Consider the following 57356-nt stretch of genomic DNA (forward strand, 5'->3'; position numbering starts at 1 on the left):
CATTCAATGCAAAAATCAAAGCGTTCGGAGCGCAGTTCAGAGGCGTATCCAATATTGAATTCTTCCTATTTCGACTCTCAAATATCTATGGATGAAAATTTACCTCCCCAGATATTCAGACTGATCCCTTTCCCGGATCAGTCCGTCTTCCGTCTGCCCAGGTATTTTCTGCGGAGCAGCTTCCAGAGATTTTCCGACTCTTCACTCACCGGCACCTCATCACCGAGTAGGTAGCCAAAAGCCTCCAGGTCTCCGCTCCGCTCCAGGGTGATCTTCAGCACCCCGGTCAGCGGGATGAAAAGCACCATCCCCGATATCCCCCATAGCCAGCCACCCAGCAGGATCGCGAGAATCACTGCCAAGGCATTGACCTTCACCTTAGACCCCACCACCAGGGGTGTGACGATGTTGTTTTCGAAAAGCTGAATGCCCCACAGCGCGGCCAAGGTCAACACCGGATAAAACAGCGAGTCCGTAGTGAGAAAAACATAGAGCACGGCAAAGAAGGACGAAACGAACACCCCCACATAGGGAATCAGGTTCATAATGGCGATAAAGGCCGCAAAGAGCACAAAATATTTGACTCCGACCAGGAAAAAGAACAGGCCGGCCAAGACGGCCACGACTCCCGTGACCCGGATCATTCCCGCAAGATATGACTGGATCACCCGACCGGAGTCGCTGGCCCAGCGGATGACCGACTCTTGGTTTTTGGAGGAAAAGCGGATCAAAAACTCCACGAAAAAATCCTTGTAGTACAGCAACAAAAAGGTGTAGATGGGAATGATCCCCGCCAGCGTCAGGGACTTGCCGGTGGCAAACAGCGTCTCGCCCAAGCGCTCTCCCGGCAAAAAATCATACAAGCCGGAATCCATATCCGGATTCACCAAGTCCCTCCCCAAAAACAGACTCAGCTCGTCCAAGTATCGGCTGAGCTTGCTTTCCAAGTTTCCGCCGATTTCCGGTGCTTCCTTGATCAAGCCCACCATCTGGTTGAGCAGCAGGTACAGTACGCCCGTGGCCACCAAGCTGACCATCAGGATGGCCAAGGCAATCGCAAAGGCCCTGGGAATACGCTTTCGCTCAAACCACGAGGAAATGGGGTACAGCGCAAAGGCAAAGAAAATCCCCCAGACCAGCGGCACGAGGATGAAGGCGCCCTCCTTCAGCACGAGGGCTCCCAAAACAAGGATCAGAAGAAAATGGGCGATGGGCTGTAGTCTGTTCATTGGGTTCCGGTTTTTTTCGGAGTCAGGCTCGGGGAGAATATACAAAAATTACAACCGTCCCACATCCAAAGCCATTGCAGAAAGCCGCCTTGCTTCTTGGCCAAGTTTGCCTATTTTCCAGAACCAAAACCTCAAAAAATCGACCTGCCCATGTTTCGGACACTCTTGATTCTCGTTTTTTGCCCACTGGTTGTCTTTGGCCAAGCCAAAACCGACACGATGGAAGTTTACAGTCCCGCGATGAAGAAAAGCCTCAGGGCCGCCGTGACCACTCCCTCCACTTACCAAGCCGGCCAGCAGCGATACCCCGTGCTCTACCTCCTCCATGGGGGCAGCGGTGCCTTCAGCGACTGGCACCGGAAGGTCACCGACCCGGGGCTGGTCGAGCGCATGGCAGAGCAATATGACCTGATCATCGTGACACCGGGAGTGGGCCCCGCCAGTTACTATTATGACAGCCCCCTCCTCGATTCGGTACAGTACGAGACCTACCTCACCGGAGAGCTCATCCCTCAGGTGGACAAAAGCTACCGGACCCTCGCCCGCAAGGAATCCAGGGCCATCACGGGCCTCTCCATGGGCGGGCATGGCTCGATCACCCTTTCCGCCAAGCATCCGGATCTTTTCGTAGCAGCTGGAAGTATGAGTGGCGTGATGAACATCGACACCCGAATGTGGAACGTACCCGAGGACTTCCGAAAACTCCGTCGGGATGCCCAAAAAGCCATGCTGGGAGCCGACCTCAGCTACGATGCCCCGGCTTTCAACCCCTACACCGCGGTAGGCCTGGTGGACCAGATCAAAACCAACGGACTCGCCCTCATCATAGACTGTGGCGTGGATGATTTCCTGATCGAAACCAACCGGCAGATGCATCAGCTCCTGCTGGAAAACGGCGTACCGCATGAGTACATCGAGCGCCCTGGAGCCCACACCTGGCAATATTGGACGGAGGCGCTTCCCGTCCACATGCTTTTCATCGATAAGTATCTGAATCGGGACTGATTGACCGACGACGTCTGCCGCAAAAGTTAATTTAACTTCGATTATTCAGCTAATTTTTGCTTTTTGCGAAAGCAATGTCACCCCGCTATGTCCAAATTTGATTCGATAAGGCCTTTTTACGATTCCGAAGCAAACGCCGCGATCAGAAAGATAGTCGACGACCCCATGCTGGAGGCTATGATGAATTTCGCCTTTCCCTACGACCCTCCGTCGCACTGGAAAGACCTGATGCACCATACCCACTCCCTGAGGGACTTTCAGATCAACTTCATCTATCCCGCACTGATGAAAGTGCTGGAAAGAAGCTCCGAAGGGCTTAGCACTGGGGGCTTTGAGAGCTTGGAGCCCAACACGGCCTACCTCTTTATCTCCAACCACCGCGACATCATCCTCGACACTTCCCTGCTCAATTCCTGCCTTTATGAAAAGGGCTTGTCCATGACCACCTCGGCCATCGGCGACAACCTGATCAAAAAGCCCTTCCTCCATACCCTCTCCCGCCTCAACCGCAACTTTGCCATCCGAAGGGGGCTGACAGGACGGGCCCTACTGGAAAGCTCGGTGCTCGTATCCGAATTCATCAGCAAATCCCTCCTTCGCGAAAACCGCTCCGTATGGACTGCGCAGCGCGAGGGCCGCACCAAAGACGGCAACGACACCACCCACAAAGGCGTGCTCAAAATGCTCACCTTGGCCGAATCGGGGGACAACCCTTTTGGTTTCTTCGAAAAAATCAACGTCGTGCCTGTCTCCATCTCCTACGAGTACGACCCTACCGACATCCTCAAGATGCCCGAACTGCTCGCCAAATCCAGGGATGAGAAGTATGTCAAAAGCGAAAACGAGGATTTTGTCAACCTCCTCCGAGGGATCATGGGTACCAAAAAAAGAATCCATATCCAGATCAACGGTATCTTGGAGAAGGAAATCCGGGAGATCTCCAGCATGGAAATTCCCCAGGGCGAAAAACTCTCCCAGCTGGCCAATCTGATCGACCAAAAAATATGGGGAGGATACAAGCTCTGGCCGAGCAACTACGTTGCGCACGACCTTCTCAGCGGAACTTCTACCTACTCGGAGCACTACAGCCTTGCGGAAAAAGAAGCCTTTGAAAAAAGGCTGCATGGCAAAGTGGACATGGGCAACACCTTTTTGGTGAAAAGCTTCCTCTCCATGTACGCCTATCCCGTGGACAACAGCCTCAAAGCTGCCACCACGCAGCCTCTCTTGTAAGAAACTATCAGGAAACCGGCAGGGCCAGCTCAAACTGTGCCCCGACCCCAGGCTCGGAGCAGACGGAAATACGCCCTCCCAGCTTGTGGACCAAGCGCTGGACCAAGTTGAGCCCAAAGCCGTAGCCCTTCTCTCCAGATGTACCGGATGAGGACGCGGCCGCTCCAGAGATGATCTGGTCGATCTTTTCCTTGGACATCCCCACCCCACTATCCTTCACCTTGAGAAAGAGCAGGCGGTCTCGGTCTGTCACCTCCATGTCCAAGTCTACCCTCACCAGGCCTCCCGCCGGAGTGAACTTGATGGAATTGGAGATCAGGTTGCCCAGGATCTGGAGGATATGGTTTTTGGAAAAAGGAAGCGCGGCATGTTCCTCCGTGCTGTGTACCTCCAGCCTAACCTCTTTGGTCATTGCCTGAGGCCCGTAGAGATCCTCCACCTTCTTTCGCAGGGTCTTGAGGGTAAACTCGTGGTCCTTGGGCTTTTCGATCACATTGCACTTCGAGAGGATTTCGTCGGCCAGCTCGAGCACGGACTTGCCGCTTTTTTGGATAAGGGAAATGTAGCTGAGCACCTCCTCCAGGGTATTGCCGTCTCCCTGCATCTCGATGATCTCCGTCAGCCCCACTATGCCGCCCAAAGGCCCTCGGATATCGTGCGCCACGTTGTTTTTGATGGTCGTACACTCCTGTAGGCTATGCTTCAGCGTATTTACGGCATGGAGTATCTTGATCCGTTTGACGATCTCCTCTGCCAGGATCTCCAGCATCTCTTTCTTTTCATCGCTCAGGCTTTTGTATTCGTCGTCGATCACACAGAGCGAACCTATCGGCAGACTCTCGTTGATCTTCAGGGGAACTCCAAAGTAGTACCTCAGGAAGGGGTCTCCAGTCACGTAGGCCCTGTCTTTGAACCGCTGGTCTGAGCTCAGGTCGGCCACTTCCAGTCCCTTGGAGTTTTCCTCCATGATGGTGTATTGGCACACCGAATCCTCCCGAGGAGTCTGGCTGATCTCCATGCCAAAGGAAGACACGCTCCACTGCGTAAAAGTGTCGATCAGATTGACCACAGAGATGGAGGTGCCGGCGATTTTTGCGGCCAGCTTGGTCAGGTCGGACAGGGACTGGTCCAAGTCGGAGTAGTCCAAATCCAATTCATTCAATGCCAACAGCCGTTCCATTTCGTTTTTTGGAATCGGCGGAACCAAATCAACTAACTGATTATCAAAACGTTTTTCTCCAGACATTTGGGCGTTTTCGGGGTGATTGCCGCCAAAGTAGTAACCTTTTCATTATCCGCCCAACCCTCAGGCTTAATTTAAATAACCTTCTGAAATATGTATATTAACTGCCCCATTGGGGTTTTTAATCCTTCCAAGCAATGCACCTCCTCCTTACTCTACTGTTTTTGCTCGGCGTGCTGTCCCAAGACGACAAGCTTCCGCTGGGCAAGATCACCACGCCCTATGGCGAGATCCTTCTCACGCTCGACCCCCGCACTCCTAGGCATCGGGACAGCTTCATCGAGCTCGCCGAGGCCGGGTACTGGGACTCCCTTACTTTCAACCGCGTGATTCCCAACTTTGTGGCCCAGGGAGGCTGCCCGGATACACCGGCTGGCTTCACCGACCCGGACTACCTGTTGGAGCCGGAGTTTGATCCCGGGCTAAAGCACGTGTATGGCGCTGTGGGCGCTGGCCGTGACGACAATCCCGGCAAGCTTTCCGCCCGATGCCAGTTTTACATCGTGCAAAATCCCAAGGGAATCCCCCGCCTGGACGGAGACTACACCATTTTCGGGCAGGTGATCAAGGGAATGGACATAGTAGATCGCATCGTATCAGTCCAGCGGGACGAAAGCGACGAGCCGGAGACCCCCATCACCCTGAAGGTGGAAGTGGTCTACCTCAGTGCCAAAGAGCTCTCCGCATTGAAAGCCGCCAACAAGGACTAACCCGTTTCCATTCTTTTGGGATAAGTCGATTTTTGCGGGCAAAATTTCCGGCATACAGATCGGCCACCTCTAGGATGCGGACAGGAAACCTATCCTACCCAGCGGCAAAGGTGAGGCTCAGCTGCCCGGATTGCTGCCTTTGGAGACCTTTGGCATCCCGGTGAAAATCACAGGAATCGCAGAAATTCAAGCCATGAGGGTGGGCAAATCCACGAAGGAGGATAATTTAGAGGCTGAATTTGGGGAAGAAGCCCCTAGTCCCTCACCAAGTACCCCCGTCCAACATGACCAAACCCATCCGCATTCTCGTCGTCGGCTGCGGCAACATGGGAGCCTCCCACGCCACCGCCTACCACCTCCTTCCTGAGTTTGAAATCTGTGGTCTGGTGGCCCGCGGCGAAAGCAAAAACCGGGTCAACCAAGCCCTTGGCTCCTCCTACGCCCTGTTTGACGAGTTTGAAGCAGCCCTGCGGGAAACCAAGCCTGACGCGGTCTGCATCTCCACCTACCCGGACACGCACGAGGAGTTTGCGCTGAAGGCACTGGAAGCTGGCTGCCATATTTTCATCGAGAAGCCCCTGGCCGACACGGTCTTGGGCTGCGAAAAAATCATCGCCAAAGCCAAGGAAACGGGCAAAAAAGTGGTCGTCGGATACATCCTCCGCCACCATCCCTCTTGGATCCGCTTCATCGGAGAAGCCCAAAAAATGGGCAAACCGCTCGTGATGCGGATGAATCTCAACCAGCAGAGCCAAGGCTACATGTGGGACGTCCATCGCAACCTGATGAAATCCCTCAGTCCCATCGTGGACTGCGGCGTACACTACATCGACGTGATGTGCCAGATGACCCGCTCCAGGCCGGTTTGGGTATCCGCGATCGGCGCGCGCCTGACCGATGACATCGCTGAGGAAAACTACAACTACGGCCAGCTCCAGATCCGCTTTGCCGACGGCTCAGTGGGATGGTATGAGGCAGGATGGGGGCCCATGGTCAGCGAGACGGCATTCTTTGTCAAGGACGTCTTTGGCCCCAAAGGCTCCGTCTCCATCGTGGCCAAGGATGCCGGAGCAAGCGGCAAGTCCGACCATGTGGACAGCCACACCAAGACCGAGTCCATCCGGGTCCATCACGCGGACATCGACGACAAAAACCGATTTCTGAAAGAAGACCAGTGGATAGACATGGCCGAGGAGCCTGACCATCAGGAGCTCTGCAACAGAGAGCAGCGCTATTTCCTCCAGGCCATCTCCGAAGACCTGGATCTCAGCGAGCATCTGGACGATGCGCTCAATAGCCTCAAGATCGCTTTTGCCTGCGACGAGTCCGTCAAAACCGGCGAAGTGGTCAGGCTCTAGATTTACACAATTGAGCAATAAGTAGGCGAAAAAGTCCAAACGGGCTATCTTTTCGCCTCCAACCCAGAATTCTATGGGAATCGACCCCACACCCAATCCACGTCCGGAGACTGATGACTTCGCCTCGCGTCAGCCGAAAAAAGACGTCGACCTACTCCATCGGGTCGAGGCCTTGGGCAAAGTGGGACACTGGGAAGTGGATCTTCGTACGGGCCAGCACTTTTGGTCCGATCAGCTTTTTGCGATTTTGGGACTGGATCCCCTCGCCTGCATTCCCTCTTCGGAACTGATCTTTGGGATGGTGCACCGAGACGACCTTGCCCTCGCCAAAAGTGAACTTCAAAGGCTGGTATCCTCTGGCGAGTCCATAAAAGTGGAAAGCCGCATCCTCCGTCCCGACGGGCAATTGCGCCGCCTGGTCTCCGAAGCGGTGATGGATCGCGACGAAAATGGCCAACCCGCCAGGCTCTTTGGCATCTGCAAAGACATCACCGAGGAAAAAAGAAAGATGTCGAGCCTGCAAAAATCCGACTCCCTGCTCGAAAACATCCTCAACACCACCCAAGACCTCATCTTCATCGCCGATGAAGACGGGGGATTTCTGAAGATATCCAAGTCCTGCGAAAAGATCCTAGGCTATACGCAGGAGGAGCTTGTTGGAAAGTCCTTTCGGGAAATGGTACATCCTGACGATTTTGACTCGACGGTGCAGAGCCGCAAAAAGATCATGGAGGGCGACGCTTCCTCGGATTTCCAAAACCGCTATTTCAGAAAAGACGGTTCCATCGTCCATCTCAACTGGTCAGCCTCACTGGACTACAGCTCCAATACCGTCTTTGCGGTGGCCCGGGACATCACCCAGCTCGTCCAGACCGAGGCGGCTCTCAAATCCGATCGGCAAAAGCTCGCCATCGTCCTCGACTCCTCCCCGGAGACCATTTGGGCTTTTGACCTCGACTACAACCTGATCACCGCCAACACGAGATTTATCCAGACCATGAAGCGAGTCGCTGACTGGAACATCCAGTCTGGCGACAATCTGGTCTACGGCACACCCCTGCCCGACGAGTTTATGCTCGAGTGGAAAAAACACTATGACCGGGCGCTGGCCGGTGAAAACTTCTCGGTGATCAGAAAGTCCACATTGATCAACAAGGGAGGCTACCTGGAGGTCAACTTCAAGCCCATTCGTGAAGACGGCAAGCTGATCGCGGTCGGCTGCTATTCCCTGGACGTGACCGAGCGCAAGGCAAAGGAATTGCAGATGCAGGAGCTGGTCACCCGGATCGAGCAAGCCCACAAGATTGGCAAATTGGGCTATTGGGAAGTCGATCCGGATACCAAGGCGTTGTTTTGGTCAGAGGAGATCTACCGGATATGGGAAATCGAGCAGGCAGACTTCAAGCCGAACTACGACCACCTTTTTGGCTCCATCCATCCAGAGGACCGGGCGGATTTCCTGACTCACCACCGCAACTCATGGGCGGGTGTCCGTCCCATGGATACGGTGCATCGCATCGTGCTCCCCTCCGGGAAAATCAAGTTTGTCCATGAGCGGGGCGGACTTGAAATGGACCCCATCACCGGCGCCAAACGCTACCGGGGCACTGCTCAGGACGTCACCAAGGAAAAACTCATCGAAAAGGAGCTCCGCGACCGAAACGACTTCATCGAGTCCACGCTGAGAAACCTTCCCCTCGGCATCGCCGTCACCAAACTGAGTACTGGCCAAGCCACCTATATCAACCCCGCCTTTGGACAGACCTACGGCTGGGACCCGGAGGTCTTTACGGATGTGGAGACCTTCTTCTCCAAGATCCTCGCGGATCCCACGATGAGCAAAAAAACCACCCAGCAGTTCCTCGAGGACATCCGCAGTGCAGACCCGGAGAAGATGAACTGGAAAAACGTCCCCATCGTCACCCAGACCGGTGAGCCCCGGATTATTTCCGCAAAAAACATCCCCCACCCGGACCATGACCTGATGATCTCCACCGTGGTGGACGAGACGGATCGATACTGGGCGGAGCACTCCCTCCGTACCAGCAACGACCGATTCCACCTGGCTACCCAGGCCGTATCGGACGCCATCTGGGACTGGGATCTTCAGAAACATTCCATCTTTTGGGGAAAGGGGTACCATCGCCTTTTTGGCTACCCGGAAGAGATGGAGCAGGTCACCGAGGATCTATGGCAGACCAAAATCCACCCCGAAGACCTGCCGCGCACCTGGGACTCCATCTTGGAAGCAAGAAACAACCCAGAAACCCCGCGCTGGACCGGCGAATACCGGTTTATGAAATTTGACGGGAGCTATGCCTTTGTAGAGGAAAATACCGTCATCCTGCGCGACCAAGAGGGTAAACCCATCCGCATGGTAGGAGCTATCCGCGACATCTCCCACCACAAAATGTACGAGGAGTCCCTGAAAAAGCTGAACGCCGAACTCGCCGACTCCAATAGGGAGCTGGAGATATCCAACAAGGAGCTCGAGCAGTTTGCCTATGTGGCTTCCCATGATCTGCAGGAACCGCTCCGGATGGTGACCAGTTTCCTGGGACTGATCAAGCTAAAGTACAGCCATGTATTGGACGAAAAGGGCCTGCAATACATCCACCATGCCGTGGATGGGGCCAAAAGGATGCGCGAACTCATCCTCGACTTGCTGGAATTTTCCAGAGTCGGAAACCACACCGAGACAAAAAATCCCACCAACACCTCCCAGCTGGTCGAGGAAGTGCTTTTGCTTCACAAAAAAACAATCCGGGACAAGGGTGGAAAAGTGCATGTCTCCCAGCTGCCAGACATCGTCTGCCAAAGCACTTCCATCGTCCAACTCTTCCAAAACCTCCTCACCAATGCCCTGAAATACCAGCCCAAAGGCAACAAACCGGAGGTCTGGATCGAAGGCAGGGAGCTGGAGCGGGAATGGGAGTTTTCGGTTAGGGACAACGGCATCGGGATCAACGCCGAATTCACCGACAAGATCTTCATCATCTTCCAGCGCCTCCACCAAAAGGAGCAGTACTCCGGCTCGGGCATCGGCCTTGCCATTTGCAAAAAAATCGTCGAGTTCCACGGCGGCAAAATCTGGGTGGAGTCCACGCCGGGGACGGGCAGCACCTTTTTCTTTACCCTAAAAAAGTAAACAGAAAAGACATTGAACAAGCTTAAAGAATGGATATTCAGACTGGTATTTTCCAGTCCCAAGATGACCGGATGGGTGGCTTTTCTGCTGTCTCTCAGCCTCGCGCTGTTTTTTGCCTTTATGGGATATCAGTTGCGCCTGGCCTCCGAGCGGGAACTGGTCAATGCCAAGCTGAACGAATTTGAGAACCTGCTCTATGACGCGCTGAACGACGGCGTCTCGGCCGCCAAGACCCTCGGATTTATCGCGCAAAACCAAGCCGGCGTAGTGGAAGACTTCCGAAACATCGGCGAGCAGCTGCTCTCCAGCAATCCACACGTGGACGTGATCCAACTGCTCGACAGCGGCACGATCGTCGCCGTGTATCCCCTCGCGGGCAATGAGGCGGTGATCGGATACGACGTCCTCAAAGACCCCAAAACCAACAAAGAGGTGGAAGAAGCCATCCGCCGTAGCGAGGTGTATTTCTCCGGCCCCCTGCAGCTCAAGCAGGGCGGCACCGCCATCGTGGGCCGCTACCCCCTGGTTAGAGGTCGAAGGCTCCTGGGGCTGTCGGCGGTCATCATCTATTTTGAAGAGCTGCTGCGGGTGGCGGCTTTGGACAGACAGCAAAACAGCCCGTTTTGGGTACAGCTCTCCAAGGTCAATCCCAACACGGAGGTTTTGGAGCATTTCCTTCCGGAGGATTCCGGCGAAGGCTACACTGGCTATAAGTCGGAGGTTTTCCTGGACATCGGCAACTGGAACCTTTCCCTCCAGCTCAAGAAGAGCACGGCCATCCCCACCCTGATATTCCAAAGCCTGGCAAGTCTTTTCGGCTCGGCTTTTTTCGGGTTCCTGATGTGGAGTTTTGCCAGGCAGCCCATGCTGCTGCAGCAGAAAGTCAACGAACAATCCCACGCACTCATCCGGGCCAATGACCGCTTTGAACTCGCCAGTAAGGCGACATCCGATGTGATTTGGGACTGGGATATTCCTCTGGGCAGGGTGTATCGCTCCGAGCTGTTCACCGAGATGCTGGGCTATGAGGAAGGCGAGCAGACACGTGACGCCCATTTTTGGGAGACCATCATCCATCCGGAGGATTTGCCCCAAGCCAGAAAACAGCTCGAGGAGACATTGGAAGGAGACGCGCAATACTGGTCTCAGGAATACCGGGTGAAAAAAGCCTGCGGCACTTATGCCTACATCATCGACAAAGGCTTCATCGTCCGCGACCGGGAAGGCAAAGCGATCCGGGTCATAGGCGCATTTCAGGACATCTCCGTGCGCAAAGAGGCCGAGCTGGAGCTAGTCCAACTCAACCAGCGGCTCAGCAACGCCAACGACGAGCTCCAGGTCTTTGCCTCCTTGGCCTCGCATGACCTGCGTGAGCCCCTGCGCATGATCAGCTCCTTCATGTCACTGCTGGAGAAAAAATACGGCCCCAGCCTGGATGAAAAGGCCAACCTCTACATCACCTATGCTATGGACGGGGCTAAGCGCCTGACCACGATGATCCACGACCTGCTGGAGTATTCCAAAGTGGGCTTTGAGTCCTCGGCCATCGAGAAGATCGACACCCAGACCCTGGTGGAAGACGTGCTGAAACTGAAGTCGAACCTCATCCGCGAGTCGCATGCCAAGGTGACTGTCGGCCAGCTGCCCACCGTAACCGGAGTGAAGACCCCCTTGCAGCTCGTCTTCCAAAACCTCATCGGAAACGCCATCAAGTACAAGCGCGCGGACGTCCCACTTGAAATTTCCATCACTGGAAGGGTTTTGGACGATTTTTGGGAATTTTCCATAAAAGACAATGGAATCGGTATAGACGGTAGCTATCTTGAGCACGTATTTGGTATCTTAAAACGTCTTCACCCCAAAGAAAAATATCCCGGAACCGGTATGGGATTGGCCACCTGCCGGAAAATCATCAGCCAACATGGTGGAAAAATTTGGGTGGAATCCACCGTTGGTTCGGGCAGTAATTTTCTTTTTACTTTAAAAAAACATGAGTAAAACCCCAATTAAGATCCTGTTGGTAGAAGACAACGAAGGTGATATTTTGCTGACGACGGAGGCTTTGGAAGAATGCAAAGTCCCCAATGAGCTGCATATACTCAGGGATGGGAATGAGGCACTTTTTCATCTGATGACCCAAGCCAAAGCGGGCAGCAAGGAGCTTCCCGACCTGATTTTGCTGGACGTCAATCTACCCAAGAAAAACGGACACGAGGTGCTGGAAAGCGTCAAAAACCATCCTGACCTGAAGCACATCCCCATCATTATGCTCACGACCTCCTCCTCGGAGACTGACATCCTGAGGGCCTATCAGGAGCATGCCAACTGCTACATCATCAAGCCGCTCGAGGTCAGCGACTTTCTCCACGTCACCTCAAAAATCGAGGAATTCTGGCTCAGCATCGTCAGGCTGCCCAAAAACTGAAACGCATGCGGAAGGACAACAAGCCGTATCATATCCTGATCATCGAAGACAATGTCGGAGACTACATCCTCATCGAGGAGTACCTGGCGGAAAACTTCCTTGAGCCCAACCTCAGCCGCACGGAGACTTTTCTGGACGCCAAGGCACTTTTGCTCGCTCCCTCCGCCAAATTTGACATCATCTTTTTGGACCTGTCCCTCCCGGATCTCTCCGGAGAGCAGCTCATCGTGGAGATCCTCGAGCTGGCGGCAGACACCCCGGTGGTCGCGCTCACGGGATTTTCTGACCTGGACTTCAGCATCAAGTCCCTCTCCCTGGGCATCTCCGACTACCTGCTCAAGGACGAGCTGACCCCGACGATCCTCCACAAGACCATCATCTACTCCATCCAGCGCAAGAAGTTTACCGACCAGATCCAGCGCTCCGAAAAACGCTACAGCGACCTCTTTCAGCTCAGTCCCCTTCCCATGTGGGTTTTTGATCTGGAAACCCTGGCTTTCCTGAGCATCAACAAGGCTGCGATCAATCACTACGGGTACTCGGAGGAGGAATTTCTCTCCATGGGTCTGATGGACATCCGTCCTCCAGAGGAAATCCCCGAAATGCAGAAAGAGCTGGAGAGCATGCGGTCCGGCCACTACACCAATCCCAAGCGGATCTTTCGCCACAGAAAAAAATCCGGCGAGCCCATCACGGTGGAGATCACCGTCAGCCGCCTGGTCTTCAACGACCGCGAGACCATGCTCGTCCTCGTCAACGACGTCACCGACCGAAACCGGCACATGGAGACCATCGAGAAGCAAAACCAGACTCTGATGGAAATCGCCTGGATCCAGTCCCACGTCGTCCGGGCCCCTCTGGCACGCCTACTGGGCCTGGTCAACCTTCTGGAAGCGGAAGCTCCCGGGCAGAGCGCGGAAGTGCAGGAGCTGCTAGGGCTCATCAAGGATTCGGCCTGGGAACTGGACGGCATCGTCCGCGACATCAGCAAGAAATCGGAAAAAATCGAACGCCTGGACAAAGATGAGCGCTGAACTGATCCTGGTGGATGACGACAAAGTGCTGCTCCGTGTATTGGAGAAAATGCTCCGGATCGTCAATCCCAGCCTTCAGCTCTCCTCCTTCAGCGCTGGAAAAACGGCGCTGGACCACCTCCTGAAACGTCCCCCTTTCCGGGACGAAGTCCTGCCTTTTGCTGGATATCAACCTCCAGGACATGAGCGCCTGGGAGCTGCTCAACCGGCTGGAATCTGACCTGGCAAGCTGCCCTCCCACAGTTTTGATCACCTCTTCCCTCGGCGCTTCAAATTCGGAGAAAACAAAAGACTACCCCCAAATCGTCGGTTTTTTCGAAAAACCCATCACTTTCGAAAATATCCGCCAGATCTTCCATCTCGTCGGGAAGCATTGAAAGTCCTTGTTATATTTGTCCTCCTGACCTAATTTGGTTGTCGCCCCTGCGGCAACCCAAAACCTAACCTACTACAATGAATTCTAAAACCGTACTGATCACGGGCGGAGCCAGCGGCATAGGGCTGGCAATGGTAAAAAAGTTTGCCGCTGAATGTTGCCACGTTTTTTTCATCGACACCAACCATACCGAGGGTACCAAAGTCCAGATCGAAGAACACGAGAAGGGCTTCCAAGTGAAGTTTCTGGAAGGCAACATCACCGACTACGCACAGCTTGAGAAAATGGTCGGAAGCATTCCCGGCAAGATCGACGTATTGATCAACAACGCCGGCATCTCCCATATCGGAAAGGTGGAAAACACCTCCGAAGAGGACTTTGAGCGGGTGTTTCAGGTGAATGTGAAGGGCATGTTCAACTGCATCAAGGCCTGTCTGCCCAAGCTCAAGGAGAATGGCGGTGGCTCCATCCTCAACATGTGCTCCATCGCCGCCACCATCGGCATCCCCGACCGCTTCGCCTACAGCATGACCAAGGGCGCCGCCCTGTCCATGACCCTCAGCGTGGCACGCGACTACGTCGCAGAGGGCATCCGTTGCAACTGCATTTCCCCCGGACGCGTCCACACGCCATTTGTCGATGGATTTTTGGCCAAAAACTATCCAGGCCAAGAAAAAGAAATGTTTGCCAAGCTGGCAGCCACCCAGCCAATCGGCAGGATGGGCACGCCCGAGGAAGTCGCCGAGCTGGCCTACTTTATCAGCTCCGATTCCGGCAGCTTCATCACCGGTGCCAACTTCAACATTGACGGAGGCTTCATGGGCTTGAAAATGTAGCCGGATTGGAAAATTGGAAGATTATAAAATTGAAAAATTGCAAGGTGTCGGATGACCGATGACCGATGTCGAATGTCGGATGACTGGGATTTCGCGATCTCGTTGCTCTTGCATCTTGATACTTGATACTCGCTACTTTGCTCTTGACTCTAGCTTCTTGATACTTGATACTAACTACTAGATACTAAAAAATGAAACTTATACGATTTGGCGCAGCCGGTGCGGAAAAACCGGGAATCCAGGACGCAGCAGGAAAAAACTGGGATTGCTCTTCTTTTGGTGAAGACTGGAACGAAAACTTTTTGGGCACCAACGGACTTGCCCGCCTGAAAACCTGGCTGGATGCCAACCAGTCCAGCCTTCCGGAAGTACCGAAAGACGCAAGGCTCGGTTCCCCCATCGCTCGTCCGTCCAAGATCATCTGCGTAGGCCTCAACTACCGCATGCACGCCGCCGAGTCGGGCATGGCAGTACCGGAAGTGCCGATCATCTTCATGAAGGCGACTTCCTCCCTCTGCGGCCCCAACGACCCGATTTTCATCCCAAAAAACTCCGTACAGACAGACTGGGAGGTCGAGCTGGCCGTGGTGATCGGCAAGCGTGCCAAATATGTCACCAAAGAGAATGCCCTGGACTATGTCGCCGGCTACTGCCTGCACAACGACGTGAGCGAGCGGGACTTCCAGCTCCGTCACGGTGGACAGTGGGTAAAGGGAAAGAGCGCCGACCACTTTGCCCCGCTCGGCCCCTTCTTGGCTACCCAGGACGAAATCGCCGACCCGCACAGCCTGCGTCTCTGGCTTAAGCTAAACGACCAGATGCTTCAGGACAGCAACACCTCCGACCTGATTTTTGACATCCCGACCATCATCGAGCACATCAGTCAATACATGACCTTGCTTCCGGGCGATGTGATCTCCACCGGGACTCCCGCCGGAGTGGGCATGGGACTGAAGCCCGAGCCGAGATACCTCCAGCCTGGAGATGTCGTGGAGCTGGGCATCGATGGGCTCGGCGTATCGCGCCAAGTAGCCATGAACGATCCTGAGGCATGAGACTCGATTCCCATCAGCACTTTTGGGAATACGACCCCAAAAAGCACGAATGGATCACGCCGGAAATGAGCCGTATCCGCCGGAACTTCCTTCCGGCGGATCTTTCTCCCCTACTCCAAGATGCCAAAATCGACGGCTGCATCGCCGTGCAGGCCGATGAGAGCCAGCGGGAAACCGACTTTCTCCTCGACCTGGCCAGCCAAAACGACTGGATCAAAGGCGTAGTCGGCTGGGCAGACCTAAAGAGCGACCAGCTCGACGAGGTGCTAGACCGCTACTCGGAGTCCAAAACCCTAGTCGGATTTCGCGAGGTACTGCAAGGTCGGGATCCGGCCTACATGCTTCAGGAGGAATTTATACGCGGTTTGCGGAAGATCGGCCAGCGGGGCTATGCCTACGATATCCTGATTTTTCCCAAGCATCTCGCCGCCACTTTGGACTTGGTAAAAAAGTGCCCAGACCAACGCTACGTGATCGACCATTTGGCGAAGCCCTACATCAAGGATGGAGAGTGGAAAGAATGGAAAAAGGCCATGGCCCCCCTCGCCGAGCGGGAACTCATGCACTGCAAGCTCTCCGGCATGATCACGGAGGCCGATTGGCAAAAATGGACTCCCGGGCAGCTCATCCCCTATCTGGAGATCGCCCTGGAGCTCTTTGGCCCGGAGCGACTGATGTATGGAAGCGACTGGCCGGTATGCCTTCTGGCGGGCGAATACGAGCGCTATTGGGAGGTGATCGAGCAGTTTACTTCGGCTCTTTCCCCTTCGGAAAAATCGAAAATCATGGGCGACACCGCCGCAAAATTTTACCAAATACCCTAATCCAAAACCCATCGATGGACTATAGACTATAAGCCATCAACCAACTGACAATGAACCTCAACCTAAGCAACAAAGTATTCCTCGTGTCCGGCGGAGCCAAGGGTATCGGAGGAGCCATCTCCAAGGGACTGGTCGAAGAGGGAGCCATCCCGGTGATGATCGACCCTTCGGAAAAAGAAGCCGCCGAAATCATCGACCTTGCCCAAGGGAACGCCCTGCAGATTCCCATCCGGCTTTTTTCCCCCGAGCAAGCCAAAGAAGCCGTGGATCTGGCGATCAAAACCTACGGACGAATCGACGGCCTGGTCAACAACGCCGGTTCCAATGACGGCGTGGGACTGGAAAACGGAAGCCCCGAGGCCTACGCCAACTCCGTGTCCAAAAACCTCTTCCACTACTACTACCTGGCCCACTACGCGCTGCCCCAGCTGAAGCAGCACCAAGGCGCCATTGTCAACATTTCCTCCAAAACCGCCGTCACGGGACAGGGAAATACCTCCGGCTACATCTCCGCAAAAGGCGCACAGCTCGCCTTGACCCGGGAGTGGGCGGTGGAGCTTTTGCCTTATCAAATCCGCGTCAACGCCATCCTTCCGGCGGAGGTGTACACCCCCATGTACGCCAGCTGGATCCAGTCTTTCCCCAATCCGGAAGAAAAACTGGCTGAGATCAGCGGCAGAATCCCCCTTGGAAAACGGATGACCACCTCCCAGGAAATCGCCGCCATGGCCATCTTCCTCCTCTCCGACAAAGCCTCCCACATCACCGGACAGCATCTCTACGTGGACGGTGGCTACACCCATCTTGACCGATCGCTATGACCCAAAAGCCCGTTCTCGTCCCAAAAAACCTGCTCCTACCTTTCATCCTCATTACCTCGCTCTTTGCCCTTTGGGGCTTTGCCAATGACATCACCAATCCCATGGTGGCGGCATTCAAGCGGGTACTGGAGCTGAACAATACCCAGGCCTCCTGGGTACAACTGGCCTTCTACGGGGGCTACTTCACCATGGCTTTGCCCGCGGCTTTCTTTATCAAAAAATACTCCTACAAGACCGGCGTTTTGCTGGGATTGGGGCTCTATGCCTTGGGAGCCTGCCTGTTTTACCCAGCGGCAGCCTGGGAAAGCTACGGCTTCTTTCTGGCGGCGCTTTACATCCTAACCTTCGGGCTGGCCTTCTTGGAGACCACGGCAAATCCCTACATCCTGTCCATGGGACCAGAAGCCACGGCTACCCAGCGACTGAACTTGGCTCAGGCCTTTAACCCCATGGGAGCTTTGGCGGGGCTTTTTGTGGCAAAAACCTTCATCCTCAATGCCCTCCAGTCCAACAACACGGACGAAAACGGCAACCTGATCTTTGACACCCTTGACGCCACCGCCAAGGCCCTGGTCAAAACCAACGACCTGATGGTCATCCGCAATCCCTACGTGATGCTCGGCTTGGTCGTGCTGGTGATCTTCGTCATCATCGCGGCGATGAAGATGCCCGAAAATGCGGATTCCTCCGGCAAGGTGGACTTTGGCCCGACCATGAAGCGCCTGCTGAAAAACAGAAACTTCGTCGAGGGCACCTTTGCGCAGATGTTCTACGTCGGCGCGCAGATCATGGTCTGGACGTATATCTACCAATATGCCGAGTCCATCGGCATCACTACCTACAATGCGGTGAACTACGCCTACGCCTCGTTGGGCGTGTTTTTGGCCGGGCGATGGGTCTGTACCTTTCTCCTGCGCGTACTGACTCCGTCCAAACTCTTGGCAGCCTTTGCGGTCTTGGCCATGGCGTTTACACTGGGGGCCATCTTCCTGCAAGGCATGGCTGGCCTGTATTCCCTCGTGGGCATCAGCTTTGCGATGTCACTCATGTTCCCGACCATCTACGGCATCGCCTTGGATGGACTCGGTGAGGATTCCAAGTTTGCGGCGGCCTTCCTCGTGATGGCCATCGTGGGTGGAGCCATCATGCCAACCCTGCAGGGGATGATCCTAGACTTGGGCGGAAGCGGCTACACTGACACGATCATCTTGGGAGTGCCGGAGGTAAATTTCTCCTTCTTCCTGCCGATGACTTGCTTCCTGATGGTGTTTTTGTTTGCGGTGAGAGTGAAGAGAATTGAAAAATAGGAGAATTGAAAAATTGGAAAATTGGGTTGGAAACCGGAAAAGTTTTTCCAGCTCAACTGACCAAAACTTCAAAAGGATCGACAAAAAATGAGAAAAATAATTTTAGCACTGTTAGTTTTCTTTAGCATCAACGCTTCATTTGCGGAAGACAAAGCTATAGTAAAAGCTAATATATTAAGAGGAGGTAGTTTTGTAACTGCGAATACAAATCCAGAGGATATTGAAAATGTAATAACACAAGCTTTAGCAAAGAAAGGAATTCAGACAATAAACGAAGTAATCCCGAATGAACAAATATTTTATATTGATCTATTTGTATTCCAATTCCCAGCAGACTATCCAACAATTACTATAACAATTCGAACAAACGAAGGAATTCACTTTATAGATAAAGAAAGCATCAAACTATTCACTGATAGAAATTCAGCAAATATCAAATTGGCATCAAGGTTAGCAGACAGACTGCCCGACGTTGTAGATACAAGAATTTTCTATAAACCTACTTTGAATGAAATATTAAGTAATACACGTTTGAGCCTAATTGGCTCAGCATCGAATGAAATTGCAAAAACCTACAGATCGAATTACTCAAATTCTATAAAATGGCCTAACGACGTTGTCCATAGCTTTATTATCCCCGACGAATTTGACAACTATATGGTATATGCTTTAAACTTTCCTGGAAACAGGAAACAATTGAAAGAAACACCAATCAAATTGAAAGTGAAAATTAACCCTTCAACCGCGTTCGAACTCGTGGAGATTGTATCTCCTTTCAACTTAACTGAAAAACAAAAAGGAAGTATTCAAGAACTTGTCGATTCATTTCCACTTTGGGCCGGCAGCAATCAAATTGATAATATTGAAATTGAATTTAGTGTAAAATAGCTGTCGCAAAAAAAATGAAAACCTTCCTTCTCATCTGTGACCTCAAAGACGAGCCAGAAGCGATCCAAGCCTATGTGGACTGCCACAAGGCCGTGGATCCGGCCATCCTCGAAAGCATTCGCGTAGCCGGGATCGTGCAGATGAGCATCTACCGCTGGCGCAACAGACTGTCCATGATACTTGTGGCCAATGAGGAGTTTAGCTTTGAGAAGAAGGCCAAGCTCGACGACGCCAATCCCAAAGTACAGGAATGGGAGGCCTTCCTCGGCCAGTACCAGACCAACCTGCCCGGCACTCCGCCCAACTGGCGATGGGCCATGACCGAGAAGATCTTCGAGTTTAGCGCTGAATAAACGGTATACTTTTCCAGACAAACCCATGAAAAAACCTATCCTGACCCTAATCCTCGCTTTGATGGCTGCCTTTGCACACGCCCAAGTCCAAATCCTCCCACTTTGGGAAGGCACACCTCCCCTACAGACCCAGATGGACCTACAGGAGGAAGTGGTCTATCAGGACATCATCCGCATCGCCAACGTGCAGGCCCCCACGATCGAGGTGTACCTGCCCTCCAAACAGCTGTCCACCGGGCAGGCCGTAGTGATTTTCCCGGGAGGAGGCTACGGCATTTTGGCCTATGACAAGGAAGGCACCGACTTTGCCAAGTGGCTGAATGCCCAAGGGATCGCGGGCATTGTCGTAAAATACCGACTGCCTATCTCCAAGTCGCTGACCGATGCGAAGGAAGTTCCGCTGATGGACGCCCAGCGCGCCATCCGCCTCGTGCGGCAAAACGCGGCCGCTTGGAACATCGCCCCAGACAAAGTCGGCGTGCTGGGTTTCTCAGCCGGTGGGCACCTCGCCTCTACCCTGAGCACCCAGTATGCGCATGAGGTGGAGCGTCCCAAAGACGCTGTTGACGCACTTTCGGCTCGTCCGGACTTCTCCATCTTGGCCTATCCGGTGATTTCCTTCCGCGACGCGGCGGTCCATGCAGGGTCGCGCAAGAACCTGATCGGTGAAAACCCAAGCCAAGAGCTTCTGGACCGATTCTCGGGCGAGCTCAATGTCAATGCCCAGACGCCGCCGACCTTCCTCGTACATGCCCAGGATGACAAGGGCGTTCCCATCGAAAACTCCCTACTCTTCTACAGCGCTTTGCATAAAAACGGCGTGAAAGCTTCCCTTCATATTTACCCCACCGGTGGCCATGGCTTCGGATTCGGCCTGGGCAAAGGCTCCGTGGAAACCTGGAGAGACACGCTTTTGGTGTGGATGCACGAGTTGTGATTTTAGGATTGAAAAATTCAAAAATTGGAAGATTGGAAAATTGTCGGATGACTATAAGTGAGATGAAAAATTGTAAGTAGTAAGTGGTGAACGGCTAGTGGTAATAGCACTACTTACTACTGTTAGGTTAAGCGTAATTTGGCGTTTTAGCAGCCTTGCCGCCAGACAGGTTGTCAAAAGTTGACATGTCACCAAGTCTCCGTCCACCGCAAAAAAGCGAAGCTTTTAACTTTGCGCCCTCAAAATCGCTTGAAAAAGGAAAGCTCGGAGCGGGGTTCCTGTGACCTATGAGACAAGGTTTCTTCTTCTCTTTGTGGTCTTTGTGTTAAAAAGGATGTCCGGCAGAAGGGGATTCCGTTCGGTGGTGACACCAACCGGGGAAGAAAATTTAAAAATTGGAAGATTGGAAAAATTGTCCGATGACCGGTGTCGGATGACTGTTGGTGAGATGAAAAATCGTAAGTAGTAAGTGGTGAACGGCTAGTGGTAATACGCACTACTTACTACACACTACTCACCACTTACTACTCACCCGTCATCTTGACTCTAGCTACTAGATACTTGCTACTCAATACTTGATACTTCAAAAAATGTCCCTCAAAGTAATCGCCTTCGATGCCGACGACACCCTCTGGGTAAATGAGCCGTTCTTTCGCGAAGCGGAGGAAAAATTTGCCAGCCTGCTGGAGGACTTCATGCCGCAGCACGCGATCATGAAGGAGCTCTACCGCACGGAGATCGAAAACCTCGGCCTCTACGGCTATGGAATCAAGGGCTTTATGCTCTCCATGATCGAGACAGCCATGCGCATCTCCGACCACAAGGTGCCCGTCGCGCTGGTGGAGAAAGTGATCAACATCGGCCGGGAAATGTTGGAAAAGCCCGTGGAGCTCCTCCCCGGCGTAGAAGAAGTCCTCCAAAGCCTCAACGGCGACTACCGCATGGTGCTGGCCACCAAGGGAGATCTCCTGGATCAAGAGCGAAAGCTGAAAAAGTCAGGCCTGGAGAAATACTTCCACCACATCGAGATCATGAGCGAAAAGCGCACGGCTGACTTCGAAAAGCTGATCCGACACTTGGACGTACAGCCATCTGAGTTTCTGATGATGGGAAATAGTCTGAAGTCCGACATTCTGCCCGTTCTGGAGCTTGGTGGACACGCGATCCATATTCCTTTCCACATCACCTGGGTACACGAACAGGTCGAGCACGAGGTGGAGCACGAGCGCTTTGCCAAGGTCACCTGCATCGCCGATGCGGCCGAACTCGTCAAGACCATGGACTAGCGTTATGTTAACTCCTAGATGACCCTTCTGCTTCGTAACTACCGTTACCCAGGAGGTCAAGGTGACACCGGATTGTCAGGTCGAGCGGAGTCGAGACCTTCATACGACAAATAACACTTAATGCAACACTAGCTATGGAAAAACTGGATCTAAACACAGCCATTGAACTCCACGACGTCGCGGGGATTAGGGCTTGTTTGGAATCCGATGTACCGAAGCGAAATCCCGATCAGCCCCTCATCTATCTGCTCATCGGAGAATATACCCGAGGCGCCCGTTTCAAGGACTGTGTGCGGGTATTTTTGGAAAAAGGGCACGGGCTCAAGGATCCGATTTTGGAGGCAGTACTGCTGGATGATGCGGTAGGTTTGGGAAAAGCCATCCGAGAGGATTCCGCGGGAATCCATAGAAAGTACAGCCTTCCCTGCGCCTACACGCCTTTTCTGGAAGTTTCCCTGCTGCATATCTGTGCGGAATTCAACCATCTCGCTTGCGCAAAACTGCTGGTCGATGCCGGTTTGGATATCAATACCAAAGCCGGGGTCGATGAGTTGGGCTTCGGCGGGCAGACGCCCATTTTCCATACGGTGAACCAAAACAACCACCGACCCAAGGAAATGCTGGACTTTTGTCTGGACCAGGGAGCCGATCTGGACTGCACGCTTCGGGGCTTGGTCTGGGGAAAAGGCTATCCTTGGGAGACTTTTATCCCCGCAGTCAACCCAATCAGCTATGCCATGATGGGCCTGCTCCCGCAGATGCACCGTCGGGAGGAAGTCATCGCCGAAGTCGTCTCCCAATTGATGAAAAAGCGGTTTGGCATCGACTATCAGTCGGCAAATATTCCCAACAAATACCTCAAAGGCTAATTCTCCAGAATCTGCTTTTCCTCCAGCAGCACCTTTCGTAGCGCCTCATAGTCCAGATCCTGCACGGCGATATCACCATCGATCGCCAATGAAGCTGCAGCGGCGGCGGACTGACCAAGGATCATGAAGACCGGCTCCATGCGTATCGAACCAAATGCCGTATGCGAACTCGATACACAGACCGGGACGAGCAGGTTGCTGCATTCTTTCTTTTTGGGAACCAGCGTACCGTAGGAGATCGAGTATGGCTGCTTGGGATGCACGCCGATGTCGCCTTCGTTTTGGACATGGCCGCCGGGCGTGACGAAGCGCTGGGTATTGTGGGAATCCAGCGAGTAGGAACCCATACCCACTGGCTGCGGCACTTCCTTCGCCCCCAACACATCGAGCTCGGTCATCACGTAGGAGCCAACCAATCTGCGGGCCTCCCGCACATAGATCTGGTGAGGCCAGTTGCCGTTGTCGACAAACTCATCTTTTGCCAGGCCATACTGGGCCATCTCGGCACGAACGTCCGCGGGGACGGCGGGGTCATGGCTGAGAAAATACATCAAGCCTTTTTGGTAGTCCTCGTGCTCACGGATGATCTCCCTTCGCCGCGCGTAGCTCGCCTCGGGATAATCGTAGTTTTTTCCGATGTAGTCCGTGCTGAAAGGCCCGTGGTTGTTGGTATCCGTCTTTTGGTTTGGGATGGGATCATACTTCTCAAAGGTCTCCGTCCAGCCCGCTTGGTAAACCCGAGCGAGAAGCTCATATCGGGTGGGATCGTAATTGGCTGGTTTGGGAAAAGGCACACGGTTGTCGGGATTGCGGCTCAGCGCCATGCGGAAATTGTAGGCTTGGAGCAGCTTGTCACCTTGCCCGTTTTTCCCCGGAGGATTGGGCGAAATCTCAGGCAAAAGCCCGCTGGACGGATCGCCGGCAACCTTGTACGGGCTGATGGAGTCCTGGAAATAATGTCGGTGTTGGTACACCCCTACCTGCACGCCGTTCCACTTTTCCCCATACACGGAATTGGCCTCCCGTCCCACATGATAGCTCACGCCAGCCGCGGCCAAAAGATCGCCTTCGTAGGTGGCATCGATGAAGACTTTTCCAGAATAGATTTTCCCCGAAAGGGTCCGTATGGACGTGATTTCACCCTTCTTCATCTTTACACCACTCTTCCGATCCAGCCACTCGTTTCGATGGATTTCGAGTCCATTCTCTCGCACAAAATCCTCAAACACCCGCTCTGCCACATGGGGTTCAAAGATCCACATCGTGCGGTTGGCTCCATCGATGGCGGGCGTGCCTTGGCCTTTGTTGCCATACTCTTCCCGCTTCTGCCACTTCCAGGCCGAGTCCTGCTCGTAGTGGAGATAGAGTCGGTGGTAAAATTCCCGCGCCAGCCCTCCGATCACGGATTTGTTGCCGGTATCGGTGTAGCCCAGCCCGCCGGAGGAAAGTCCACCGAGATGGCGATCCGGCGACACCACCAGCACGGACTTACCCATCTTCTTGGCTTGAACCGCCGCGGTGATGGCCGCGGAAGTACCGCCGTAGATGATGATGTCGGCTTGGTAGCTTTGGGCGAGGGCAAAAATCGGAAGAGTCAGAAAAATGAGAAGGGAAAAAATCAAAGGCTTTTTCATGGAGCATCAGGGGTTTATTGTGTTGGAAACTAGTGAATTCAGGCTTTTGAAAAAAGTCAGGCCCGATGGGCTGGAGAAAAAAAGCCCGAAGGGTGAAAAGCTGTAAGAAGTGAGTGGCAAGCGGTACTTCGCCTTTGTAAGGGATGGACCTCGTCATTGCGAGGAAAGCCATTCGACGAAAGGAGAATGGATGACGAAGCAATCTTACTAAAGGAATACGCTATTGAAAGCCTGCTTCGTGCCTCGCAATGACGGGTAGGTTCAGTGACGGAAAAGTCGTCATTGCGAAGGGTTTCATACGGATGGGAGCTCTTCTTGAGCTACAATACCCTGAAGCAATCTTTCCGGCGGGAAACAGACTGGACAGATTGCTTCACTCCTGCGTCACTCGCAGTGACGAAAAAAGCCGCCAATCGGCGGCTTTTTCCTGATACCATTTCAAACTCTTAGCGCGACCCGAAGGCTGCCGCTTCCGCTGTAATCGTAGCGTCGTCCGGCTGGGTACCGGAATAGACCAAGATCTCATACTTGAAGGTCACCGACTCTCCTGGCTTGAGGCTCAGGTTCAGTTCGTCCTTGCCGTCGCTGAGGGCCTTTTGCCCCAACGTATTGGCGGCAAAGAGGCCATAGCCTCTGGCATGCCAGTAGGTTGGATAGCCGGGATTGTTCGGGTGGTCGACGATGACCAGCGCCACCTGCTCGCCTTTCACGGCTCCGGTCAGGTTTACCCAGTTGCCGCGGGTACCCCAGACGGCATCCCCTTCCAGCCCCTCGCTGCTTCGGTATTTTCCTACCACCCCCTCATTGTTGAGCGTAGGCACAGCAGTAGCGATTCCGCTGGCATCGGTGAAGATTTCCGGCTTGTCGGAGGGATGCTCCAACTCACGGGCCACCCGGATGGCAAACATGCCTTCTTTGTTGTCTGTGAACTTCACCTCCTGGTCTTGGGCAGTCAGCGTGGTGATACGCTCGATCACACGCTTGCCGGAGTCGGCCTTGAAGGTAAACTGGGTGGATTCCTTCAGGAGGGTCTTTCCGTCAGGGGCATTCCAGTCGGCAGTCACGGCCAGTGAGGCCTCCTCGCCGGACTCACCAAGAGACTGGATACCGGTATGGACGATGCTGCCATATTTATCCCTTTTCTCCACAGGTATCGCGGAGGAGTTGTTCCAAAAGTCCAGCCCGTTGACATCGCCAAAGTTGAACCAATGCCCGATGTGGTGGGGGTGGTCTACCCGCTCTCCCGGACGCGGATCGAGGGGATAGCCTCGGGTGAGGCTATTTCCAGCCGCCGACTGGATGGGATACAGCACCGGCTTGGCGATAGTGTCTGGATAGATATAGGCGGTGAAAAGCTCGCCATCGACGAGGACTTCCACTTTTTTGCTTGCGTCATCTCTGACCAGGGAGACTTTCATGGTTTCTTCGGTAGCGGCGCTATTTTCGGCAGCCTTTTCCTGGGAGCAGGAAGTCAGGGAAGCAGCCATCAGCACTCCTGCCATCATGAGGCAGTTTTTTTTTGAATGGATCATCTAAACTAGTGTTAACAGTATTGGTTTTTTTGGTGTTTATCGTTTCTGCTTTGCTGCGGCACAGCGCAAAATTCCGTTTTTTGGCCAGCCCAGCGTATGGAATACCCGCTTGGAAGGGCTATTGGGCTACCAGTTCGTTGAAAATTTTCAGCTGTTCCTTCAGCGCGGCAATGCGGTCGTCCGGCTTGGTGCGGGCTTCCATCAGGATCCAGCCGTCGTAGTTGATCTGGTTGAAAAGCTTCATCAGCTCCGCGTAGGGATAGTCACCCACGTTGAATTCGCGTACGTGGACGGTGTCGCCAAACCATTTGCTGAGCGTATGGAAATTTTTCTCCAAGCCAGGGGGAAGCAGATCCTCGGGATTGGAGTTCCAGCAGACCTTCACGTTGGACTCCGTGACCTGGTCAAAGATCGCCTTCATATTGGGGATGTTCTGCGTCAGGTGGCCATGCACCTCCACGCGGATCAACTGCCCGTAGTCTTGGGCAAACTTTCCCACCTCGTTGAAAGATGCGGCAATCTGCGCAATCGTTTTTTCCGCAGGCACTCCTTCTGGCAGGGTATTGGGTTTCACCTTGATGCCGGTCGCCCCGATATCATGGCAAAGCTTGATGTATTCCTTGGTTCCGGCGATGTTTTCCTGGAGTTTGGCAGCGTCTGGACTGTGGTACTCGTAGTTGCTGCCATACCCGAGACAGGTCACGGGGCTGTCGGCAAAGCGCTTTTTCACCTCACTTCTCTGGGCAGCGGAGAGGCCAGTTTCCACGGCATGGGCATGCTGCGTGCGCAGCTCCACACCCAGGACACCCGTTTTTTCACAGTTGGCGATCAGGGTCGGCAGATCCCAGTCCTTGGCCCACTCATAGGTCACCAGGCCAAACTTCATCCCCGACTTTTTGGATGCGGCCATGGCCGGCATCCAAGGAAGGGCTGCAAGCCCAAGTCCTGCGACAAGGCTCTTTTGGATAAAATCCCTTCTCGAAAAATCTTTGTCTATCATAACTCTAATAATAGGAATAAAATATCGACCTATCCCTGCCAGCCAACACAAATTCTGCGCAATCGATTTAGGTGAAAAATATGGCTGAGACCTAGTCTCGGCAGGCTTTCTACGAGTAGATCGGGAAGATTTGTCTAAAAAAACAGGCCCTGAGACCGGGGTTGGCTAGGCTTTTTTGGAAGACTTGAAACCGGGATTGATCCAAGCCATGGGAATATCCGCCTCAAAGACGCCTTTGCCGGCATCGATCCGTTTTTCCAGCTTTCCCTCCCGACTGAATCCCAAGGATTCGTAGAGCGCAATAGCCTTCGAATTGCTTTCCCTGGCGATGAGTTCCACCCGGAGGATGTCGGGACGCTTGGATCGCAGTTCCTCCAGAAAAGCCTCAAAAAGTGCTTTGCCTATCCCCTTGCCCCTAAAATCCGGATCGACCACCACGGTCAACTCCGAGAGGACATGGGAAAACACCTTGGGCACCGGCTTGTAGGCGTGGATTTCCCCAATGATCCGCATCCCCGAAAAAGCAATCAGGCTGATGCCCGATTCATGGGATTTTTTGAGAAAACCGCGAACGTACTCCGTGGAGATCTCCTTTGGCGTCCTAGCCAAGCCCCCGGGGATGGCGGCGGCCCTTTGGTAGAGTTCCAAAATCTCCTGCCAATATTCGACTCTGCTCAATCTGATTTTCGCATCCATGTGTGAGTGGTCTAGATGTGGACTAAGGTTTTCTGCTCTGGCGCGGGCGCGCTGACCGCTATTTCTCCTTGCTGGCTCCGGCCCCGATGGGAATACGTCCATAGACGTAGAGGCTGGAGTTTTTCAGGTGGTAGGTATCGGGCTTGTACACATCCACGATCCCGGCGTAGTAGTTCACGCCTATGCTTGAGCTGACCGGCCCTTTCTTCAGCCGATAGCCCAATCCCCCGACCATACCAAAGTCCAATCTGGTGTAGTCGTCCCGGACATCGCGCTGGTACTCCAAGTCGCCGCCATAGTCCTCGATCCGGAAATAGTCAAAGGCCTTGGCGCGCATCCCCGGCTGTATCCCCGCCTCGACGTAGAGCTTGCCCAGGCGCTGCTGCCACATGATGGGCACATAAAAAACGTTGACTTTCGTGATGAGCTCTCCCTCGGCATACACCTCGTCAAAATCGGCATCGCCGATGGAATAGGTCGGCATCCCGCTCGCACCGACGTTGGACTTGACATGGACTCCCGTGGAGATGAAGCCGGTGCTGCTTTCGGTCATCTTGATATGGAAAAAGAATCCCAAGTTGAAATTGTTCAGCCCTTTGGCATCCTTCCTGGCGAGATACCAGGACCGGTTGTACCCCCCATCCAGGCCAAACTCGATTTTCCCGGAGTTGAGCTGATCCCCAAAAAGCGCCACGATCAGCAGCTGGGCTTGGGCGGAAAAAGAAACCAAGAAGACAAAAAGGAAAACAAGAAGAAATCTATTCATCGGAAAAAAGAGAAAATCGTGAAGCCCTAAGTTAGCCGAATCCTTTGGTCTTACCAATGTCCCGCCAAGCCTCATGGCCGCAAAAAAGAAAGCGATCAGCCAAAGCCACATCAGTCGGCCCGTCGAGCGACTCCTTTCCAAACAGAATTTCAAAATAATCCGACAAACTTTCGATTCCCTTTTATTTTCATTCAGAAGCCAAGGATTCTTGGCGTAAATTGGAAATGTCGGTAATGTCCACGCAATCATTCAAAGCCTGACCAGCGCGCCCTTTTCCATGACTCCAGCATCCCTGCCCCCAAAAAAGAAATGGTCTCTGGCCAAAAAAATCCTTTTGGCATTTGGATCCCTGGCATTGGGCGCCGGACTGCTCCTGTACCTCAACTTCAACAAGCTTATCTCTTCGGCGCTCAACAAGTCCTTTGAGTCCAGCCTGATATCCGAGGTGTACACGCTCAAGTTCGAAAACCTCCGACTGAATCCCCTTCAGGGCGACATCAGCGTATTCAATGTATCCTTTGAACCCAAGAAAAGCGCAGACTATCCCTACATCAACAGCTACGTCACCCTCCATACCGAAAGCCTGATCCTGAAAAACGTGGATGTCCGACACCTGCTCGAATCACACGAGCTGATGCTCGACCGCATCTCCATCAAAAAGCCCAGGGTAGAGATGGACGTGAATGGCTCCAACCCCATTCTTTTTCCCTTCAAGCCGTCCAAGGCCTCGGAGGAAGCCGGGAAAAAGAGAACGCTGGACTCTTACTTTCTGAAGGAATTTGAGCTGATCGACGCCTCTTTCCATGTGATCAACTCGGTAAAAAAGCGGGACTTCACCATCGAAAACTTCAGTGTGTCCCTGCTGGATCTGCTCATAGACCAGCGGGAGGGCGAAGACCTCATCAGCCTGAAAAACATGGATATTTCCCTGGAAAAATTCAGCGGAAACCTCACCGAAGGGCCGCTCAAGCACGCGAAATTCCTGGACTTCCGGCTGATGTTTGACTCGGTCAACTTGCACAAAAACCTCGATACGCTGATTTTCCGGTTTCGGGACGTACAGGCGGGCATTGACTCCCTTGACATTCACACGCGGGACAGTACCTTCCACCTGCAGATGCAGAGGTTCAGCCTAGGCTACCTCGACCGCTCCATCCTGCTCAAGGGCCTGAGCTTCAAACCAAACAAGACCAATGCGGAAGTCCAGAAAAACTACCGATTCCAAACGGCGCACTTTTCCGGCACGGTGGCCTCCCTGGCCATGCTCGGAGTGGACTTTGACTCCCTGATGTACGCCGACAAGGTCTTCATCGAGGAGGTGGTACTGGACTCGGTGTCTGCGGCGGTGTACAAAGACAACACCAAGCCCAAAGACCTCCAGCGCTTTCCCGACTACCTAGGCCAAAGCATCGCCAAGATCGAAAATCCCCTGCGCATCAAATCCGTCAAAGCCACCCAGATAAACCTGACCAACGAGGAAAAGAAGCCCGACGGGACCACCGCCAAAATCCATATCTCCAACGGAACCGCCGAGATCAAAAACATCACCAACCTGGCTCCCGAGGAGGAGCTTCACGTGCAGGCAAAGGCCTATCTCGCCGAGCGGGTGGAAACTACCCTCAGCCTCCGCTTCAGCTATCTGAAGCCTGAATTCGTGTTTGACGGGCGGCTGGCTACCTTTGACCTCACCCACCTGAATCCCATCATCAAGGCCTATTCTCCCGCCGAAATCCGCAACGGCACGGCCGATGAGGTGACCTTTTCCGGATTGGCGACCAAGGCTTCGGCGACGGGCACCCTCAAGTTTCTCTACCACGACCTGGAGGTCGATCTCCAGCTCAAGGAGCAGGCGCAATGGAAAAGCTCCCTGGTGACCTTTGGGGCAAACACGGTACTGATCTCCAAAAACCCGATCTCCGACACCGCTCCAGAGCGCTCCGTCCGCTTCACCGCAGAGCGGGACATGAACAAAGGCTTCGTCAACATCATCATCAAATCCATCCTCGACGGCATGAAGGAAACGATGATCATGTCCAAGGAAAACAGAAAGGAGTTTAACCAACTGAAACGGGAAACGCGGAGAGAGGCCAAAAAGGAAGCCCGGGAGGAAAAGGGCAAAAACTGAGCGGGCGAAAGTCTGGCCTTCTTGCCTTTTCCTTTCAGAAAAAAGCAAGGCAGGCAAGCCGCCAAATCCAAGTGGCTGGACTCCTGTAGGTATAGGCCATTTTTTCGGAATATTCTTCCGTTCGGTCTTTTTCCTTACCTTTGTGGAGAAATAAAATTACCCACGGCGAAATGTGCCGTCGCTGATTTTTTGAACCGATCTCCCATGGAGCTTTGCCTCTACGAAAGCCTGATTTTATTTCCAGCGCAGTAAAATGCCCGCTCCGCGACCTCCAAACAGGACGACCGGGCAGCGTAACCGGACGCTTGGCAGATGGCCAAAACCGGAAAACGGCTTCGGCGACGAGAGCCAAAACCAATGAACAAACAACCCGATTTTCGGGAAAAAGAACACAAACGAAACACCTAGCATGACCAGTAGCCCTGCACAACAAACGGAAACCCAAGATCAAAGCGCAGCAACAATCGAGCGGCTCAAAGTGCTGATCTCCTCCGATCAGCCCATGAAAAAGCTCGAAACCAAACTTGCCAATCTTGAGGTGGATCTCAGTTGGCAAAAGATCCCGCAGACGCTGGGCGGACTGGAAGACACCTTCACTTTTCTCCAGCTGAAGCCGGTGTTTGAAGAGGCGGAGCAGTCCGGCGCAGACCTGGTCATCGCCCTGGATACGGAATACAACAGGTTCACACTTGGCGTGCGCAAGTTTGTCGACGGGAAATTCATCCTGCTAAACATCCACCACATCTCCCTGCTGCTGGCTAGGCTGCTCTTGGAAAACCAAGGCGCACTCAATGCCAAAAGATCCATTTTCGTCACGGATCTCCTGGACAAGCTTTTTGCGGCAGGCCAAGGCCAAATCGAGATGCTGGCCAACCTCCCCTCTCCCCTGGAGGAGCAGGAGGCCTTCCAGCAGGCTGGCAATGGCGACACGCTTTTTGTCTCCGAAAACCAGGAAATCATCCTCAAGGGCCAAAAGGACAGCCTGGGCTACCTGCTTTCCCAGCTCGTGCTGGCAGCGAAAAAGGCCAAATCCGAAAACCGCAGCCTCTTCGAGACCCTGCTTGGCATCTACCATGACTATGGGTTTCAGCGGGAAAAAAACCTCTCCGTTTCCACCGAGGATGCCACGCAAAAGGCCTTTTTCAAGAAGATCTTTAACCGCCTGAAAAAGAAGCCCCCCCTCCTGATCGGAATGACGGAGATCATCAGCATCGAAGACCTCGGCAGCGGCACCCTAAAAAACATGCTGAGCGGAAGAACTGTCGCCTCCCAATCCCCTGGCGCAGAGGCCCTGCTCGTACAGCTGGCAAACAACACCCGCTTCCTGATGTTCCCCACGGAACAAAAGGTCAACTTTTTCTTTACCAGCCAGGGCAAGCTGATCCGAAGGGATGACTTCACCACGCTCAATCAGCAGTTTGACCAGCGGGTAGTGAAGCTGCTCTCCGAGATCAACCGTCTGGCGCTGGAGAAGTAAGGGGATAGCGGCGATTAATCTGGAGTGGAGTCCTTTTGGGCCTCATGCAGGATCAACCTGGCTTCTTTCACAAAACCGGCTACCCACTCCTGATTGAAGGACTCCAAAGTCACCCGAGCGTAGAAAGTATCCCGGATCAGCCTCCAATACCGCATGGCTACCTCCTCGGAGATTCCCAGATAGCGCACCCAGGCCGGCTCGATGGCTGCCTCCACCATCTGGTGAACCTGTTGAAAAGTGTCCTGAAAAAGCTTCACATCCCGGTTTTTGACGAGCTGGGTCTGAAAGAGGATGGTCTGCTTGTGCGCGACCATGAGCTCCACAAAGCGCCGGTCGATCTGGGCCAGCTCCACAAATTCCGGAATCAGCCTCTCCTCATTGGCCAGGTGCAGCTGCATGAGCTGCTCCAGATACACGTCCTTGTCCCCAAAGAAATGGTAGAAGCCGGACTTGTTTTTCCCCAAAATCCTCGAAAGGCGCTCTACCTGTAGGCCTTCGTGCCCCTCTTCCGAAAAAAGCTCATACCCCAAAGTCAGCCAATTGCCTAAGCTGTCTGTTTTCGATCCCATGGTTACCAGTTCTAGTGTTCAAACAATTCATTTAAAAAAATACCTTTTTGCAAAATACGGAATCCTCCGAGAAAGAAGACACCTACCGATTTACAGGATTGCCAGCTGAATGCGGGATTGGAAAAACTGCCTACTCCTAAAAGAAAGCCCATCCCTACCCGAAGGCTAGACCAGCGACCGGTGAAGATGTTGATGTTTTTGGGAAACTTCTCCTTTTCCAAGGTGCCAAAGGGCGCCAGTACTTCCCCCATCGTCCCGTCCGGGATCACCACCGCAGTCGTATCCTGGGCTAAGCTTTTGCCCAACCCGAAAAAAAACACCGCCAAGACCCATGCCAGCATCGGTCTTGACGGTCTAATGGATTGGCTACCCAAGGTGCGAAAAGCCACTTTTTTTGGCCAAAAGTCTCCCTGAAGGCGAAGCATGTCTATCGAAACTACAGGATACCCAGAGGAGAAATAAACCCGACGGTGAAGCGGCCGGTGCTGTAGTTTTGAGCGCCAAACCGGGCTTGGGCGTAGTCGGAATAGTCGTAGCTGCGTCCCACCCAGTTGGCGAAAAACTTCAGGTTCAAGTCATCCCAAGGAAAGTACTCCACGGCCGGGATGAAGCCCCAAGCATTGCGGATATGCTCCTCCCCGGTGGTGTTCTCGGGGTCGTTGAAGCTGTTTTTCCAATTGGCAATGTCCAGCATTCCCACGAAAGTGAGGTGGACTTTGGGGCTCACCACATAGCGGAAGTTTACCCAATGGCCAATGTACAGGGTATTGCCTACGGCATAGTCATAGAGATCGTTGGGGATGGTCTCGCTCACGATCCCGGTACGGTCGAGCTCCTCATCACTCCATTTGAAATCGTAGATGAATCTGAACTTGTTGAAGTTAAACTCATTTCCCAAGGCGATGTAGTTCATGTTGGCCCCCTTGCCGGTCATATCCTGTGCCTCGTTGAAAAGGGAGTAGGACCAGATGGTTTTCACTTTGCCGTCAAACAGACTTCCTCTCCAGTTGGCCACAAAGGCCAAAGGAGCCTTGGACTCCGAGAAGTTCGGTTGCTGTCCGTAGAGCTCCTCAAAGCTCTTGGTCCTGGAGTCCAGCACCTGGAAGGTCCACTGGTTTTTGGAGCTCGGCGTATAAGTGAAGCCCACCCCGGTCAGGAAGTTGTCCGCATACTCCACGATATCGGAGTACTCATAGATGTCGATGGGGTTCCAGTCAAATTCCCAAGCCCCCCAGTCGGCACACATCTTTCCTATGGAGGCGCTCCACTTGTCGCTCAGATCCACGCGGATATAGGCCAAATCCACCGAACGGCTGAGATTGTCAATAGACTCCGAGGTCTGCGCCCGGGTGTAGCGATCCCGGAAGCGGAAGTACACCTTTTCGTGTACCTGCCCCCTGATTTCCAAACGAAATTGCTCGTTTCTAAACCTCGACTGCATGTACTCCCCATCGACAAATTCGTTTCTGAACGCAAAGTTCATGTTGGCGATCATGCTGACGTCCTTGAGCAGGCCTTGCTTGGCCTCCGGTATCAGGGTCTTGTAGTAGGTCGTGTCGCCCACCTGCCGCTCCTGCTTTTGTGCCCACACTGCGGTGGGCAGCAGGAGCAGCAGCACGATCCATCTTGTTTTGATTGCTGATTTCATGGGGATATCATTTCTGAATGATAAAAACTCGAATACGTGACCGGATCACTCCTTTTGCCCAGTGAGGGCTTCAGGATCCAGCAGCTTCTTGATCTGCTCCTCAGTCAGGAGCTTCTTCTCCCGGATCAGCTCAATGATCCCCTTCCCGGATTCGAGGGCTTCCTTCGCCAATTCGGTGGTTTTGTCATAGCCCAAGACCGGGTTTAAGGCGGTCACGATGCCCACGCTTCGCTCGATGTATCGGGTGGTGACGTCCTCATTAGCCGTGATGCCGTCGATGCACTGGGTGCGAAAGAGCGGCAAGGTCTTGAACAGCAAGCCCTGGGACTCCATGATGGCTACCGCCTCCACGGGTTCGTAGGCATTGAGCTGGAGCAGGCCGGAATGCGCCGCCAAGGTGACGGTCAGGTCATTGCCCATCACCTTGAAAGTCACCAGGTTCATCAGCTCAGGCATCACTGGATTTACTTTACCGGGCATGATCGAAGAGCCGGGCTGCAAGGCTGGCAAGTTGATTTCAAAAATCCCCGTCCTCGGCCCAGAGGCTAAGAAGATCAAGTCCCCACTGATCTTGGACAGGGTGACGGCGACGCTTTTCAAAGCCGAAGAATACATCACAAAACCCTGCTGGCTGCTCGTGGCGGCAATCAGATCCTTGCTGAGGAACATGGGTTTCCCGGTGATTTTGGCCAAGTGCTCGGCACAGTGCTCCGCATACCCCGGCGAGGCCGTGATCCCCGTCCCGATGGCTGTCGCTCCCATGTTTTGCTCGTAGAGGTATTTTTCCAAATCACGCAGACTTGCGATCTCCGCATCCAGCTGGTTGCCAAAGGCGTGAAACTCCTGCCCCAAAGTCATCGGCACGGCGTCTTGTCCCTCGGTACGGCCCATTTTCAGGATGTGCTTAAACTCCTCCCCCTTGGCATGGAAGGACTTGGAAAGCTTCTCCAGCTCGGCGACGAGCTTGTCATTATGAAGCAAAAGGGCCACTTTGATCGCGGTGGGATAGACGTCATTGGTCGACTGGCCCATATTGAGGTCATCATGGGGCTCGATGATGTCGTAGCGTCCTTTTTCATATCCCCCCATCTCCAGGGCGATGTTGGCGATCACCTCGTTGGCGTTCATGTTGGCGGAAGTACCCGCACCGCCCTGATAGAGGTCCACGAGGAAATAGTCATGGTACTTTCCGTCGATGACGGCTTGGCAGGCCTTTTCGATCATCCCCAGCTTTTCCTGGCTCAGCCTCCCGTCTTCCGCGTTGGCGCGGGCCGCCGCGAGCTTGACCATTGCATAGGCTTTGACGTAGTCTGGGTAGAAATTGGTCTTGATCCCACTGACGGGAAAGTTTTCGAGTGCCCGGGCGGTCTGCACGCCGTAGTAGGCGTCGGCGGGGATCTCCTTGTCCCCGAGAAGGTCATGCTCTGTACGGGTCTGCTGCGCCTCTGCCACCACAGCGGTGGCAAACAGCAAAGCGAGCAACAGTCCCCATGTTTTTGTCGTTTTCATCATGCTTGGTTTAGTCAAATGAACAGGCGGATCAGCCTTGGCTGGGAATTGTCAAAATCTCACCACCCTCGGCAGAACGACTGATCAATAGGTGAAAAACGCTTCCTGGAGTTGCTTTTTATCCTTGGACCGGGTGAGCGCCAGCATGAGCAGCACACGGGCCTTTTGGGGTGTCAGGTCATCGGATACAATGGTACCGAGCTCCTCATCATTGATCTCGTCATGGAGTACCACCCTGCCGGAGGGAGCGCGGCTGGCACGGCATACGATGATCCCGGCGGCAACAGCTCTTTTCACCGCATCCATATAGGCTTTGTTGAAGTTTCCGTTGCCCACGCCAGCGATCACGAGGCCATCCACCTTCTTGCTGATCAGGAAGTCGATCTGGTCAGCAGGCGCATCGGCATACATGTACACGATGTCCACACGCGGCAGCTTGGTATCGGCAGTCAGCACGATCGGTTTGGGAGGATTTACTTCCCTCACGGAGTTGGAGTAGTATTCCACCCGACCATCATAGGCCTGCCCCACAGCGCCGGTATTGGGGGAGTCAAAAGCGTTGGTCTTGGTGGTGCTCATCTTCATCACCTCGCGGGCGTCAAAGATCCCCTCGTTGAAGCTGACCAAAACCCCTCTTCCTTTGGTATCGGGATGGATTGCCACGGTGATGGCGTCATAGAGGTTTTTGGGGCCGTCAGCGCTGATGGCGGTGGCTGGACGCATGGAACCGGTCAGGACGACCGGCTTGTCGGAGGGGATGACCAAATCGAGAAAATACGCCGTCTCCTCCTGGGTGTCAGTTCCATGTGTGACCACAATGGCGTCCGCTTCGTTGTTGGCAAAAATCTCATTCGCCCGGATGGCCAGCTTTTTCCAGATCTCGATGGTCATGTCCTGGCTTCCCACGGAGGCAATCTGCTCGCCGCTGATATTGGCGATTTTCTTGACGGAGGGAATGGTACCGATCAGGTCATCGATGGGGATTTTCCCGGCAGTGTAGCCGGCTCGGTCAGCGGAAGCGCCCGCCCCCGCTATCGTGCCGCCTGTGGCCAGGATGATCACCCGGGGCAAGTCGGCCTGAGCCCAGACCTGGCAGGCTAGGCCCAGAACTAGCAAAGTGGAAAGTAGCTTTTTCATGGTTTATGGGTTTTGGATTTAGGTATGCGTGAGGTATGGAGTAGATTAAAGTAAAACTGACTGAAGCAGCAGCCCGGCGATCACGGCCACAAGGGTCGTCACCAAGCCCGGCAGCATAAAGCTGTGGTTGAGCACATATTTCCCGATCCGAGTGGTCCCAGTGCGGTCAAACTCGATGGCCATCAGCAGCGTGGGGTAGCCGGGAATAAAGAAATGCCCGTTGACCGCCGGAAAAATCCCGATGAGGTAGGCAGGCGGCAATCCCAGTGACAGTCCCAAGGGCATGAGCGCCTTGGCAGTAGAAGCCTGGCTATAGAGGAGCATGCTCAGCACAAACAGCGCAATGGCAAAAGACCAGGGATAGGAGGCCACCAGCTCTCCCAAGGTGCCCTGGATGGCCTCAAAATTATTGTCCATGAAAGTGCTGCTCATCCACACCACTCCGAACACCGCGATAGTAGCCTGACCGGCAGAGGAAAAGAGACTGGCTTTGGTCACTTTCCCCGCCGTGGTATTGGCAAAAAGGATGATCAGCCCCGTAGCCGCCAACATGATAATCATGATCATGGAGGGCATGAGCAAGTGTCCCGCCTCGCTCACCGCAAAGCCAGGGTGGAAATCAGGACTGTTGCCAAAGTCCGGCAGCAGCTGGGGAAACGATCCAAACACCACAACCGAGGCGACAGCGAGCGAGAAAATGACTACGGACTTGACCGCGCCGGGAGCAATGCCACCCGCCGATTCGGGCTTTTTGCCTTCCAGGTTTTTCACAAAAGCCGGGTCTTTCATCCGCTCCAGAAACTCGGGATCCTCGCTGAGCTCTTTTCCCCGCTTCCACACAAACAAAATCCCGGCAAACATCCCGACCAGCGTGGCAGGGATGGCGACCATCAGGATGTCAAAGAGCCGAAGTCCTGTCGCCGTCAGGACCGTCAGCATCGCCGCCGCAGCTGCGGACACCGGACTGGCGGTGATAGCCATGTAGGCCCCGATCACACTCATGCTCATCGCCCGCTCGGGACGGATGCGGTTTTTGATCGCCACTTCGGCGATGATGGGCATGATGGAATACGAGATATGCGCGGTGCCCGCAAAGAGTACAAATGCGTAGGTGATCAGTGGGCCAAGGATGGTGATCTGCCGGGGATTGCTGCGGAGGATATTGCCAGCGACCTGCACCAGATAGTCCATGCCTCCCGCGGCCTGCAGGGCTGCTGCGGCCGTCACCACGCTCATGATGATCAGCATCACTTCCAATGGAGGGTCTGAAGGCACTAGCCCAAAGCCGAAAATCATGACCAACAAGCCTATCATTCCCATGACTCCCAGACCGATCCCCGACATGCGCGCTCCGACGAAAATGCAGACTAGCACGACGGCCAATTGTAAAAATATCATAAGGCTAACTGATCCAACCGGTAAAACCACTGACTATCGAGGTCGTTTGGTAGACGAAAAAACATTTTCAATCCACCTAAAAACCCCTTCAATACTATTTGAAAAGTCTCCAAATCCCGAAAAAAAACGGCTGATAAAAGTCAGTCAAAAACATATAGTTTCTCAGCTCCCAAAAGGGTACTCTGGGCTTTTGCGAAAAGAAATCGGCTTTTGAAAGGCTGGAAAATGCAGAACCCGAACTGACCCGGCAAGCGTCTATGCCACCAACACCACGATGGAATGCGCCTCCACCGCAAAGGTGGCGGCACTGTACTCTGGCCCCTTACCCCAGTCGTAGATGTCTTGGGGAGAGGCCTTGCCTGTATCCATCCACTGCCTCCACCCCGCCTCCGGCCGGCTGGACTTGGGAATCTCAAACTCCAGCGTCTCGGTATAGGCGTTGATCATGATGTGCATGGAAACGGTCTGGGTGATGGACTCCACACTGAAGGCCAGCGCATGGGAGTCATCCGACCAGTCGGTCGAATGCAGCTTCACGCCATGGTAGGTCACCCGTCCCATATCCAGCAGCTCCTTCAGACTCATGGCGTTCTCCTCCTGACTGGCATCCCGACGCAGACGCTGGGAAACGAGCAGCTTCACGAAGCGTAGCAAGCCCTGATTTCGCTCCACCAAATCCCAGTCAAACCAACTGAGTTCGTTGTCTTGGCAATAAGGGTTGTTGTTGCCCAGCTGCGTACGCTTCACCTCATCCCCCATGGAAATCATCGGCGCGCCCACAGCCAGCAGCACGGCGGTAAAAAAATTCCGCATCTGCTTTTCCCTCAAAAACTCGATCCCGAGATCCTTGCTCGGCCCCTCTATTCCACAGTTCCAGCTCAGGTTTTCATTGGCTCCATCCTGGTTTCCCTCGCCATTGAGTTCATTGTGCTTGTGGCTGTAGCTGACCAGATCATACATGGTAAAGCCATCGTGGCAGGTGATGAAGTTGATGCTTTGCTCAGGCTCCCGATCCTGGTCGGCAAATATGTCCGGGCTGCCGATCATCCGGCTGATAAAGGCTTTGACCATCCCCATGTCTCCCCTCAAAAAGCCCCGCACGTCGTCACGGAAGCGGCCGTTCCATTCTTTCCAGCTATCGCCCACGAAAGTCCCGACTTGGTAGAGCCCCGCAGCATCCCAAGCTTCGGCGATGAGCTTGGTACCCGCAAGGACCGGATCAGACTCGATATCCCAAAGGATGGGCGGATTTTCGATGGTACGCCCCTTTTCATCCCGCGACAGGATGGAGGCCAGATCAAAACGAAATCCGTCCACATGCATGTGCTTCACCCAAAAGCGAAGGCTGTCCAAGATCATGCGGCGGACGATGGGATTGTTGGCATTCAGACTGTTCCCACAGCCGGAATAGTTGCTGTAGTTGGATTTGTCCTCCTCCAGGGCGTAGTACGTCAGATTGTCAATCCCCCTGAACGAATAGGTCGGCCCACCCTCCCCTCCCTCGGCGGTATGGTTGTAGACCACGTCCAGGATCACCTCGATACCCGCGCGATGTAGGGCTTTCACCAAATCCCTAAACTCATCGAGTGCCGCAACCGGATCTTTCCTGCTGGAGTAGTCCTCATGCACGGCAAAAAATCCCACCGGATTGTATCCCCAGTAGTTGATTCGACCATCCTCCGTCTTCGGATCAAACTGAAAAACCGGCATCAGCTCCACGGCCGTGATGCCCAGCTCCACAAGGTAAGGGATTTTCTCTACCATGCCCGCATAGGTACCCCGCAGCTGTGCAGTGAGTCCTGAATTGGGATTTTTGGTAAAGCCCGACACATGCATCTCATAGATGATGGTCTGGGCAAAGGGCCGACACAGCGGCAGGTCTCCTTCCCAGTCGTAAGCGTCCAGATCGACTACGACGGATTTGGGACAAGTATCCGAGAAAGCGACCGCATAGGCATACGGATCGAGTAGGACTTTGAAAGGGTCAAAGCGCATCCCCTGATGTGGCTCCATTGGCCCAAAAACCCGATAGGCATAGTACTGGCCCGGTCGGATATCCGGCACGAACACATGCCAATAGTGGTAAGTACGGTTGGCTCTGGGATCCAGCCGGATGATGGAGGCAGGTTCGGAGTCTTCTCTGTTTTGGAAAAAAAGCAAGTCCACCCGCTCGGCATGCTTCGAAAACAAGGAAAAATTTACTCCCTCCGGACTGTAGGAAGCCCCGATGGGAAAGCTGTGCCCGGGATGAAGATGCGCCATGGTCTCGGAAAGTATGTATCCAAGATAATCCGCATTCCCCACCCCTTCCCTGACATTAATCAGTCGGCAAGCTGAATCATGTCCAGCCCCAAACCAAACCTACCGGGCCGAGCCGGGGCGATAGTGTTCCAGGCCCCTTATCTCCACATCCTCGCGGTAAAAGGCCACTTCCTTAAACTGCACGTCTGCATAGCGCTGCGCCTGGTCAAAGAAGTGGGGGGAAGTGGGATCGCCGCTTTGTCCCCCTGCTAGTAGGCTCTTGGCCCTGACCCGCTCGCCAAACTCCACCACGGCCACAAAACTGTTGCCTCGGTAGCCGTAGAGGTTTTTGGTGTTTTCTCCCGCTCTTGCACCGTAGGCAGCCAGCGCGCCCCAGTTGCCGGAAGCCAAGCCAATCGGTACATACGGCTGGTCGTCGTCAAACCCAGCGTCAATGGCTCCGCTCAGCCTCTGAAATCGGTTGACCTCGCCCCAGGGCTTATTCCAAGTCCCTAAGTCGGCATTCAGCTGGGCGATGGTCTTCCCAAAAACCTCCCGGATTTCAGCTTGGTTGGGCACCTTGGCGGTTGGCATTTCATTCACAAACCGCGCGGCGCTGCGGAAAGCCCGCTGGTAGTTTTCCCCGTAAAAATGCGCCACAGTCATCGCCACGGACTCCTTGGAGGTACGGTAGTCCCAGGCCTTCAGCAGCTCCAGCACCTGCTTTTGTTCCCCATCCTGCACCGCTCCCATCGCTGCGAGCAGCTCTGGAATCAGGTATTCAAACGCCGGAAGATAGGGATCGTAGGCGAGCTCGATGAAGCTGTCCAGATTGAGCTTTTCGGCCCCTTTGAGCACTTTGACCGCATGTACCGCACGGAAATTTTCAGCATCCGGAGCCATATAGGGCGGAAAATCCTCCCTTTTGGGACTAAAGTCTCCGGCAGCGGTAAAAGGCGTGGAATTGCAGTTTTGAATCCAGCCGTTTTCGGGATTGAGGATGAGGATGCTCTCGTCCACCGTATGCAGGCCCTGCCAGTCGGTGGCGGGATTGCTGCCATCTACAGGCTTGGAGAAGTCAAATTCCGGGTTTCGCTTGGGGATAAAATTGCCGTGGAAGTAGGCGATATTTCCATCTCCGTCCGCAAAGACGGTATTGTTTGACGAGTTGGTCCGGATGTTCATCATGTCCTTAAACTCCGCGTAGTTGGCCAGCTTCGTGCGGCGGTAGCTTTGCGAAAGCGCGTTGACCGGATCCCAGTTGATTTTGGTCGCGACCCACTTCGTCCCAGACTTGTGCGTGATCGGACCGTGGTGTGTCCGATAGAAAGTAAATTCTTTTTCCCTCAATTCCTCACCAGACTTGTATTTCAACGTGACCGTCTGCTGCTGCACGTCACGAAGTTCCTCTCCGTATTTGTACTGGATTTTGCCGTCAGACTCCACTATTTCCTCTTCAAATTCATCCTTGAAATCCACAAAAGTTGAGGTATGAATCCAGCCGGTCTTCTCGTTGAAGCCTTGGTACACGAAAAACTGCCCCCAAGTGACTGCTCCATAGACATTCAGGCCTTCCTCGCTGACGACATGGACCTCGGGGCGGAAGTAAAAGGAAGTATGCGGATTGATCAGCAGCATAGCATTGCCCGACTCAGACAGACTGGGTGCGATGGCGATCCCGTTGGAGCCCTGCGGTTCCGCCAAAATATCTGCAGGTTCATTCCAAGCCAAGACGGCATCTTGTTCGTAAAAAGCCTGCAAGCGTGCAGTTGAGATACTTTCTATATCCCCTCCAATCGAACCCTCGAAGAAAAACATCGGCATCCAGGGCTCATATCGGGTGATTACCTGAGGATTTGCTTCGGGATGTGTGTGCAAATAATAGTTAATGCCGTCAGCGAAGGCGACACAGAGCTCCTTCAGCCAGTCCGGCGCAGTTTCGTAGGCCGCTTTGGCCTCCGCCTCGGTCATGTAGAGGTTGGCGCGGAGGTCAGAGTACAGCGCCTCCTCCCCTTCCAGTTCGGCAAGTCGACCAATGGCCCAGACGTAGTTGCGCTCCACCCTTCTGAAATCGTCCTCGCACTGGGCATAGAGCAGCCCAAAGACCGCATCAGCGTCGCTTTTTCCATAGATATGCGGCACACCAAAATCGTCCCGGATGATCTCCACCCGCTCAGCCTGCGCCTCCCAGCGTCCGAGTTCATCGCTCGTGTTTTCTTTTTGGCAGGAGAAAAAAGCAAGGAGGGCAATCAGGAATACAATTCGCTTCAGCATGACGGAGGGGGGCTAAGGTTGGTGACGGAAAGTAAGCGATTCCCAAAATATCGGCAAAGGCAATCTTACCGATGGTCTTGGTACTGGTTTTTCGGGAGTTTTTCCTTTAGCCTCAGGATCAAATCATCCGGTACCGCTTCGCTCTCCTCTAGACCCGCACGGAGTTTTTGTACTTGGGCCACGCTGCTCGCACCGATTACCAGGGAAGCTACCGCCTTTTCGATTAAGCCAAAACGGATCAAGACCGCCTCGGGGGAAAAGCCGCTCGCTGCGATTTCAGCCTTGATTTCGGCGACTTTTTCCGCAGGAAAATCCAGAAAACCCACCACGGGCTTGTCGATCAGGATGCCTTTGGCAAAAGCCCCCCGCACCAAGACCCGCGTGCCGCTCTGCTCCAAAAGCGGAAAAACCGACTCCTCCGGCCTGCGGTCGAGCGGGCTGTATTGCATCATGATCGTCGCCGGGGGATTCATCCCCATGACCTTTCGGATCACGTTGGGCCGGATGGAGGAAATGCCAAAACCGCGGATCTTCCCCTGCTCCCTGAGCCGCCCAAAGGCCTCAAAAACCTCGTCCCAAGGATCTTCCAGCGTGCCGCCGTGGAGCTGACAAAGGTCCAGGTGGTCGATTCGGAGCCGCTTTAGGCTTGCCTCCACCGCAGGGAGAAGATAGGCTTTGCGGGGATTCCAAGACCAGCTCTTTCCGTCGGGGTTCCACTGGTTGCCGACCTTGGAAGCGACATAGAGGTTCTCGCGCCTGCCCCGGATTGCTCGACCGAGGTTTTCCTCATTTTTGCCTTTTTGGTACAGGTCAGCGGTGTCAAAATAGCGCAGTCCCGAATCTATCGCGCGATGGACGACTTTTTCCGCCTCGGAAAAAGCCTCGGGCAGGGACATGCAGCCCAGCGCAATCGATGGAGAAGCGTGGAATCCCAAATCTGAAGAATCCGACATTGTTTTTAGGTTAAATATCCAACCGTCCGAGGCCCAATTTCTTAATGGATATTTCTCGGCTTGGCTTTCTAATTTCGGTTTCAAAATTGAGAATTCAGTAATGTATTCCTGCTATTATCTCTATTTTTGGATCGCCTAAAACCTATAAATATGAAAAAAATAGCCGTTTTCACATCAGGCGGGGATTCTCCGGGAATGAATGCCTGCATCCGCTCCGTAGTCCGTACCGGGATCTATGAGGGCCTGGAAGTATATGGGATCAACAGGGGCTACGAGGGGATGATCGAGGGGGATATCAAGCTGATGAAATCGAGCTCCGTGAGCAATATCGTGCAGCGAGGCGGCACCATACTGAAATCCGCCCGGTCCATGGAGTTCAAAACCCCCGAGGGAAGGAAAAAAGCCTACGACAACCTGGTGACACTGGGAATCGAAGGGCTGGTAGCGATAGGCGGAGACGGGACTTTCACGGGAGCCAAGGTCTTTCATGAGGAGTTTGGCATCCCCACGGTAGGCTGCCCCGGCACCATCGACAACGACATCTATGGCACTGACTATACGATTGGCTTTGACACTGCGGTCAACACCGCACTGGACGCCATTGACAAGATCCGGGATACGGCAGCGGCGCATGACCGCATCTTCTTTGTGGAAGTGATGGGGCGCGACGCGGGCTTCATCGCCATCGAGTCCGGCATTGGTGGCGGGGCGGAGTTTGTCATGGTACCGGAGACCCAGACCGATCTGAATGCCGTCGTGAAATCCCTGCGGGAGCCCAAGGCCTCTAGCATCATCGTGGTGGCTGAGGGTGACGAGCTGGGTAATGCTGAGGTGATCATGCAGCTGGTCAAGGAAAAAATCAAGGACGACACCAAAGACTTCAAAGTCACCACCCTGGGACATATCCAGCGGGGCGGTGCACCCACAGCACGCGACCGCGTGTTGGGAGCCCGATGCGGCATGGGTGCCGTACGGGGTCTGCTGGCCGGCGAGACCGGCTGTATGTCCGGCGTGATCAACAACGAACTGGTCTACACCCCTTTCTCAGAATGCATTGGACAGCATAAGCCCCTCCACCCAGACCACCTTTCACTTTTGGACATCTTACGTATCTAACTACACCTTATGGGATTTATTCCTTTGTTTTTGACCATGGGCGGAGCTTGCCTGCTTTTTTTCCTGACCGTGAAAAACACCATGCAGCGCAAGCTCAACCTACAGCGTGAGCTCCTGTCCAAACTCAGCCTCAGCCACCCGGAAATCGGTTTTCTCCTCGGCGAAATCGCAGACCCCGACACGGTGTTGGAAAATCTCAAAAGGACAAACCCCGAAAACAAAGTGTCCAAAAAAAGCCTAGAAGCCATCCGCCAGATGAAGATCAACCAGCACCAGTACAACGCCCTGATCAAAAAAGCCCCCTACAACTGGGTGGCCAAGCTGAGCGGGTTTCAGCCGATCTGAGCCGCTACCCAGTCCAATATCTCCTCGACCTGGTCGGGGTGAAACCAACGGATCTCCGGATCCCGCCTAAACCAGGTCAGCTGCCGCTTGGCATACCTCCTCGAATTCCGCTTTAGCAGACGGACGGCTTCCTCCCGGTCGTAGCTGCCCTCCAGGTAGCCGAAGATCTCCGAGTAGCCCACCGTCTGCAGGGCGTTGAGGTGGCGCATGCCAAACAGTGACTCCGCCTCCTCAAAAAGCCCCTGCGCAACCATCTGGTCCATGCGCCGGTCGATGCGCTCGTAGAGCTCCTCCCGCTCCCGCTCCAAGCCAACCTTGATCACCTTGAATGGCCGGACCGTTTTCTTCTTTTGCCTAAAGCTGCTGAACTTTTGCCCCGTCCCCCGAAAAACCTCCAGCGCCCGCATCAGCCTCTGGGGGTTTTGCCTGTCCACCTGGGAATAGTACTCCGGATCGGCATGGGCCACCTCTGCCTGTAGCCATTCCAAACCCTTCTTTTCGTAGTCTGAGATCACTCCCTCCCTGACTTCCGCCTCCAGCTCGGGCATGTCATCAAGCCCCTGGGTGACCGCATCTGCAAAAAGCCCCGACCCTCCGGTCATGATGGCTGTCGAATGCCTTGAAAAAATGGAGCCCAATGCCTCAAGCGCATCTTTTTCGAAGCGCTTTACGTCGTATTCTTCGGTAATCGAAAGTGAGTTGATCAGATGGTGGGGAGCCTGGTCTAGTTCCCATTGGCTGGGCTTGGCGGTGCCCAGATTCAGCTCCCGGTAAAACTGGCGGCTGTCGCAGGAGACGATTTCGGTGGCAAACTTTCGGGCCAATTTCAGACACAGGTCGGTCTTGCCTACCGCAGTCGGGCCGACCACCAGAATTAGATTTTTTTCTACCGCCAAAGTTTTCAATTTTTAGTAATCCAAAAGCCCAAAAGAATGCGATGAAACCGAGCTTAGCAAAAATACCACGCAGAAAGGACACAACCGATCAGGCAAGACTCTATCCGACCGCCAAAAGTCAATCCTAAGCAGATGAAAAGCAAAAAGGTATTGATCGTAGACGACAACGATCTGAACAGGAAACTTTTTGAAAACCTGATCGGGCAGCAATTTTCGTTTCTGTCTGCCAAAAACGGCCTTGAGGCGCTGGAATTGGCCCAGAAGGAGGATTTCCAGCTCATCCTGATGGATATCCAGATGCCCCTGATGGACGGCATCACCGCCATGAAAAAAATCCGACAGGAAACCTCGCAAGCCTGTCCGATCTTGGCCGTCACCGCCTATGCCGAAGAGTCAGACCGGGGGAGTTTTCTGGAGGAGGGCTTTGACGACTTCATCACCAAGCCCATCCGACCCCGGGAGTTTCTCCAGCTGGTGAAGTTCTATCTGAAAGTCCCCTCGGCCATCGAAACGCCGAATGGCAAGGCCCAAGTGGCAGCGGAAATGCTCGACCAAAACATCCTTGGCCAACTCCTCAAATACAATTCCCAGGATGCTATCCGAAAGATCTTGGAGGACTTCCTGGCCGAGTGCGGGGAAGCCGAAGCCCTCATCGACGCCCTTCCCCTGACGGCAGCCAAAAGCGAGGTCTTGGAAAAAATCCACACACTCAAGGGGAACTCGGGCACACTGGGTGCCATGGCCATCTTTCACAGCGCGCTAAAGGCCGAAGAGTGCGGCAAATTTGAAAAAGACTCCGAATTTGATCAGGCATTGAAAAAATTAAAAAATGAAATCCGGCAATTCCGTGATTTTTTGAGGCAAGAACCTATTTTTGGCACATGAGCGACCAAAAAAACATCCTCGTTGGCGAGGATAGTTCCATCATCATCAACCTGACCAAAAACGTCCTGGCCTTTGAGAATTACAAAATGAAGGCGGCCCGAAACGGCAAACAGGTACTGGATCTGCTGGACAAGGAGAAATTTGACCTGATCCTGATGGATATCAGCATGCCGGTGATGGATGGGATCGAGTGCACCCGACAGATACGGGCCTCGGAGGACCAGGCAATCAGCAAGCTGCCGATCATCGCCATCAGCGGAAACATCCACAACTACACCCCCGAGGAATTCCGTAAGTTTGGCTTTGACGACTTCATCCAAAAGCCCCTCAACTACGACAAGGTCCTGGCCACCGTCAAAAAATTCCTCAGCTAATGGCAGTCAAGTACACCAAGCATTTTTTGGATAAAATGGAAAACCTCTTCGCCGCCTCAGAGTACGTCCTGCGGTACGAAAAGGGCAACTTCAAGTCCGGCTACTGTGTACTCAAAGACACCAAGATCGTCATCGTCAACAAATACTTTCCCCTGGAAGGAAAAATCAACGCCCTGGTGGACATCATCAACGAGCTGAACTTTCACCCCAAGGACTTCAAGGAAAAAAGCAACCAGGACTTCCTAAGCGATCTCCGACAACCCTCCCTGAAGTTTTGAAAGTCAACTTCCTCGGAACCGGCACTTCCCAAGGCGTTCCCGTGATCGGGTGTGAGTGCCTGGTATGCCAGTCGCTGGATTTTCGGGACAAGAGATTCCGCACCTCCATCCACATCGAGGCCGAAGGAGTATCCCTGGTGATCGACACCGGGCCGGACTTTAGGATGCAGATGCTCCGTGCCGGGATCAAAAAGCTCGATGCCGTGCTCTTCACCCACGAGCACAAAGACCACACGGCCGGCCTGGACGACATTCGCCCCTTCAATTTTTCCCAGAAAAAGGACATGCCCGTCTTTGGCAGAAAGAATGTCCTCGAACAGATCCAGCGCGAATATGCCTACATCTTCAGTCCCAAAAAGTACCCTGGGGTACCGCAGGTGGAGCAGGTGGAGATCAATGAAAACACCTTTCACGTGCAGGGCCTGCAGATCACACCGATCCCCGTCTTGCACTACAAGCTGCCGGTCTTCGGCTTTCGGATCGGAGATTTCAGCTACATCACCGATGCCAATTTCATCCCGGAAGAGTCCATGAACCTGCTGGAAGGCACCGAAACCCTCGTGCTCAACGCCCTCCAGATCGACCCGCACATCTCCCACTTCACCCTGGAGGAGGCTGTGCAGGTAGCCAGGAAGATCGGCGCCAAACAGACCTACTTCACGCACATTTCCCATCGGCTCGGACTCCACGCCCAGATCGATGCCCAACTTCCCGAGGGGATAGCCTTGGCCTATGACGGGCTGGAGTTAACTTTGGGCTGATGCATCTCAATTACCATTTTCTCAGATTCCTTGCCCCGGCGCTGCACCAGCGCTTCCAGGGAAGCCGTATTGTTTCCTGTTTTTCTCAAAGCAAAGACGAACTGATCCTGGAGACCGAAGGCCCGGAGGAAAATAGCTTCATCCGTGCACACTTGCTGCCGCCACAGGTTTTCCTGGCCTTCCCGGCCCAGTTTCACCGCGCCAAGAGAAACAGCATAGACCTTTTTGCCGAGCTGGTGGGCGACCTCATCGTGAAGTGCGGCGCGTTCCGCTTTGAGCGTGCATTCTATTTTGACTTGGGGTCGGGGAAAAAACTCGTGTTTAAGCTCCATGGCAACCGAAGCAACGTGCTGCTGTATCAAAAAGACGAGCTGCTCCCATCCCTTCTTTTCCGAAATGAAATCCGGGAAGACAGGGAACTGGACTGGACCAGCCTCGAAAATCCCCTTGACCTGGGCGAAGAGCGCTTTGCCGATTTGGACGGCAATGCCTCGCAATTTCTTCCCACACTCGGGGCCATTCCCCGCGCTTGGCTCAAGGAAAGGGGCTATCCCGAGGCATCTCTGACCGAGAAATGGCAGCTCATGCAGGACTTGCTGGATCTGCTGGACAGTCCCCTGTACGCACTTGTGGACAGGCAGGGTGAGATCCACCTCAGCCTACTGCCTGAGGAAAACGCCACCAAAACCCTTTCCGACCCCATCCAGGCAACCAACGAGCTTTTCTACCTCGCACTTGTCAAGGGCAGCTTTGAAAAGGAGAAAATCAGCCTCCTTCGCAGCTATCAGGATCAGCTAAAAAAGACCGACTCCTACATCCAAAAATCCTCCGCCAAGCTGTCCGAGCTCAAAAATGCCGCCCCTCCCAGCCAGTTGGCCGACGTCATCATGGCCAATCTGCATGAGTTTGGGGAGGGAAAAACCGAAGCGCAACTGTTGGACTTCTATACCGGCAAGCCCGTCCAAGTAAAGCTAAAGCCCAACCAGAAACCCCAGCAACTGGCCGAAGGTCTCTACAGAAAATCCAAAAACCGACAGCTCGAGCTAGACCAGATCGAAAAAACCATCGAGGCAAAACTCCGTCTCAAAGCCGAGCTGGAACAGAAACTGGAGGCGATCGAAGCGATCAGGGAGTTTCGAGACCTCAAAAAGTACAAGAAAAGCAACAAGGAAGACAAGGCCCTGAGCAAGGAAGCCACCGGACTCCCCTTCAAGACTTTTGAGTTTGAGGGATTCACGATCTGGGTGGGCAAGTCTGCAAAGGACAACGACGAAATGCTACGGGGATTTGTGCACAAGGACGACCTGTGGCTACATGCACGGCAAGTACCGGGCTCGCACGTGGTGATCCGGATGAAAGGCATCACGACGCTCCCCAGCTCGGTCTTGGAGAGGGCCGCGGGTTTGGCTGCCTATTACTCCAAGCTCAAGACCGACTCGCTGGCTCCCGTGATCTACACCCAGGCGAAATTTGTAAGAAAAGTAAAAGGCTCCGCTCCCGGCTCGGTGATGGTGGACAGGGAAAAGGTGGTCCTCGTGCCGCCTGCCGGGCCCGATGAAGAGACCGCCGCCATGAAATCCTAATTTCCCAGACTCCAAAAAATCTGCTTTTCTGATCTCAAAAGGATCATAGGGATATGATTTGGCAAGAAAGAGCCTGCCGGTGAAAAAAGAAAGCCTGACCACAGAGTCGGTCAGGCTTTCGAACTCACTAAACTATCACGGATAATTACAAAGTAGGAAGCAAAACGCCCTCTACGACGTGCACCACACCATTGTCCACTGCGACATCCGCAGCTACGACCCGATAGGTATTGCCGTTCACATCGGTCACAGTGACATCACTGCCGGTACGGACTACCGTCAGGCTTTCGCCACTTAGAGTAGGCACGACTTGGCTACCCTCTTTCAGGTCAAAAGAGAACGCCACTGCCGGAACCACATGAAAACCGAGCACTTTCTGCACCCCTTCCAAACCGACCGCGTCGACCAGCTCTTGCAGGGAATTGAGGTTGAGCTCAGCCAGCAGCGCCGCAAACGCACCGTTAGTAGGGGCGAAAACGGTAACGGCTTCGGCATCCAGAAGCGTCTGTCCCAAGCCCGCAGCGTTCACCGCGTCAAGCAGCACCGTAAGCTGTGCCTCGGTAGCGGCCTCTACAATGGTAGGGCGATCCAGCTCCGGCAGGAGAACCCCATCGATCACGTGCACGACGCCATTATCAATCGCTACATCTGCTGCGATCACGTTAGCCGTATTCCCCATGGCATCGGTCACAGTCACCGCCGAACCGTTGACGTTGACCGTCAGATCCTGTCCAGCGAGCGTCGTGAAGGTATTTGAGGGAGCCAAATCCCTAGAAAAAGCAACGGCCGGGACTACATGAAATCCGAGTACAGTCTGCAAATTTTCCTCACCGCCGATCTTTTTGACCAGCTGTCCGAGGTCATCTGCGCCAAAAGCATCCAGAGCGGCCTCAAAGGCAGCGTTGGAAGGAGCGAAAACCGTAATGGCTGTCTGGGACTGCAGCGTCGCTCCCAAACCGGGCACGGCGTCTACAGCACTGAGTAGCGTGGTCAGACCCGCCTCTGCGGCGGCTTCTGTCAAAGGAGGATTGTCTACCGGCTTCTCATCCGAGTCATCGCATGAGACGAATGCAAAAAGCAGGAACATCGTGAGGAATAACTTTGGTACCTTGATCATTGTAGTAGTAGTTTTTGTTTAATGTTTATAACATATTGTTAAACATTTTGTTTGGCCTGCCACAAAAAAAATGGGAGATTGATCAATCTCCCATTTCTATTAGTTTCTGATAAAGCTTCCTATCACTCTACAATGTGGATTTTCAGCATGTTGGTTCTGCCTTTTTCTTTCAGCGGCATGCTCGCCGTGTTGATGATGATGTCGCCGGCGCTCACGTGGCTGTCGGCTTTCAGCGTATTCTGGATATCTTCAAAAGTCGCATCCGTGGAGACTTGGCTGCTGTAGTGGTAGGCTCTCACTCCCCACACCAGTGACATCTGGGTCAGCAGTTTTTGGTTGCGAGTAAACACGAATATGTTTGCCAAGGGACGGTGCGAGGACAGCCTAAAACCGGTGAAGCCTGAGGAGGTGATACCGACGATCGCCTTGGCTTTCACGTTGCGGGAAAGTCTCGCGGCCATCAGGATCAGGTTGTCACTCAGGAAGGTCTGCTCGTCTTCCTGGATTTTGTAGAGGTTGTGGTAGATCTCGGCATTGGCTTCGAGATAGGTGATGATGCTGGTCATCGCCTTCACCGCGTTTACGGGATATTTGCCAGATGCGGTCTCTGCGGAGAGCATCACGGCATCGGCTCCGTCCAGTACGGCATTGCCCACGTCGTTGGTTTCCGCACGGGTAGGTCGGGGATTGGTGATCATGCTCTCCATCATCTGGGTAGCGATGATGACCGGCTTGCAGGCCAGCTTGCATTTTTCCACCATTCTTTTTTGCCACAGGGGTACGATCTCTTGAGGCACCTCCACGCCGAGGTCACCACGGGCGACCATGATGGCATCGGTAGCTTCGATGATCGCGTCGATATTCTCCAAAGCCTCTGGCTTTTCGATCTTCGCCACGATTTTACACTCCTTGCCTGCTGCTTGGATTCTGTTTCTCAGGTCCACGATGTCCTCCGCGGATCTGACAAAGGAAAGCGCGATCCAGTCCACGTCCTGCTCCAGTCCAAACTGAAGGTCCTCGATGTCCTTCTCGGTCAGGGAGGGAGCGGACACCTTGGTATTGGGCAGGTTGATGCCTTTTCTGGACTTGAGGATGCCCCCGTGGATGACCGTCGCGTTGACGTTTTTGCCATCGGTGCTGTTGACCACCACTTCTAGGTTGCCATCGTCGATGAGGATACGGTCTCCCGGCACCACGTCTTGGGGAAGGTTTTGATATACAGTGCTTACGAGTGTGGCGGTACCTACGACTGGGTCATTGGTGATGGTGATAGGATCGCCGGGCTTGATCTCCACGCCGTTGTTTTCCACTTCACCTACCCGGATTTTCGGGCCTTGGAGATCCTGGAGAATCCCCAGGTGGCAACCAAGCTCGGCATTTACTTTTCGGATGATCTGCACCACTTCCTGGTGTACTGCGTGGCTTCCGTGCGAAAAGTTGAGTCGGAAGACGTTAGCCCCGGCCATAGCCAGGCTTTTGATCATTTCGTAGTTGTTTGAGGCAGGGCCTATGGTAGCCAGAATTTTCGTTTTTTTAACAGGCAGATGGCTCATCGGGTCATTAATACGTTAATAGGTTTTCTTTCGATTTTAATTTTGAAACATCCAACCTCACGGCAGTCTGGATGAAGGGATTTTTGGCGAGGTGATCGACAAAGGTAGCAATACTGACTTGTTGTGTTTGGTCTTGCACCAAAAGAAAGTAGTCCAAATTTCGCAATTCGGGGATCAGGTAGGCCAATTGCTGCGAGGTATTGATGGCTTTGTTTTTCAACAGCTGGATGTAACCGTGCGGTAAAGAAAGGAAATATTGGGAGATTTCCAGTTGGGGCGAGGACAGAAACTCTATTTTCAGATCCTCCGACCGGACCAGATCCAAATCCAAATCCCGATTGATCAGCCAAGCCATCTTGTAATCCTTGACCGGGGAAACAAGCCCAATAAGCTCAAAATCAAAAGCGGGTTCTATGAATAATTTGGTCTTCTTCATTGAGGAAGAATCGTGATCAGGGCAAAGTTAGAAATTAAAATTGAGCGGGACGAACGGGGCTTTTACTTAAAAATTTACTTCGGGCATTTCTTTGCCAATTAGCTTTTAAATATATTTCTTTGCGGAGTGTTATTAACTAAACTGATCACAAAATGTCTGAAATTGCACAAAAAGTAAAGGCCATCATTGTTGACAAACTGGGCGTAGAAGAGTCTGAAGTGACTATGGAAGCTAGCTTCACCAACGACCTGGGAGCTGACTCTCTGGACACTGTGGAATTGATTATGGAGTTCGAAAAAGAATTCAACATTTCCATCCCTGACGACCAGGCTGAACAAATTGGTACTGTTGGCCAAGCAATCACATACCTAGAGGCAAACGTAAAATAAGAACCAGTAAATTCATTTTATGAATTTAAAAAGAGTTGTTGTAACGGGTTTAGGTGCCCTCACACCCATAGGAAACACCACAGATGAATTCTGGAAAGGGTTGATTACTGGTGTGAGTGGCGCTGCGCCTATTACCCGCTTCGACGCTTCACTTTTCAAGACTCAATTCGCCTGCGAAGTCAAGAATCTAGACCTCGACCAGTTTATGGACAGGAAAGAGGCTAGAAAAATGGACGCATTCACCCAATACGCCATGATCACGGCCGAGCAGGCCGTCCTTGACTCAGGCCTTGACCTCGACTCCCTCGACAAATCCCGCTCCGGCGTGATCTGGGGATCCGGAATCGGGGGACTCAGGACATTTCAGGAGGAAGTAACTGACTTCGCCAAAGGCGACGGCACCCCAAGATTCAACCCCTTCTTCATTCCCAAGATGATCGCGGACATCGCCGCGGGATTCATCTCCATCAAGTACGGTTTCAGAGGCCCTAACTTCGTCACCGTTTCGGCCTGTGCTTCAGCCACCAACGCCATCATCGATGCATTCAACTACATCCGATTGGGCAAGGCTGACATCTTCATCAGCGGCGGCTCCGAGGCAGCAGTGACCGAAGCAGGCATAGGAGGATTCAACGCGATGAAGGCGCTTTCCCAGCGAAACGATTCGCCTGAGACGGCCTCCCGTCCTTTCGACAAAGACCGGGATGGTTTTGTCCTCGGAGAAGGTGCCGGTGCCTTGATCTTGGAGGAGCTGGAGCATGCGAAAGCGAGAGGGGCAAAAATCTACGCCGAAATCGTAGGTGGCGGTATGACCGCCGATGCCTACCACATCACTGCCCCCCATCCTGACGGACTCGGGGCCAGCAACGTCATGAAAATCACGCTGGAAGACGCAGGTCTGCAGCCAGAAGCAATTGATTACATCAATGTGCACGGTACCTCCACTCCGCTTGGAGACGTGGGAGAGATCAAAGCCATCCAAAAAATCTTTGGAGAACATGCCTACAAAATGAACATCAGCAGTACCAAGTCCATGACTGGCCACTTGCTGGGTGCAGCTGGGGCTGTAGAGGCTATTGCATCCATCCTCGCCATCAACAACAGCCTGGTACCGCCGACGATCAACCACTTCACCGACGACGAAGCGTTTGATCCAGGACTCAACCTGACCTTCAACAAGGCCCAGGAGCGGGAAATCAACTATGCACTAAGCAATACCTTTGGATTTGGCGGACACAACTGTTCTGTCATCTTCAAAAAATACAACTGATAGAGTGAACCTCTTCAAGAGACTCGGAATCCACACTCTTTTCTTTAGCGCAAAAGACAAAAGGCTTGCATCCTCGATCAAGATGATCACTGGGCGCAAGCCTTTAAATTTGTCCCTCTACCGTCTGGCCCTCACCCCTTCCGGCTTGGGCGAGGAGACCTCCAAAGGCTTCAAGATCTCCAACGAACGGCTGGAGTTTTTGGGGGACGCCGTACTGGGCGCAGTCATCGCGGAGCACCTGTTCCAGAAATTCCCCTACCGGGACGAAGGATTCCTCACCGAGACTCGCTCCAAGCTGGTCAACCGTGAGACACTCAACGAGATCGGAATCAAGATCGGCCTCAAAAACACGCTCGAACAGGTGATCAGCAGCCGTCAGTTTATCGGCAACAAGTCGCTATTTGGGGACATCCTCGAAGCCTTCGTCGGTGCGGTGTATCTGGATCGCGGCTACAGGTTTGCGCAGCAGCTCATCCTGAAGCGCATCCTCCTCCACATGAACGTGGAAGAGATGATCAGCACCGTAAGCAACTACAAAAGCAAAATCATCGAGTGGTCCCAACGAGAGTCCAAAACGGTGGAGTTTAAAGTCCTGCGCGTACACGGAAACCAACGCTTCAAGGAATTTGTTGTCGAGCTGAGTGTCGACGGCGAATCCGTCGCCGAGGGCAAGGGAGGCACCAAAAAGAAGGCCGAACAGGAAGCCTCCAAAAACGCCTGCGAAATCCTGAACATCGCCGTTTAAACCCGTTTTTGCACCATCCCACCACCAACATGGCTGCCATCAAAATCGCCGGAGCAACTGTCAACCAAACCCCACTGGACTGGGAAGGAAACCTGGACCGGATCATCCGTGCCGTCGCGCAAGCCAAAAACCAACAGGTAGAAATCCTCTGCTTCCCCGAGCTGGCCATCACCGGCTACGGCTCCGAGGACCTCTTTCTCAGCTATTGGTATCCCAAAAAAGCCCTCAGCCAGCTCGAGAAACTGATCCCGCACTGCAGCGGCATCACCGTGGCGGTGGGCCTGCCTGTGCGAATCCAGGAAAAAGTCTACAATACGGTGGCCGTCATCGAAGACGCCGAGCTGAAGGGCTTCGTCGCCAAGCAGTTTCTAGCCATAGACGGCGTACACTACGAATTCCGTTGGTTTACCCCTTGGGCCGCTGGCGAGGTCATAGCCTTTGACTTTTTGGGAAAAGAGGTGCCCTTTGGAGACCTGACCTTCCACCACAAGGACATCCACTACGGGTTTGAGATCTGCGAAGATGCCTGGCGGGGAAAAGAGCGTCCCGGCTATCGTCTCTGCGAACGCAAGGTCGATCTGATCTTCAACCCCAGCGCCTCGCACTTTGCCATGGGCAAATCTGCCGAGCGCAAGGAACTCATCGAGTTTAGCTCGGAGACTTTCGGCACCTACTATTGCTATGTCAATCTGCTGGGCAACGAGGCCGGCAGGATGATCTTCGACGGGGAGATCTTGCTGGGAAAAGCGGGCAAGCTGCTCGCCCGAAACCAACTGCTCTCCTTCCAGGACTTTCAGCTCTTGGCTTTTGATTTGGAAGAAAAGGCCCAAGGCCTCACTCCCATGCAGGCCAAGGAATGGGAATTTGTGCAGGCATCGGCACTCGGCCTCTTTGACTACCTGCGAAAAAGCCGCAGCAAGGGCTTTGTCCTTTCGCTGTCCGGTGGGGCAGACTCCTCCACCATCGCCGTGCTCGTCGCGGAGATGGTCAGGCGGGGAATGGCGGAATTGGGAGTGAAGACTTTTGTGGAAAAGCTCGGCATCGCCTTTTCTCCCCAAAGCGAAAATCCCGAAAAAGAGCTCGTCGGCCAGCTACTGACCACAGCCTATCAAGGCACCAAAAATTCGTCGGAGGACACCTTCAACTCGGCGAAGGCCTTGGCCGAAAGCATCGGCGCAAGATTCCACTCCTGGACCATCGACGAAGAAGTCAAGTCCTACACCTCCAAGATCGAAGCTGCCATCGGGCGAAAGCTCACCTGGGAGCAAGATGACATCACGCTCCAGAATATCCAGGCCCGTTCCCGCTCGCCGATCATCTGGATGCTCGCCAATCTGAACAATGCCCTGCTGCTCTCCACTTCCAACCGAAGCGAGGGAGACGTGGGCTACGCGACCATGGACGGGGATACCAGTGGCAGCATCTCCCCCATCGCCGCGGTGGACAAGCACTTTATCCTGCACTGGCTGCAGTGGGCGGAGCAAAACCTAGACCGCCCAGGCCTCTCCTACGTCAATTCCCTGACTCCTACTGCTGAGCTACGGCCGCTGGAGCGCACCCAGACGGACGAAAAGGACCTCATGCCCTACTCGGTGATCGTCGAGATCGAGAAGCTGGCCATCCGCGACAGACGCTCTCCTATGGACGTTTTTCTGATTTTGAAAGAAGAACTTCCCCTCGACGAATCCGTTCTCAAGGACTATATCAAAAAA

At 53.7% G+C, this 57356-nt stretch carries 53 protein-coding genes (1 of these 53 running past the window's edge); 33 read left to right on the forward strand and 20 right to left on the reverse strand.

From position 1 onward, the window contains the following. Nucleotides 1-137: 137 nt before the first annotated feature. Nucleotides 138-1229, reverse strand: coding sequence for an AI-2E family transporter (locus J0A68_RS16660; RefSeq protein ID WP_206579370.1), 1092 nt, complete (start codon nucleotides 1227-1229; stop codon nucleotides 138-140). Nucleotides 1230-1379: 150 nt separating this feature from the next. Here J0A68_RS16660 and J0A68_RS16665 point away from each other — a divergent pair, with 150 nt between their 5' ends. Then, nucleotides 1380-2234, forward strand: a complete 855-nt coding sequence (locus J0A68_RS16665; protein ID WP_206579371.1) for an alpha/beta hydrolase — start codon at nucleotides 1380-1382, stop codon at nucleotides 2232-2234. Between the two features lie 87 nt (nucleotides 2235-2321). After that, nucleotides 2322-3467, forward strand: coding sequence for a 1-acyl-sn-glycerol-3-phosphate acyltransferase (locus J0A68_RS16670; protein ID WP_206579372.1), 1146 nt, complete (start codon nucleotides 2322-2324; stop codon nucleotides 3465-3467). A gap of 7 nt (nucleotides 3468-3474) precedes the next feature. On the opposite strand, the gene J0A68_RS16675 is transcribed toward J0A68_RS16670, so the two are convergent. After that, nucleotides 3475-4647 (reverse strand): GAF domain-containing sensor histidine kinase, encoded by a 1173-nt coding sequence (locus tag J0A68_RS16675; protein WP_236025639.1) that lies wholly within the window; start codon nucleotides 4645-4647, stop codon nucleotides 3475-3477. 200 nt (nucleotides 4648-4847) lie between these two features. Here J0A68_RS16675 and J0A68_RS16680 point away from each other — a divergent pair, with 200 nt between their 5' ends. The 18 genes from J0A68_RS16680 (at nucleotide 4848) to J0A68_RS16765 (ending at nucleotide 22937) form a co-directional block, all read left to right on the forward strand. After that, the gene (locus J0A68_RS16680; RefSeq protein ID WP_206579374.1) at nucleotides 4848-5420 is read left to right on the forward strand and encodes a peptidylprolyl isomerase; all 573 of its coding nucleotides are present in this window, start codon (nucleotides 4848-4850) and stop codon (nucleotides 5418-5420) included. Nucleotides 5421-5704: 284 nt separating this feature from the next. Then, nucleotides 5705-6778 carry a Gfo/Idh/MocA family protein gene (locus J0A68_RS16685; RefSeq protein WP_206579375.1) on the forward strand — a complete coding sequence of 358 codons (1074 nt, stop codon included), beginning with the start codon at nucleotides 5705-5707 and terminating at the stop codon, nucleotides 6776-6778. A 73-nt stretch (nucleotides 6779-6851) separates the two neighbouring features. Next, nucleotides 6852-9926: a PAS domain-containing protein gene (locus J0A68_RS16690; RefSeq protein ID WP_206579376.1), complete on the forward strand. Its 3075-nt coding sequence runs from the start codon at nucleotides 6852-6854 to the stop codon at nucleotides 9924-9926. A 12-nt stretch (nucleotides 9927-9938) separates the two neighbouring features. After that, entirely contained in the window at nucleotides 9939-11924 is a 1986-nt protein-coding gene (locus J0A68_RS16695) for an ATP-binding protein (protein WP_206579377.1), read from the forward strand. Continuing rightward, complete coding sequence (locus tag J0A68_RS16700; protein WP_206579378.1) at nucleotides 11917-12351, forward strand: response regulator; 435 nt, start codon at nucleotides 11917-11919, stop codon at nucleotides 12349-12351. The genes J0A68_RS16695 and J0A68_RS16700 overlap by 8 nt, the downstream gene beginning before the upstream one ends. Before the next feature lie 5 nt (nucleotides 12352-12356). Next, nucleotides 12357-13385 carry a response regulator gene (locus J0A68_RS16705; RefSeq protein ID WP_206579379.1) on the forward strand — a complete coding sequence of 343 codons (1029 nt, stop codon included), beginning with the start codon at nucleotides 12357-12359 and terminating at the stop codon, nucleotides 13383-13385. After that, nucleotides 13375-13605 (forward strand): response regulator, encoded by a 231-nt coding sequence (locus tag J0A68_RS16710; RefSeq protein WP_206579380.1) that lies wholly within the window; start codon nucleotides 13375-13377, stop codon nucleotides 13603-13605. The genes J0A68_RS16705 and J0A68_RS16710 overlap by 11 nt, the downstream gene beginning before the upstream one ends. Beyond that, entirely contained in the window at nucleotides 13568-13762 is a 195-nt protein-coding gene (locus tag J0A68_RS16715; RefSeq protein WP_206579381.1) for a response regulator, read from the forward strand. Before J0A68_RS16710 ends, J0A68_RS16715 begins: the two co-directional genes overlap by 38 nt. A gap of 76 nt (nucleotides 13763-13838) precedes the next feature. Next, on the forward strand, nucleotides 13839-14597 hold the full coding sequence (locus tag J0A68_RS16720) for an SDR family NAD(P)-dependent oxidoreductase (protein WP_206579382.1): 759 nt from the start codon (nucleotides 13839-13841) through the stop codon (nucleotides 14595-14597). Nucleotides 14598-14788: 191 nt separating this feature from the next. Next, nucleotides 14789-15652, forward strand: a complete 864-nt coding sequence (locus tag J0A68_RS16725; protein WP_206579383.1) for a fumarylacetoacetate hydrolase family protein — start codon at nucleotides 14789-14791, stop codon at nucleotides 15650-15652. Next, the gene (locus tag J0A68_RS16730) at nucleotides 15649-16476 is read left to right on the forward strand and encodes an amidohydrolase family protein (protein ID WP_206579384.1); all 828 of its coding nucleotides are present in this window, start codon (nucleotides 15649-15651) and stop codon (nucleotides 16474-16476) included. The genes J0A68_RS16725 and J0A68_RS16730 overlap by 4 nt, the downstream gene beginning before the upstream one ends. A gap of 50 nt (nucleotides 16477-16526) precedes the next feature. Further along, on the forward strand, nucleotides 16527-17297 hold the full coding sequence (locus tag J0A68_RS16735; protein WP_206579385.1) for an L-fucose dehydrogenase: 771 nt from the start codon (nucleotides 16527-16529) through the stop codon (nucleotides 17295-17297). Continuing rightward, entirely contained in the window at nucleotides 17294-18604 is a 1311-nt protein-coding gene (gene fucP, locus J0A68_RS16740; protein ID WP_206579386.1) for an L-fucose:H+ symporter permease, read from the forward strand. Before J0A68_RS16735 ends, fucP begins: the two co-directional genes overlap by 4 nt. A gap of 87 nt (nucleotides 18605-18691) precedes the next feature. Further along, a complete protein-coding gene (locus tag J0A68_RS16745) occupies nucleotides 18692-19492 on the forward strand; it encodes a hypothetical protein (RefSeq protein WP_206579387.1) in 801 nt (266 codons plus the stop codon). A gap of 14 nt (nucleotides 19493-19506) precedes the next feature. Beyond that, nucleotides 19507-19845, forward strand: coding sequence for an L-rhamnose mutarotase (locus tag J0A68_RS16750; RefSeq protein ID WP_206579388.1), 339 nt, complete (start codon nucleotides 19507-19509; stop codon nucleotides 19843-19845). 25 nt (nucleotides 19846-19870) lie between these two features. Beyond that, complete coding sequence (locus J0A68_RS16755) at nucleotides 19871-20782, forward strand: alpha/beta hydrolase (protein WP_206579389.1); 912 nt, start codon at nucleotides 19871-19873, stop codon at nucleotides 20780-20782. A 590-nt stretch (nucleotides 20783-21372) separates the two neighbouring features. Continuing rightward, a complete protein-coding gene (locus tag J0A68_RS16760; RefSeq protein ID WP_206579390.1) occupies nucleotides 21373-22068 on the forward strand; it encodes an HAD family hydrolase in 696 nt (231 codons plus the stop codon). Between the two features lie 134 nt (nucleotides 22069-22202). After that, nucleotides 22203-22937 (forward strand): ankyrin repeat domain-containing protein, encoded by a 735-nt coding sequence (locus tag J0A68_RS16765; RefSeq protein ID WP_206579391.1) that lies wholly within the window; start codon nucleotides 22203-22205, stop codon nucleotides 22935-22937. On the opposite strand, the gene J0A68_RS16770 is transcribed toward J0A68_RS16765, so the two are convergent. From J0A68_RS16770 to J0A68_RS16790, 5 genes are all read right to left on the reverse strand, one after another. Continuing rightward, nucleotides 22934-24571 carry an FAD-dependent oxidoreductase gene (locus J0A68_RS16770; protein ID WP_206579392.1) on the reverse strand — a complete coding sequence of 546 codons (1638 nt, stop codon included), beginning with the start codon at nucleotides 24569-24571 and terminating at the stop codon, nucleotides 22934-22936. The two genes, J0A68_RS16765 and J0A68_RS16770, sit on opposite strands and share 4 nt — an antisense overlap. Nucleotides 24572-25017: 446 nt before the next feature. Next, the gene (locus J0A68_RS16775; RefSeq protein WP_236025640.1) at nucleotides 25018-26103 is read right to left on the reverse strand and encodes a DUF6807 domain-containing protein; all 1086 of its coding nucleotides are present in this window, start codon (nucleotides 26101-26103) and stop codon (nucleotides 25018-25020) included. Between the two features lie 118 nt (nucleotides 26104-26221). After that, nucleotides 26222-27103 carry a sugar phosphate isomerase/epimerase family protein gene (locus tag J0A68_RS16780; protein WP_206579393.1) on the reverse strand — a complete coding sequence of 294 codons (882 nt, stop codon included), beginning with the start codon at nucleotides 27101-27103 and terminating at the stop codon, nucleotides 26222-26224. Between the two features lie 165 nt (nucleotides 27104-27268). Then, the gene (locus J0A68_RS16785; RefSeq protein ID WP_206579394.1) at nucleotides 27269-27781 is read right to left on the reverse strand and encodes a GNAT family N-acetyltransferase; all 513 of its coding nucleotides are present in this window, start codon (nucleotides 27779-27781) and stop codon (nucleotides 27269-27271) included. Nucleotides 27782-27857: 76 nt separating this feature from the next. After that, nucleotides 27858-28565 carry an outer membrane beta-barrel protein gene (locus J0A68_RS16790; RefSeq protein WP_206579395.1) on the reverse strand — a complete coding sequence of 236 codons (708 nt, stop codon included), beginning with the start codon at nucleotides 28563-28565 and terminating at the stop codon, nucleotides 27858-27860. 277 nt (nucleotides 28566-28842) lie between these two features. Here J0A68_RS16790 and J0A68_RS16795 point away from each other — a divergent pair, with 277 nt between their 5' ends. Then, the gene (locus J0A68_RS16795; RefSeq protein WP_206579396.1) at nucleotides 28843-30690 is read left to right on the forward strand and encodes an AsmA family protein; all 1848 of its coding nucleotides are present in this window, start codon (nucleotides 28843-28845) and stop codon (nucleotides 30688-30690) included. A 409-nt stretch (nucleotides 30691-31099) separates the two neighbouring features. Continuing rightward, complete coding sequence (locus J0A68_RS16800; RefSeq protein WP_206579397.1) at nucleotides 31100-32167, forward strand: hypothetical protein; 1068 nt, start codon at nucleotides 31100-31102, stop codon at nucleotides 32165-32167. A gap of 14 nt (nucleotides 32168-32181) precedes the next feature. Here J0A68_RS16800 and J0A68_RS16805 read toward each other — a convergent pair whose 3' ends face one another. The 9 genes from J0A68_RS16805 to J0A68_RS16845 all read right to left on the reverse strand — a co-directional run bounded on the left by J0A68_RS16805 (nucleotide 32182) and on the right by J0A68_RS16845 (nucleotide 43896). Next, nucleotides 32182-32736: a TetR/AcrR family transcriptional regulator gene (locus J0A68_RS16805; RefSeq protein ID WP_206579398.1), complete on the reverse strand. Its 555-nt coding sequence runs from the start codon at nucleotides 32734-32736 to the stop codon at nucleotides 32182-32184. Nucleotides 32737-32747: 11 nt separating this feature from the next. Further along, nucleotides 32748-33077 carry a hypothetical protein gene (locus J0A68_RS16810; protein ID WP_206579399.1) on the reverse strand — a complete coding sequence of 110 codons (330 nt, stop codon included), beginning with the start codon at nucleotides 33075-33077 and terminating at the stop codon, nucleotides 32748-32750. A 95-nt stretch (nucleotides 33078-33172) separates the two neighbouring features. Beyond that, nucleotides 33173-34384 carry a porin gene (locus J0A68_RS16815; RefSeq protein WP_206579400.1) on the reverse strand — a complete coding sequence of 404 codons (1212 nt, stop codon included), beginning with the start codon at nucleotides 34382-34384 and terminating at the stop codon, nucleotides 33173-33175. A gap of 45 nt (nucleotides 34385-34429) precedes the next feature. Next, entirely contained in the window at nucleotides 34430-35893 is a 1464-nt protein-coding gene (locus J0A68_RS16820) for an aspartate ammonia-lyase (RefSeq protein WP_236025641.1), read from the reverse strand. An 84-nt stretch (nucleotides 35894-35977) separates the two neighbouring features. Further along, a complete protein-coding gene (locus J0A68_RS16825; protein WP_236025642.1) occupies nucleotides 35978-37030 on the reverse strand; it encodes an asparaginase in 1053 nt (350 codons plus the stop codon). Nucleotides 37031-37075: 45 nt separating this feature from the next. Further along, on the reverse strand, nucleotides 37076-38428 hold the full coding sequence (locus tag J0A68_RS16830; protein WP_206579402.1) for an anaerobic C4-dicarboxylate transporter family protein: 1353 nt from the start codon (nucleotides 38426-38428) through the stop codon (nucleotides 37076-37078). Between the two features lie 255 nt (nucleotides 38429-38683). Then, entirely contained in the window at nucleotides 38684-40690 is a 2007-nt protein-coding gene (locus tag J0A68_RS16835; RefSeq protein WP_206579403.1) for a glycogen debranching protein, read from the reverse strand. Between the two features lie 99 nt (nucleotides 40691-40789). Beyond that, the gene (locus tag J0A68_RS16840) at nucleotides 40790-42943 is read right to left on the reverse strand and encodes an acylase (RefSeq protein WP_206579404.1); all 2154 of its coding nucleotides are present in this window, start codon (nucleotides 42941-42943) and stop codon (nucleotides 40790-40792) included. Nucleotides 42944-43008: 65 nt separating this feature from the next. Further along, the gene (locus J0A68_RS16845) at nucleotides 43009-43896 is read right to left on the reverse strand and encodes an aldo/keto reductase (RefSeq protein ID WP_206579405.1); all 888 of its coding nucleotides are present in this window, start codon (nucleotides 43894-43896) and stop codon (nucleotides 43009-43011) included. A gap of 150 nt (nucleotides 43897-44046) precedes the next feature. Here J0A68_RS16845 and pfkA point away from each other — a divergent pair, with 150 nt between their 5' ends. Beyond that, the gene (pfkA, locus tag J0A68_RS16850; protein ID WP_206579406.1) at nucleotides 44047-45012 is read left to right on the forward strand and encodes a 6-phosphofructokinase; all 966 of its coding nucleotides are present in this window, start codon (nucleotides 44047-44049) and stop codon (nucleotides 45010-45012) included. A 9-nt stretch (nucleotides 45013-45021) separates the two neighbouring features. Further along, complete coding sequence (locus J0A68_RS16855) at nucleotides 45022-45357, forward strand: hypothetical protein (RefSeq protein ID WP_206579407.1); 336 nt, start codon at nucleotides 45022-45024, stop codon at nucleotides 45355-45357. On the opposite strand, the gene miaA is transcribed toward J0A68_RS16855, so the two are convergent. Further along, on the reverse strand, nucleotides 45345-46253 hold the full coding sequence (miaA, locus tag J0A68_RS16860; protein WP_206579408.1) for a tRNA (adenosine(37)-N6)-dimethylallyltransferase MiaA: 909 nt from the start codon (nucleotides 46251-46253) through the stop codon (nucleotides 45345-45347). The two genes, J0A68_RS16855 and miaA, sit on opposite strands and share 13 nt — an antisense overlap. 132 nt (nucleotides 46254-46385) lie before the next feature. Here miaA and J0A68_RS16865 point away from each other — a divergent pair, with 132 nt between their 5' ends. From J0A68_RS16865 to J0A68_RS16885, 5 genes are read left to right on the forward strand one after another with little or no spacing between them, the layout of a single operon-like run. Further along, nucleotides 46386-47138 carry a response regulator gene (locus J0A68_RS16865; protein WP_206579409.1) on the forward strand — a complete coding sequence of 251 codons (753 nt, stop codon included), beginning with the start codon at nucleotides 46386-46388 and terminating at the stop codon, nucleotides 47136-47138. Further along, the gene (locus J0A68_RS16870) at nucleotides 47135-47512 is read left to right on the forward strand and encodes a response regulator (RefSeq protein WP_206579410.1); all 378 of its coding nucleotides are present in this window, start codon (nucleotides 47135-47137) and stop codon (nucleotides 47510-47512) included. Before J0A68_RS16865 ends, J0A68_RS16870 begins: the two co-directional genes overlap by 4 nt. After that, nucleotides 47512-47790 (forward strand): hypothetical protein, encoded by a 279-nt coding sequence (locus tag J0A68_RS16875; RefSeq protein ID WP_206579411.1) that lies wholly within the window; start codon nucleotides 47512-47514, stop codon nucleotides 47788-47790. The genes J0A68_RS16870 and J0A68_RS16875 overlap by 1 nt, the downstream gene beginning before the upstream one ends. Further along, nucleotides 47787-48551: an MBL fold metallo-hydrolase gene (locus tag J0A68_RS16880; RefSeq protein WP_206579412.1), complete on the forward strand. Its 765-nt coding sequence runs from the start codon at nucleotides 47787-47789 to the stop codon at nucleotides 48549-48551. Before J0A68_RS16875 ends, J0A68_RS16880 begins: the two co-directional genes overlap by 4 nt. Further along, complete coding sequence (locus J0A68_RS16885; RefSeq protein WP_206579413.1) at nucleotides 48551-50134, forward strand: NFACT RNA binding domain-containing protein; 1584 nt, start codon at nucleotides 48551-48553, stop codon at nucleotides 50132-50134. The genes J0A68_RS16880 and J0A68_RS16885 overlap by 1 nt, the downstream gene beginning before the upstream one ends. A 145-nt stretch (nucleotides 50135-50279) precedes the next feature. On the opposite strand, the gene J0A68_RS16890 is transcribed toward J0A68_RS16885, so the two are convergent. From J0A68_RS16890 to J0A68_RS16900, 3 genes are all read right to left on the reverse strand, one after another. Then, entirely contained in the window at nucleotides 50280-51251 is a 972-nt protein-coding gene (locus J0A68_RS16890) for a fasciclin domain-containing protein (protein ID WP_206579414.1), read from the reverse strand. Nucleotides 51252-51373: 122 nt separating this feature from the next. Further along, nucleotides 51374-52804: a pyruvate kinase gene (pyk, locus tag J0A68_RS16895; RefSeq protein ID WP_206579415.1), complete on the reverse strand. Its 1431-nt coding sequence runs from the start codon at nucleotides 52802-52804 to the stop codon at nucleotides 51374-51376. 7 nt (nucleotides 52805-52811) lie between these two features. Beyond that, nucleotides 52812-53240 carry an IPExxxVDY family protein gene (locus tag J0A68_RS16900; RefSeq protein ID WP_206579416.1) on the reverse strand — a complete coding sequence of 143 codons (429 nt, stop codon included), beginning with the start codon at nucleotides 53238-53240 and terminating at the stop codon, nucleotides 52812-52814. A gap of 152 nt (nucleotides 53241-53392) precedes the next feature. On the opposite strand from J0A68_RS16900, the gene J0A68_RS16905 reads away from it, so the two are divergent. The 4 genes in view from J0A68_RS16905 to nadE are tightly spaced (at most 29 nt apart) and all read left to right on the forward strand, a layout consistent with a single transcriptional unit that may run on beyond the window. Continuing rightward, entirely contained in the window at nucleotides 53393-53629 is a 237-nt protein-coding gene (locus J0A68_RS16905; protein ID WP_026950184.1) for an acyl carrier protein, read from the forward strand. A gap of 19 nt (nucleotides 53630-53648) precedes the next feature. Then, nucleotides 53649-54899, forward strand: a complete 1251-nt coding sequence (fabF, locus tag J0A68_RS16910; RefSeq protein ID WP_206579417.1) for a beta-ketoacyl-ACP synthase II — start codon at nucleotides 53649-53651, stop codon at nucleotides 54897-54899. 4 nt (nucleotides 54900-54903) lie between these two features. Further along, entirely contained in the window at nucleotides 54904-55644 is a 741-nt protein-coding gene (rnc, locus tag J0A68_RS16915; RefSeq protein WP_438839574.1) for a ribonuclease III, read from the forward strand. A gap of 29 nt (nucleotides 55645-55673) precedes the next feature. Continuing rightward, nucleotides 55674-57356 carry the 5' portion of an NAD(+) synthase gene (gene nadE / locus J0A68_RS16920; protein ID WP_206579418.1) on the forward strand. 156 nt of this gene lie beyond the right edge of the window, so the window shows 1683 of its 1839 coding nt (coding positions 1-1683); it begins with the start codon at nucleotides 55674-55676; its stop codon lies off the right edge, out of view.

Origin of the sequence: Algoriphagus oliviformis (genome assembly GCF_017254915.1) — a bacterium.
Taxonomy (GTDB): domain Bacteria; phylum Bacteroidota; class Bacteroidia; order Cytophagales; family Cyclobacteriaceae; genus Algoriphagus; species Algoriphagus oliviformis.

Bases quoted from the DNA above. Each gene is read 5' to 3' on its own strand.
- J0A68_RS16660 (WP_206579370.1), bottom strand. From the start codon at position 1,229: ATGAACAGACTACAGCCCATCGCCCATTTTCTTCTGATCCTTGTTTTG.
- J0A68_RS16665 (WP_206579371.1), top strand. From the start codon at position 1,380: ATGTTTCGGACACTCTTGATTCTCGTTTTTTGCCCACTGGTTGTCTTT.
- J0A68_RS16670 (WP_206579372.1), top strand. From the start codon at position 2,322: ATGTCCAAATTTGATTCGATAAGGCCTTTTTACGATTCCGAAGCAAAC.
- J0A68_RS16675 (WP_236025639.1), bottom strand. From the start codon at position 4,647: ATGGAACGGCTGTTGGCATTGAATGAATTGGATTTGGACTACTCCGAC.
- J0A68_RS16680 (WP_206579374.1), top strand. From the start codon at position 4,848: ATGCACCTCCTCCTTACTCTACTGTTTTTGCTCGGCGTGCTGTCCCAA.
- J0A68_RS16685 (WP_206579375.1), top strand. From the start codon at position 5,705: ATGACCAAACCCATCCGCATTCTCGTCGTCGGCTGCGGCAACATGGGA.
- J0A68_RS16690 (WP_206579376.1), top strand. From the start codon at position 6,852: ATGGGAATCGACCCCACACCCAATCCACGTCCGGAGACTGATGACTTC.
- J0A68_RS16700 (WP_206579378.1), top strand. From the start codon at position 11,917: ATGAGTAAAACCCCAATTAAGATCCTGTTGGTAGAAGACAACGAAGGT.
- J0A68_RS16705 (WP_206579379.1), top strand. From the start codon at position 12,357: ATGCGGAAGGACAACAAGCCGTATCATATCCTGATCATCGAAGACAAT.
- J0A68_RS16710 (WP_206579380.1), top strand. From the start codon at position 13,375: ATGAGCGCTGAACTGATCCTGGTGGATGACGACAAAGTGCTGCTCCGT.
- J0A68_RS16715 (WP_206579381.1), top strand. From the start codon at position 13,568: ATGAGCGCCTGGGAGCTGCTCAACCGGCTGGAATCTGACCTGGCAAGC.
- J0A68_RS16720 (WP_206579382.1), top strand. From the start codon at position 13,839: ATGAATTCTAAAACCGTACTGATCACGGGCGGAGCCAGCGGCATAGGG.
- J0A68_RS16725 (WP_206579383.1), top strand. From the start codon at position 14,789: ATGAAACTTATACGATTTGGCGCAGCCGGTGCGGAAAAACCGGGAATC.
- J0A68_RS16730 (WP_206579384.1), top strand. From the start codon at position 15,649: ATGAGACTCGATTCCCATCAGCACTTTTGGGAATACGACCCCAAAAAG.
- J0A68_RS16735 (WP_206579385.1), top strand. From the start codon at position 16,527: ATGAACCTCAACCTAAGCAACAAAGTATTCCTCGTGTCCGGCGGAGCC.
- fucP (WP_206579386.1), top strand. From the start codon at position 17,294: ATGACCCAAAAGCCCGTTCTCGTCCCAAAAAACCTGCTCCTACCTTTC.
- J0A68_RS16745 (WP_206579387.1), top strand. From the start codon at position 18,692: ATGAGAAAAATAATTTTAGCACTGTTAGTTTTCTTTAGCATCAACGCT.
- J0A68_RS16750 (WP_206579388.1), top strand. From the start codon at position 19,507: ATGAAAACCTTCCTTCTCATCTGTGACCTCAAAGACGAGCCAGAAGCG.
- J0A68_RS16755 (WP_206579389.1), top strand. From the start codon at position 19,871: ATGAAAAAACCTATCCTGACCCTAATCCTCGCTTTGATGGCTGCCTTT.
- J0A68_RS16760 (WP_206579390.1), top strand. From the start codon at position 21,373: ATGTCCCTCAAAGTAATCGCCTTCGATGCCGACGACACCCTCTGGGTA.
- J0A68_RS16765 (WP_206579391.1), top strand. From the start codon at position 22,203: ATGGAAAAACTGGATCTAAACACAGCCATTGAACTCCACGACGTCGCG.
- J0A68_RS16770 (WP_206579392.1), bottom strand. From the start codon at position 24,571: ATGAAAAAGCCTTTGATTTTTTCCCTTCTCATTTTTCTGACTCTTCCG.
- J0A68_RS16775 (WP_236025640.1), bottom strand. From the start codon at position 26,103: ATGATCCATTCAAAAAAAAACTGCCTCATGATGGCAGGAGTGCTGATG.
- J0A68_RS16780 (WP_206579393.1), bottom strand. From the start codon at position 27,103: ATGATAGACAAAGATTTTTCGAGAAGGGATTTTATCCAAAAGAGCCTT.
- J0A68_RS16790 (WP_206579395.1), bottom strand. From the start codon at position 28,565: ATGAATAGATTTCTTCTTGTTTTCCTTTTTGTCTTCTTGGTTTCTTTT.
- J0A68_RS16795 (WP_206579396.1), top strand. From the start codon at position 28,843: ATGACTCCAGCATCCCTGCCCCCAAAAAAGAAATGGTCTCTGGCCAAA.
- J0A68_RS16800 (WP_206579397.1), top strand. From the start codon at position 31,100: ATGACCAGTAGCCCTGCACAACAAACGGAAACCCAAGATCAAAGCGCA.
- J0A68_RS16805 (WP_206579398.1), bottom strand. From the start codon at position 32,736: ATGGGATCGAAAACAGACAGCTTAGGCAATTGGCTGACTTTGGGGTAT.
- J0A68_RS16810 (WP_206579399.1), bottom strand. From the start codon at position 33,077: ATGCTGGCATGGGTCTTGGCGGTGTTTTTTTTCGGGTTGGGCAAAAGC.
- J0A68_RS16815 (WP_206579400.1), bottom strand. From the start codon at position 34,384: ATGAAATCAGCAATCAAAACAAGATGGATCGTGCTGCTGCTCCTGCTG.
- J0A68_RS16820 (WP_236025641.1), bottom strand. From the start codon at position 35,893: ATGAAAACGACAAAAACATGGGGACTGTTGCTCGCTTTGCTGTTTGCC.
- J0A68_RS16825 (WP_236025642.1), bottom strand. From the start codon at position 37,030: ATGAAAAAGCTACTTTCCACTTTGCTAGTTCTGGGCCTAGCCTGCCAG.
- J0A68_RS16830 (WP_206579402.1), bottom strand. From the start codon at position 38,428: ATGATATTTTTACAATTGGCCGTCGTGCTAGTCTGCATTTTCGTCGGA.
- J0A68_RS16835 (WP_206579403.1), bottom strand. From the start codon at position 40,690: ATGGCGCATCTTCATCCCGGGCACAGCTTTCCCATCGGGGCTTCCTAC.
- J0A68_RS16840 (WP_206579404.1), bottom strand. From the start codon at position 42,943: ATGCTGAAGCGAATTGTATTCCTGATTGCCCTCCTTGCTTTTTTCTCC.
- J0A68_RS16845 (WP_206579405.1), bottom strand. From the start codon at position 43,896: ATGTCGGATTCTTCAGATTTGGGATTCCACGCTTCTCCATCGATTGCG.
- pfkA (WP_206579406.1), top strand. From the start codon at position 44,047: ATGAAAAAAATAGCCGTTTTCACATCAGGCGGGGATTCTCCGGGAATG.
- J0A68_RS16855 (WP_206579407.1), top strand. From the start codon at position 45,022: ATGGGATTTATTCCTTTGTTTTTGACCATGGGCGGAGCTTGCCTGCTT.
- J0A68_RS16865 (WP_206579409.1), top strand. From the start codon at position 46,386: ATGAAAAGCAAAAAGGTATTGATCGTAGACGACAACGATCTGAACAGG.
- J0A68_RS16870 (WP_206579410.1), top strand. From the start codon at position 47,135: ATGAGCGACCAAAAAAACATCCTCGTTGGCGAGGATAGTTCCATCATC.
- J0A68_RS16875 (WP_206579411.1), top strand. From the start codon at position 47,512: ATGGCAGTCAAGTACACCAAGCATTTTTTGGATAAAATGGAAAACCTC.
- J0A68_RS16885 (WP_206579413.1), top strand. From the start codon at position 48,551: ATGCATCTCAATTACCATTTTCTCAGATTCCTTGCCCCGGCGCTGCAC.
- J0A68_RS16890 (WP_206579414.1), bottom strand. From the start codon at position 51,251: ATGATCAAGGTACCAAAGTTATTCCTCACGATGTTCCTGCTTTTTGCA.
- pyk (WP_206579415.1), bottom strand. From the start codon at position 52,804: ATGAGCCATCTGCCTGTTAAAAAAACGAAAATTCTGGCTACCATAGGC.
- J0A68_RS16900 (WP_206579416.1), bottom strand. From the start codon at position 53,240: ATGAAGAAGACCAAATTATTCATAGAACCCGCTTTTGATTTTGAGCTT.
- J0A68_RS16905 (WP_026950184.1), top strand. From the start codon at position 53,393: ATGTCTGAAATTGCACAAAAAGTAAAGGCCATCATTGTTGACAAACTG.
- fabF (WP_206579417.1), top strand. From the start codon at position 53,649: ATGAATTTAAAAAGAGTTGTTGTAACGGGTTTAGGTGCCCTCACACCC.